The sequence below is a fragment of the Ruegeria sp. CJ2 genome, from assembly GCF_056536745.1.
This window is the reverse complement of record NZ_JBQFQF010000004.1, coordinates 1-55,219: the sequence shown is the minus strand read 5'-3', so window position 1 is coordinate 55,219 and position 55,219 is coordinate 1. Positions and strand designations below refer to the sequence as shown.

General features: G+C 59.3%; 52 protein-coding genes, 1 tRNA gene and 1 pseudogene. 25 read left to right on the top strand and 29 right to left on the bottom strand.

The window, feature by feature from the left end; translation table 11 throughout:
- Positions 1 to 27: 27 nt before the first annotated feature.
- Positions 28 to 1,017, bottom strand: a complete 990-nt coding sequence (locus ACR0MS_RS06850; RefSeq protein WP_480571799.1) for an adenosine kinase — start codon at positions 1,015 to 1,017, stop codon at positions 28 to 30.
- Positions 1,014 to 1,658 carry an endonuclease III gene (gene nth, locus ACR0MS_RS06845; RefSeq protein ID WP_480571802.1) on the bottom strand — a complete coding sequence of 215 codons (645 nt, stop codon included), beginning with the start codon at positions 1,656 to 1,658 and terminating at the stop codon, positions 1,014 to 1,016. Before nth ends, ACR0MS_RS06850 begins: the two co-directional genes overlap by 4 nt.
- Positions 1,659 to 1,775: 117 nt before the next feature.
- Here nth and ACR0MS_RS06840 point away from each other — a divergent pair, with 117 nt between their 5' ends.
- Positions 1,776 to 2,618 carry a bifunctional helix-turn-helix domain-containing protein/methylated-DNA--[protein]-cysteine S-methyltransferase gene (locus tag ACR0MS_RS06840; protein ID WP_180885176.1) on the top strand — a complete coding sequence of 281 codons (843 nt, stop codon included), beginning with the start codon at positions 1,776 to 1,778 and terminating at the stop codon, positions 2,616 to 2,618.
- A gap of 54 nt (positions 2,619 to 2,672) precedes the next feature.
- Here the strand turns inward: ACR0MS_RS06840 and ACR0MS_RS06835 are convergent, their stop codons facing one another.
- On the bottom strand, positions 2,673 to 4,112 hold the full coding sequence (locus ACR0MS_RS06835) for an aldehyde dehydrogenase family protein (RefSeq protein WP_480571805.1): 1,440 nt from the start codon (positions 4,110 to 4,112) through the stop codon (positions 2,673 to 2,675).
- A 218-nt stretch (positions 4,113 to 4,330) separates the two neighbouring features.
- Between ACR0MS_RS06835 and ACR0MS_RS06830 the strand changes: the two genes are divergently transcribed.
- Positions 4,331 to 4,981 (top strand): peroxiredoxin, encoded by a 651-nt coding sequence (locus tag ACR0MS_RS06830; protein ID WP_171122940.1) that lies wholly within the window; start codon positions 4,331 to 4,333, stop codon positions 4,979 to 4,981.
- A 65-nt stretch (positions 4,982 to 5,046) separates the two neighbouring features.
- Here the strand turns inward: ACR0MS_RS06830 and ACR0MS_RS06825 are convergent, their stop codons facing one another.
- A complete protein-coding gene (locus ACR0MS_RS06825) occupies positions 5,047 to 5,769 on the bottom strand; it encodes a glycosyltransferase family 25 protein (protein WP_480591231.1) in 723 nt (240 codons plus the stop codon).
- A gap of 298 nt (positions 5,770 to 6,067) precedes the next feature.
- Between ACR0MS_RS06825 and ACR0MS_RS06820 the strand changes: the two genes are divergently transcribed.
- A complete protein-coding gene (locus tag ACR0MS_RS06820) occupies positions 6,068 to 6,703 on the top strand; it encodes a DUF1326 domain-containing protein (RefSeq protein ID WP_480571811.1) in 636 nt (211 codons plus the stop codon).
- Between the two features lie 59 nt (positions 6,704 to 6,762).
- On the opposite strand, the gene ACR0MS_RS06815 is transcribed toward ACR0MS_RS06820, so the two are convergent.
- Positions 6,763 to 7,383: a PACE efflux transporter gene (locus ACR0MS_RS06815; RefSeq protein WP_480571814.1), complete on the bottom strand. Its 621-nt coding sequence runs from the start codon at positions 7,381 to 7,383 to the stop codon at positions 6,763 to 6,765.
- Positions 7,384 to 7,614: 231 nt separating this feature from the next.
- On the bottom strand, positions 7,615 to 9,762 hold the full coding sequence (pnp, locus tag ACR0MS_RS06810; RefSeq protein WP_480571817.1) for a polyribonucleotide nucleotidyltransferase: 2,148 nt from the start codon (positions 9,760 to 9,762) through the stop codon (positions 7,615 to 7,617).
- 420 nt (positions 9,763 to 10,182) lie between these two features.
- On the opposite strand from pnp, the gene ACR0MS_RS06805 reads away from it, so the two are divergent.
- Entirely contained in the window at positions 10,183 to 11,784 is a 1,602-nt protein-coding gene (locus ACR0MS_RS06805; RefSeq protein ID WP_480571820.1) for a BCCT family transporter, read from the top strand.
- Between the two features lie 115 nt (positions 11,785 to 11,899).
- Here the strand turns inward: ACR0MS_RS06805 and ACR0MS_RS06800 are convergent, their stop codons facing one another.
- The 9 genes from ACR0MS_RS06800 to rbfA form a co-directional block, all read right to left on the bottom strand.
- On the bottom strand, positions 11,900 to 13,033 hold the full coding sequence (locus tag ACR0MS_RS06800; RefSeq protein WP_480571823.1) for a Hint domain-containing protein: 1,134 nt from the start codon (positions 13,031 to 13,033) through the stop codon (positions 11,900 to 11,902).
- Positions 13,034 to 13,225: 192 nt separating this feature from the next.
- Entirely contained in the window at positions 13,226 to 13,888 is a 663-nt protein-coding gene (locus ACR0MS_RS06795) for a sulfotransferase family protein (RefSeq protein ID WP_480571826.1), read from the bottom strand.
- 108 nt (positions 13,889 to 13,996) lie between these two features.
- Positions 13,997 to 14,626: an outer membrane protein gene (locus ACR0MS_RS06790; protein ID WP_480571829.1), complete on the bottom strand. Its 630-nt coding sequence runs from the start codon at positions 14,624 to 14,626 to the stop codon at positions 13,997 to 13,999.
- Positions 14,627 to 14,903: 277 nt separating this feature from the next.
- Positions 14,904 to 15,173 (bottom strand): 30S ribosomal protein S15, encoded by a 270-nt coding sequence (gene rpsO / locus ACR0MS_RS06785; RefSeq protein ID WP_480571832.1) that lies wholly within the window; start codon positions 15,171 to 15,173, stop codon positions 14,904 to 14,906.
- A gap of 146 nt (positions 15,174 to 15,319) precedes the next feature.
- Complete coding sequence (locus ACR0MS_RS06780; RefSeq protein ID WP_480571835.1) at positions 15,320 to 16,315, bottom strand: calcium-binding protein; 996 nt, start codon at positions 16,313 to 16,315, stop codon at positions 15,320 to 15,322.
- A gap of 95 nt (positions 16,316 to 16,410) precedes the next feature.
- Positions 16,411 to 16,914, bottom strand: coding sequence for a DUF1643 domain-containing protein (locus ACR0MS_RS06775; protein ID WP_480571838.1), 504 nt, complete (start codon positions 16,912 to 16,914; stop codon positions 16,411 to 16,413).
- A 20-nt stretch (positions 16,915 to 16,934) separates the two neighbouring features.
- Positions 16,935 to 17,840 carry a tRNA pseudouridine(55) synthase TruB gene (truB, locus tag ACR0MS_RS06770; RefSeq protein ID WP_480571841.1) on the bottom strand — a complete coding sequence of 302 codons (906 nt, stop codon included), beginning with the start codon at positions 17,838 to 17,840 and terminating at the stop codon, positions 16,935 to 16,937.
- Between the two features lie 60 nt (positions 17,841 to 17,900).
- The gene (locus ACR0MS_RS06765) at positions 17,901 to 18,638 is read right to left on the bottom strand and encodes a phosphodiester glycosidase family protein (RefSeq protein ID WP_480571844.1); all 738 of its coding nucleotides are present in this window, start codon (positions 18,636 to 18,638) and stop codon (positions 17,901 to 17,903) included.
- Positions 18,635 to 19,030: a 30S ribosome-binding factor RbfA gene (gene rbfA, locus ACR0MS_RS06760; protein WP_170387673.1), complete on the bottom strand. Its 396-nt coding sequence runs from the start codon at positions 19,028 to 19,030 to the stop codon at positions 18,635 to 18,637. Before rbfA ends, ACR0MS_RS06765 begins: the two co-directional genes overlap by 4 nt.
- Before the next feature lie 90 nt (positions 19,031 to 19,120).
- Here rbfA and dapB point away from each other — a divergent pair, with 90 nt between their 5' ends.
- Together dapB and ACR0MS_RS06750 are read left to right on the top strand one after the other, a co-directional pair.
- Positions 19,121 to 19,930: a 4-hydroxy-tetrahydrodipicolinate reductase gene (dapB, locus tag ACR0MS_RS06755; protein WP_480571847.1), complete on the top strand. Its 810-nt coding sequence runs from the start codon at positions 19,121 to 19,123 to the stop codon at positions 19,928 to 19,930.
- A 38-nt stretch (positions 19,931 to 19,968) separates the two neighbouring features.
- On the top strand, positions 19,969 to 20,652 hold the full coding sequence (locus ACR0MS_RS06750) for a DUF2306 domain-containing protein (RefSeq protein ID WP_480571851.1): 684 nt from the start codon (positions 19,969 to 19,971) through the stop codon (positions 20,650 to 20,652).
- On the opposite strand, the gene tmpB is transcribed toward ACR0MS_RS06750, so the two are convergent.
- The gene (tmpB, locus tag ACR0MS_RS06745) at positions 20,641 to 21,246 is read right to left on the bottom strand and encodes a (R)-1-hydroxy-2-trimethylaminoethylphosphonate oxygenase (protein ID WP_480571854.1); all 606 of its coding nucleotides are present in this window, start codon (positions 21,244 to 21,246) and stop codon (positions 20,641 to 20,643) included. The genes ACR0MS_RS06750 and tmpB overlap by 12 nt on opposite strands.
- Entirely contained in the window at positions 21,243 to 22,379 is a 1,137-nt protein-coding gene (tmpA, locus tag ACR0MS_RS06740) for a 2-trimethylaminoethylphosphonate dioxygenase (RefSeq protein ID WP_480571857.1), read from the bottom strand. The genes tmpB and tmpA overlap by 4 nt, the downstream gene beginning before the upstream one ends.
- 98 nt (positions 22,380 to 22,477) lie before the next feature.
- Here tmpA and ACR0MS_RS06735 point away from each other — a divergent pair, with 98 nt between their 5' ends.
- A complete protein-coding gene (locus ACR0MS_RS06735; RefSeq protein WP_480571860.1) occupies positions 22,478 to 23,332 on the top strand; it encodes a LysR family transcriptional regulator in 855 nt (284 codons plus the stop codon).
- Positions 23,333 to 23,336: 4 nt separating this feature from the next.
- Here ACR0MS_RS06735 and ACR0MS_RS06730 read toward each other — a convergent pair whose 3' ends face one another.
- A complete protein-coding gene (locus ACR0MS_RS06730; RefSeq protein ID WP_480571976.1) occupies positions 23,337 to 23,519 on the bottom strand; it encodes a DUF1674 domain-containing protein in 183 nt (60 codons plus the stop codon).
- An 88-nt stretch (positions 23,520 to 23,607) separates the two neighbouring features.
- Between ACR0MS_RS06730 and ACR0MS_RS06725 the strand changes: the two genes are divergently transcribed.
- The 7 genes from ACR0MS_RS06725 to ACR0MS_RS06695 all read left to right on the top strand — a co-directional run bounded on the left by ACR0MS_RS06725 (position 23,608) and on the right by ACR0MS_RS06695 (position 32,069).
- Positions 23,608 to 24,864: an RsmB/NOP family class I SAM-dependent RNA methyltransferase gene (locus ACR0MS_RS06725; RefSeq protein ID WP_480571863.1), complete on the top strand. Its 1,257-nt coding sequence runs from the start codon at positions 23,608 to 23,610 to the stop codon at positions 24,862 to 24,864.
- Between the two features lie 90 nt (positions 24,865 to 24,954).
- Positions 24,955 to 26,694: a heparinase II/III family protein gene (locus tag ACR0MS_RS06720; protein WP_480571866.1), complete on the top strand. Its 1,740-nt coding sequence runs from the start codon at positions 24,955 to 24,957 to the stop codon at positions 26,692 to 26,694.
- Positions 26,695 to 26,716: 22 nt separating this feature from the next.
- Positions 26,717 to 28,306 carry a bifunctional phosphoribosylaminoimidazolecarboxamide formyltransferase/IMP cyclohydrolase gene (gene purH, locus ACR0MS_RS06715; protein ID WP_480571869.1) on the top strand — a complete coding sequence of 530 codons (1,590 nt, stop codon included), beginning with the start codon at positions 26,717 to 26,719 and terminating at the stop codon, positions 28,304 to 28,306.
- A complete protein-coding gene (gene lspA / locus ACR0MS_RS06710) occupies positions 28,306 to 28,776 on the top strand; it encodes a signal peptidase II (RefSeq protein ID WP_480571872.1) in 471 nt (156 codons plus the stop codon). The genes purH and lspA overlap by 1 nt, the downstream gene beginning before the upstream one ends.
- 50 nt (positions 28,777 to 28,826) lie before the next feature.
- Positions 28,827 to 29,345 carry a DUF3035 domain-containing protein gene (locus tag ACR0MS_RS06705; RefSeq protein WP_480571875.1) on the top strand — a complete coding sequence of 173 codons (519 nt, stop codon included), beginning with the start codon at positions 28,827 to 28,829 and terminating at the stop codon, positions 29,343 to 29,345.
- 82 nt (positions 29,346 to 29,427) lie between these two features.
- Positions 29,428 to 30,768, top strand: a complete 1,341-nt coding sequence (locus tag ACR0MS_RS06700) for a M16 family metallopeptidase (RefSeq protein ID WP_480571878.1) — start codon at positions 29,428 to 29,430, stop codon at positions 30,766 to 30,768.
- Positions 30,765 to 32,069, top strand: a complete 1,305-nt coding sequence (locus ACR0MS_RS06695; RefSeq protein WP_480571881.1) for a M16 family metallopeptidase — start codon at positions 30,765 to 30,767, stop codon at positions 32,067 to 32,069. Before ACR0MS_RS06700 ends, ACR0MS_RS06695 begins: the two co-directional genes overlap by 4 nt.
- 3 nt (positions 32,070 to 32,072) lie before the next feature.
- Here the strand turns inward: ACR0MS_RS06695 and ACR0MS_RS06690 are convergent, their stop codons facing one another.
- The 3 genes from ACR0MS_RS06690 to deoC all read right to left on the bottom strand — a co-directional run bounded on the left by ACR0MS_RS06690 (position 32,073) and on the right by deoC (position 36,290).
- Positions 32,073 to 32,804: a Crp/Fnr family transcriptional regulator gene (locus tag ACR0MS_RS06690; protein WP_480571884.1), complete on the bottom strand. Its 732-nt coding sequence runs from the start codon at positions 32,802 to 32,804 to the stop codon at positions 32,073 to 32,075.
- Positions 32,805 to 32,947: 143 nt separating this feature from the next.
- Positions 32,948 to 35,281, bottom strand: a complete 2,334-nt coding sequence (locus tag ACR0MS_RS06685) for an aldehyde dehydrogenase family protein (RefSeq protein ID WP_480571887.1) — start codon at positions 35,279 to 35,281, stop codon at positions 32,948 to 32,950.
- Between the two features lie 10 nt (positions 35,282 to 35,291).
- Complete coding sequence (deoC, locus tag ACR0MS_RS06680) at positions 35,292 to 36,290, bottom strand: deoxyribose-phosphate aldolase (protein ID WP_480571889.1); 999 nt, start codon at positions 36,288 to 36,290, stop codon at positions 35,292 to 35,294.
- 201 nt (positions 36,291 to 36,491) lie between these two features.
- Here deoC and ACR0MS_RS06675 point away from each other — a divergent pair, with 201 nt between their 5' ends.
- From ACR0MS_RS06675 to ACR0MS_RS06650, 6 genes are all read left to right on the top strand, one after another.
- Positions 36,492 to 37,445: a metal ABC transporter solute-binding protein, Zn/Mn family gene (locus ACR0MS_RS06675; RefSeq protein WP_480571892.1), complete on the top strand. Its 954-nt coding sequence runs from the start codon at positions 36,492 to 36,494 to the stop codon at positions 37,443 to 37,445.
- A gap of 3 nt (positions 37,446 to 37,448) precedes the next feature.
- Entirely contained in the window at positions 37,449 to 38,252 is an 804-nt protein-coding gene (locus tag ACR0MS_RS06670; RefSeq protein WP_480571979.1) for a metal ABC transporter ATP-binding protein, read from the top strand.
- 2 nt (positions 38,253 to 38,254) lie between these two features.
- Positions 38,255 to 39,460 carry a metal ABC transporter permease gene (locus ACR0MS_RS06665; protein WP_480571895.1) on the top strand — a complete coding sequence of 402 codons (1,206 nt, stop codon included), beginning with the start codon at positions 38,255 to 38,257 and terminating at the stop codon, positions 39,458 to 39,460.
- Positions 39,457 to 40,386 (top strand): metal ABC transporter permease, encoded by a 930-nt coding sequence (locus ACR0MS_RS06660; RefSeq protein WP_480571898.1) that lies wholly within the window; start codon positions 39,457 to 39,459, stop codon positions 40,384 to 40,386. Before ACR0MS_RS06665 ends, ACR0MS_RS06660 begins: the two co-directional genes overlap by 4 nt.
- A 280-nt stretch (positions 40,387 to 40,666) precedes the next feature.
- Complete coding sequence (gene mutL / locus ACR0MS_RS06655; protein WP_480571901.1) at positions 40,667 to 42,517, top strand: DNA mismatch repair endonuclease MutL; 1,851 nt, start codon at positions 40,667 to 40,669, stop codon at positions 42,515 to 42,517.
- A gap of 52 nt (positions 42,518 to 42,569) precedes the next feature.
- Complete coding sequence (locus ACR0MS_RS06650; RefSeq protein WP_480571904.1) at positions 42,570 to 43,799, top strand: DNA recombination protein RmuC; 1,230 nt, start codon at positions 42,570 to 42,572, stop codon at positions 43,797 to 43,799.
- A gap of 3 nt (positions 43,800 to 43,802) precedes the next feature.
- On the opposite strand, the gene ACR0MS_RS06645 is transcribed toward ACR0MS_RS06650, so the two are convergent.
- Genes ACR0MS_RS06645 through ACR0MS_RS06635 form a run of 3 tightly spaced genes read right to left on the bottom strand, consistent with a single transcriptional unit; the run spans position 43,803 to position 45,581 of the window.
- The gene (locus ACR0MS_RS06645) at positions 43,803 to 44,204 is read right to left on the bottom strand and encodes a hypothetical protein (protein ID WP_480571907.1); all 402 of its coding nucleotides are present in this window, start codon (positions 44,202 to 44,204) and stop codon (positions 43,803 to 43,805) included.
- Between the two features lie 59 nt (positions 44,205 to 44,263).
- Complete coding sequence (locus tag ACR0MS_RS06640) at positions 44,264 to 44,914, bottom strand: ChrR family anti-sigma-E factor (protein ID WP_480571910.1); 651 nt, start codon at positions 44,912 to 44,914, stop codon at positions 44,264 to 44,266.
- A gap of 10 nt (positions 44,915 to 44,924) precedes the next feature.
- Positions 44,925 to 45,581: a sigma-70 family RNA polymerase sigma factor gene (locus ACR0MS_RS06635; RefSeq protein WP_480571913.1), complete on the bottom strand. Its 657-nt coding sequence runs from the start codon at positions 45,579 to 45,581 to the stop codon at positions 44,925 to 44,927.
- A 147-nt stretch (positions 45,582 to 45,728) separates the two neighbouring features.
- On the opposite strand from ACR0MS_RS06635, the gene ACR0MS_RS06630 reads away from it, so the two are divergent.
- The 3 genes from ACR0MS_RS06630 (at position 45,729) to ACR0MS_RS06620 (ending at position 48,089) form a co-directional block, all read left to right on the top strand.
- The gene (locus ACR0MS_RS06630) at positions 45,729 to 46,502 is read left to right on the top strand and encodes a DUF1365 domain-containing protein (RefSeq protein WP_480571916.1); all 774 of its coding nucleotides are present in this window, start codon (positions 45,729 to 45,731) and stop codon (positions 46,500 to 46,502) included.
- An 88-nt stretch (positions 46,503 to 46,590) separates the two neighbouring features.
- Entirely contained in the window at positions 46,591 to 46,908 is a 318-nt protein-coding gene (locus tag ACR0MS_RS06625; RefSeq protein WP_480571919.1) for a DUF3775 domain-containing protein, read from the top strand.
- 92 nt (positions 46,909 to 47,000) lie between these two features.
- On the top strand, positions 47,001 to 48,089 hold the full coding sequence (locus tag ACR0MS_RS06620; protein ID WP_480571922.1) for a hypothetical protein: 1,089 nt from the start codon (positions 47,001 to 47,003) through the stop codon (positions 48,087 to 48,089).
- A 50-nt stretch (positions 48,090 to 48,139) separates the two neighbouring features.
- Here ACR0MS_RS06620 and ACR0MS_RS06615 read toward each other — a convergent pair whose 3' ends face one another.
- Both ACR0MS_RS06615 and ACR0MS_RS06610 read right to left on the bottom strand, forming a co-directional pair.
- Positions 48,140 to 50,374: a CHASE2 domain-containing protein gene (locus tag ACR0MS_RS06615; protein ID WP_480571925.1), complete on the bottom strand. Its 2,235-nt coding sequence runs from the start codon at positions 50,372 to 50,374 to the stop codon at positions 48,140 to 48,142.
- A gap of 33 nt (positions 50,375 to 50,407) precedes the next feature.
- Complete coding sequence (locus tag ACR0MS_RS06610; RefSeq protein WP_480571928.1) at positions 50,408 to 51,307, bottom strand: FecR family protein; 900 nt, start codon at positions 51,305 to 51,307, stop codon at positions 50,408 to 50,410.
- A 464-nt stretch (positions 51,308 to 51,771) separates the two neighbouring features.
- On the opposite strand from ACR0MS_RS06610, the gene ACR0MS_RS06605 reads away from it, so the two are divergent.
- Positions 51,772 to 51,861, top strand: a tRNA-Ser gene (locus ACR0MS_RS06605).
- Positions 51,862 to 52,212: 351 nt separating this feature from the next.
- Here ACR0MS_RS06605 and ACR0MS_RS06600 read toward each other — a convergent pair.
- The 3 genes from ACR0MS_RS06600 to ACR0MS_RS06590 are packed head-to-tail and all read right to left on the bottom strand — an operon-like array spanning position 52,213 to position 54,556.
- Entirely contained in the window at positions 52,213 to 53,907 is a 1,695-nt protein-coding gene (locus ACR0MS_RS06600) for a recombinase family protein (protein WP_480571931.1), read from the bottom strand.
- Between the two features lie 2 nt (positions 53,908 to 53,909).
- Positions 53,910 to 54,314, bottom strand: a complete 405-nt coding sequence (locus tag ACR0MS_RS06595) for a DUF2924 domain-containing protein (RefSeq protein ID WP_480571934.1) — start codon at positions 54,312 to 54,314, stop codon at positions 53,910 to 53,912.
- Positions 54,311 to 54,556: a DUF3489 domain-containing protein gene (locus ACR0MS_RS06590; RefSeq protein WP_480571937.1), complete on the bottom strand. Its 246-nt coding sequence runs from the start codon at positions 54,554 to 54,556 to the stop codon at positions 54,311 to 54,313. Before ACR0MS_RS06590 ends, ACR0MS_RS06595 begins: the two co-directional genes overlap by 4 nt.
- 235 nt (positions 54,557 to 54,791) lie before the next feature.
- On the opposite strand from ACR0MS_RS06590, the pseudogene ACR0MS_RS06585 reads away from it, so the two are divergent.
- Positions 54,792 to 55,219: pseudogene (locus tag ACR0MS_RS06585) on the top strand (transposase); the annotation flags it as partial.

Below are 55,219 nucleotides of genomic sequence, written 5' to 3'. Positions count from 1 at the left end.
TAAATCTCCAAAGAGGTGTTAACTGCTTCAAAGCAGCCCTTCGGCCCGCAGCAATTCCTGCAAATTGGCCTCGGGGCGCGGACCGATATGGCTGATCACTTCGCGTGCGCAGACATTGCCGATCTGGGCGCAGGTCTCGTAATCGCGCCCGGTGGCCATTCCGAACAGGAAACCCGCGGCGAATTGATCGCCTGCGCCGGTGGCGTCGACCGGCACGACCTTTTCAACCGGCACGTCCACACGCTGCCCATCATACAAGACCGTTACACCATCGCCCGACCGAGTACACACGACCAGAGGGCAGATCGCGGCGGTCTTTGCCAGCGCCTCTTCCAGATCGTCGGTTTCGAACAGCGATTTGATCTCGGCCTCATTGCCGATGACGAAGTCCAGTTCGTTTTCGATCAGCAGCAGGAAATCGACCCGGTGACGTTCCACGCAGAACGGGTCGGAAATGGCGATCCCGGCCTTGCCGCCGCCCTTGTGACAGGTACGCGCGGCCTCGAGAAACGCGGCCTTGCCCTTTTCCTTGTCGAACAGATACCCTTCAAGGAACATGATCTGGCTGTTGCCCGACACATCTGCGGACACGTCCTGCGACGACAGTTCCGACGAAATCCCCAGATAGGTGTTCATCGACCGCTCGCCATCGGGCGAGACAAAGATCATCGAACGCGAGGTCGGCAACTCGCCACCCGCGACCGGCGGGTTGACGAAATCGACGCCTTCTTCGTTCATCGCATCCGCGTAAAACCGACCCAGCGCGTCGTCATGCACCCGACCGATAAAGGCCGCATCCAGCCCCAGCGCCCCGGCACCTGCGATGGTGTTGGCAACCGAACCGCCCGGCGTCTGAACGCGCCCCTCCATCGAGGCATAGAGCACCTCGCCGCGTTCCTGCTCGATCAGTTGCATGATGCCCTTCTCGATGCCCATCAGCTCCAGAAAGCTGTCATCGGCCTGAGAGATCACATCCACAACGGCATTTCCGATACCGGTGAGCTGGTAGGTTTTCATAGGGTCTTGTCCTCAAATTCGCAGAGATCGCGGATGATACAGGTTCCGCATAAGGGTTTGCGCGCCTTGCAGTGATAGCGCCCGTGCAGGATCAGCCAGTGATGCGCGTGCAGTTGGAAATCGGCGGGGATGTTGTCTTCGATGGCGCGCTCGACCGCGTCCACGGTCTTGCCGGGACAAATACCAGTGCGGTTGCCAACACGGAAGATATGCGTGTCGACCGCCTGTGCCGGTTGCCGCCACCACATGTTCAGAACCACATTGGCCGTCTTGCGCCCGACACCGGGCAGCGATTGCAGCGCCGCGCGCGAATTTGGCACTTCGCCGCCATAGTCATCGACCAGAATACGGCTGAGTTTGATGACATTCTTGGCCTTCTGGCGGAACAGGCCGATGGTCTTGATATGCTCGATCAGACCCTCTTCGCCCAGATCCAGCATCTTTTGCGGCGTGTCGGCGATCTTGAACAGCTCACGCGTCGCCTTGTTGACGCCCGCATCGGTGGCCTGCGCCGATAGCGCTACGGCGACCACAAGGGTATAGACGTTCACATGCTCCAGCTCGCCCTTGGGTTCGGGGTCGGCGTCCTGAAAACGGGTAAAGATCTCGCGGATCGTGTGGTAATTGAGTTGTTTTGCCATCCGCGCCTTAATGCCGCCCAAGGGCCGGTGACACAAGCCCAAAGCCAATGCGCAGGTTTCGGGTCGCCCGGGCGCTGCCGCCGCGATATGGTTCTGGCAACACAAGAGGTGAGAGTCATGAACGTCCAGACCCCGGAAAGCGGATACCATTACAACGTCATGCGCCGCGCGATCGAGTTGATTGATCAGGGCGGCGAATCCCTGTCTCTGGAGGAGCTGGCCGATCAGATGGACATGAGCCCGGCCCATTTCCAGCGGCTGTTTTCACGCTGGACCGGGGTGTCGCCGAAACGGTATCAACAATACCTGACGCTGGGCCATGCGAAGGCGTTGCTGCGCGAGCGGTTCACCACGCTGGAAACCGCGCACAATGTGGGTTTGTCCGGGTCGGGCCGTCTGCATGATCTGTTCCTGAAATGGGAATCCATGAGCCCCGGCGAATACGCCCGCAAAGGCGCGGGTCTTACGATCTATTGGGGCTGGTTTGACTGCCCCTTTGGGCCGACGCTGGTGATGGGTACTGACAAGGGCATCTGCGGCATGGCCTTTGGCGCGGAAACCGGCGAGGCAGCCGCGATGGAGGATATGACATCCCGTTGGCCCAAGGCGGATTACGTCGAGGATACCGAAAAGCTGCGCCCATGGGTCGAGGCATCGTTTGGGGCGAACCGTGGGGAAACTCCGCTGCATCTGATCGGCTCCCCCTTGCAGATCAAAGTGTGGGAGGCGCTGATGCATATCCCTTCGGGGCAGGTTACGACCTATTCCGAGATCGCGCAGCGGGTGGGCTCGCCTCAGGCGGTGCGGGCCGTGGGGACGGCGGTAGGCCGCAACCCGGTCAGTTGGCTGATCCCGTGCCACCGTGCCCTGCGGAAATCGGGCGGATTGGGGGGCTATCACTGGGGCTTGCCGGTCAAACGCGCCATGCTTGCCTATGAAGCTGCGCAAGCAGATGCCTGAAAAAAAAGCGAGGCACCCTAAGGTGCCTCACAACTGGATCATGTGATCGCGTGGTTATTCCGCGGCCCAGCCGCCGACGGCCTTGACCTCAAGGAAATCCTCAAGACCCCAGACGCCGCCTTCACGCCCGTTGCCAGACTGTTTCATGCCACCGAACGGGGAACCCGCGCTGCGCGACTGGCCGTTCATCTCGACCATTCCAGAACGTAGTTCCCGCGCCATGCGATTGGCGCGGCCTCCGTCCTGCGTCTGGACATAGTTTGTCAGGCCATACGGCGTGTCATTGGCGATCTCGACGGCTTCTTCTTCGGTATCGAATGGGATCATGGTCAGGACCGGGCCAAAGATTTCCTCGCGTGCGATGGTCATCTGGTTGTTGGCATCGGCAAAAACGGTGGGACGAACATAATAGCCTTTGTTCAGACCATCAGGCCGACCGGTGCCGCCTGCGACCAGACGCGCGCCTTCGTCGATGCCTTTCTGGATCAGATCCTGAATCTTGTTCCACTGAAGCTCGTTCACTACGGGGCCAATATGCCGCCCTTCTTCTTGCGCGTTCCCGACCGACACCATGTTGGCCACCTGCGCGGCCGTCTCAACCGCCTGATCATAGATCGGTCGCTGCACCAGCATGCGGCTGGGGGCATTACAGCTTTGGCCGGTGTTGTTCATCATATGCAGCACACCACGCTTGACGGCCTTTTCATCGGCGTCTGCAAAGACCACGTTTGCGCCTTTACCGCCCAACTCAAGATGCACCTTCTTCAAAGTATCGGCGGCGTTTTTCGAAATCGCCGTGCCCGCGCGGGTCGAGCCGGTAAAGCTGATCATATCCACATCCGGATGCCCCGACAGTTGCGAGCCGACGCCCACACCATCGCCGTTCACAAGGTTGAACACACCGGCGGGGAACCCGGCCTCGTCCATCATCTCGGCAAAGATCATCGCGTTCAGCGGGCTTTGCTCGGACGGTTTCAGAACCATGGTACAACCCGCAATCGCAGCCGCGCCCACCTTGAGCGTGATCTGGTTCATCGGCCAGTTCCAGGGCGTGATCAGAGCGGCGACGCCCACCGCTTCATAGATGATGCGGTCGTTGGGGGCGTGATCCCCCAACGGGCGTTCGAACTGAAACGCCTTGGCCGCGCGGATGAAGTTTTTTAGGTGATAGACACCGGCGCCAGACTGCTGTGTACGCGCCATGTCAATCGGAGCGCCCATTTCCAGCGACATCGCCTGCGCCAGATCTTCCGAGCGAGACAGGTAGATCTCAACCAGTTTTTCGACCAGCGCTATACGCTCTTGCACCGGGGTCGCCATCCAGCCGGGCAGGGCGGCTTTGGCGGCGGCGACAGCGGCGTTGGTATCGTCGGCGCCCCCAAGTGAAATCACCGCGCAGGGTTCCTCGGTCGAGGGGTTGATGACTTCAAAATCGTTGGACTGTGCCGGGGCGACCCACTGGCCGTTGATATAGAAGTTCCGTTTGTCGATCATGGCTCCACCTTTTTCACTCATCTTTTCCGACCGTCCGGTCGGTTTTGCAGGCACTCTGTCATTACGACCGCAAAGGGGCAAGGGTCATTTCCCGTCGCCTGGACGAATTGGTAACGCGGTTTTGTCAATCAGACCCAAATGATTGGTTTAACTTGTCAGCAAAGTGATTAAATTTGCGTCAGCCGATTTCGGCTCATCAGCAGGAAAGGAGACGCCCCATGGGTTTGCGCATCAACGACACCGTCCCGAATTTCACTGCAGAAACGGATCAGGGAACCATTCAGTTTCACGACTGGATTGGTGACAGCTGGGCCATTCTGTTTTCGCACCCCAAGGATTTCACCCCGGTCTGCACCACTGAATTTTCGGCAGTGGCCCAACTGAATGACGAATGGGCCGCGCGGAACACCAAAGTTCTGGGTGTCTCGGTCGATGGCGTCGAGGACCACAAGAAGTGGAAAAAAGACATCGAGGCATATGGCAATGCCAACCCCGGTTTCCCGATCATCGCCGATGACGGGCTGGCTGTTTCGAAAGCTTTCGACATGTTGCCAGCCGAAGCGTACCTGCCGGATGGCCGCACACCGGCTGACAGCGCCACGGTCCGTTCGGTCTTTATCATTGGCCCTGACAAGCAACTGAAGCTGTCGATGACCTATCCGATGACCGTAGGGCGCAACTTTGCAGAAATTCTGCGCGCCTTGGACGGCTTGCAAATGAGCGCCAAGGGTGTTGCAACCCCGGCCAACTGGATTCCGGGCGAAGACGTGATCATTCCCCCTGCGGTTTCGAACGAAGAAGCCAAGGAAAAATTCGGTGAGTTTGAAACGATCTTCCCGTATCTGCGCAAGACCAAAGCGCCCAGCTAAGACAGAAAGCGGGGCTAAATGCCCCGCTTGATCGCTCTGCGTACAGGCCCTTTCTTACGGGCCACTCACGCCGCGGGACGCTGCGGATGCTGATAGAGCTTCGCGCGGTAAGCGGCGCGCTTGAACTCTCGGGAAATCTTGTCGCCCAGCGGAGGGCGGGACTGGATGGTTGACCCGCCAATCTCGTTGGCGACTTCCTGATTGCCGCTGCCCAGCAATGCCAGGATTGGTTGGCCTGTCAGCCAGTGCATTTGCAGGAACGTGTCAATCGGGCGGTCGATTTTGTTGGTGGCCTCAAGCAGCCGCTCGGCCGCGCGCCGTCCAACCAACTGACACACACACTGCAGCCCGATCACCTTGGGCAGGATCAGTCGCATATCGTTATGCCGCGCCAGCACCTGAGCCGCGATTTCGCGCTGTTTTACCGGAATGCGGATGTAATGGTCAGGTGTCGCGATCGGGGCAAGCATCTTCAACGCCTCGCTCATTCGGCACGGATCAATACGCAGGTCGTCCTCGGTAATGATGGCCAGGTCGATCTTTTCATCCACCAGCTTTTGCCAAATTCGGCGGTGGCTTTCGAACACGCCGATTTCGGCAGGTCGCAAATTGAACGGGTATTCGGGCCGGTGTAAATTGCCGGGGAACAACTCTACATTCGCGATCTGGTCAGAATTCCGCCCGTTCACAGCCTCGAACAATTCGGCGTTTGGCAGGTCAGCGCACAGCTTTTCTGCGTTGGGCCGCCGGGCCGTACTTGAGGACATGTGAATTACGAAAGAGCGCATGCACAAGTGCATAGAACACGCGCGCAATCTGGGAAAGAGAAACCAGAGAATAACATCATCAAATTATGATCATTGGACTTGGTGGGTTCAGAATTTCGCGCAGGGCTTGAACGATTGATTTGCCACATGGTCTGGATGACCCCGTTTGGCACGCGCTGCTCTGGGCCTCTTTCAAACTGAGGAATGCCCTTCGGTTCGTGAATCGAGGCGTTTGTGATAGGGTATGACAATTGAGCTGACCAACAGGCGCAAGACCGCACGCATCGAGCATTCACACTGTGCATCACAGGAGAAGACGATGGCATTTACAGATTGGTATGTCGAAGGTGAGGCTTTTGGGAACTGCAATTGCGGCTATGCCTGCCCTTGTCAGTTCGAAGAATTGCCAACCCACGGGAACTGCCGTGGATTTGAAGTACTGAATATTTCAAAGGGGCACTTTGGTGACACGGACCTTGTCGGCGCGAAGGCAGCGTTGATTTACGCGTGGCCCGGTCCGATTTTCGAAGGCGGTGGCGAGATGCAGGTTATCATCGACCCCAGCGCCTCGGATGCGCAACGCGCGGCGCTGGAAAAGGTCTTTCACGGCGAAGAGACCGAAGAGATGGCGACCCATTGGTTCGTTTTTAGGGCGATGTGCAAAACCGTTCACGAGACACTGTATCTGCCAATTGACTTCGAGATGGACATGGAAGGCCGCACAGCCAGCGTTACCATCGGCGATGTACTAAGCTCGACCGGTCGTCCGATTCAGGCGCCGCATGGGGGCGGAGAGCACCGGGTTCGGATCGACATCCCCGGCGGGATCGAATTCACGCTGGCGGAAATCGGAAGTGCCTCGACCAAAGCGGATGCCGCGATCAAATTGGATCTGAACGACAGTTTCGGGCAATGGCATATTATGAAGCACGGACCGTCCGGGGTAGCGCATTGACGCTCAGATTATCTGACCGCCCAGCGAGGCTGACGACAAGGCTTTCCGGATGACTGGGCTTAAACAGGTTCAGATACTCTGATCGCGTCAGATGGGGCGTAGTTTTTTGGACATACGGTATTAGGCTGCAGAAGGCGGCACTGCATGAGTTGACCACAGTTGTGTCCCGTATTCAGGGCATCGCACAACAGAAGCGGAGGCTCCTTGAGGTCATACGCATAACTGCTTTCCGCTGACTGACCTTCCTTGCAGTGGTATGGCTGCACGGGTCGGATGCGATCATAGATGATGTGGAAAAAATAGGTGTAGACTGTGTATGTCAGGGTCAGTCCAACATTGAGCGCAAGTGCCGAACCCAGCGAGTGTCCCCCGACCAGCATCAGCAAAGGGCACGTTATCATGACTGCGGTAATCTCATGCAGTGCGGCGTGGAGCATACGCATCGCATGCGGGCGTTTGCAGGCCAGCCGGGTCGTTCTGGCGCGCTCGATCAGGTCGAAAATAGTGTTGAAGATGGGACACCAGACCATGATCACGACGGACAGCATGGCGATCATCGCGACCCCGTGAACCATCGATGCTCCGGTGAAATATGCGTATATCGGCGAAACAAAGGCGATCCCAATCAACTCGAAACAACCGGTTTGAACAATACGCTCTTTAAGAGATCTTACTGTCATTATCTATCCACTAAAGAATGGCCGCGTTCACAGGGACCTGAACTTTCAAATGCGATAGATGAACTGCTTAAAATGGGACCACGTCCTTACCGCATAGGCCATTTTCTGCACAAATTTTGCGCGTTGGATGTGAAGTTGGACACATTTGTATGTTTTTGCGGGGGATGCGAATTGACAAAAAAAGACCCCGGCCAAAACCGGGGTCTTTCGCTATTCAAAAAGAGGCGCTGATTATTCGGCGTCTTCTTTCTTTTCTTTCTTCTCGGGTACGATCTCTTCGCCGGTTTCCTGATCGACGACTTTCATCGACAGGCGAACCTTGCCGCGATCGTCAAAGCCCAGCAGCTTGACCTTTACTTCCTGACCTTCTTTCAGAACATCCGACGGATGGTTCAGGCGGCGGTTTTCGATCTGGGACACGTGCACCAGACCGTCGCGCTTGCCAAAGAAGTTCACGAAGGCACCGAAATCGACGATCTTGACCACTTTACCGGTGTAGATCTGACCTTCTTCCGGCTCGGCCACAATCGAATAGATCATGTCATAGGCTTTCTGGATCGACTCTCCGTCCGGCGAGGCGATCTTGATGACGCCGTCATCGTTGATGTCGACCTTGGCACCCGAAACCTCGACGATTTCGCGGATGACCTTACCGCCCGAGCCGATCACTTCACGGATCTTGTCGGTCGGGATGTTCATGGTCTCGATGCGCGGGGCGTGGACCGAGAATTCGTTGGTCTCGGACAGGGCTTTGCCCATCTCGCCCAGAATGTGCATCCGGCCGTCCTTGGCTTGCGCCAGGGCTTTTTCCATGATCTCGGGCGTGATGCCCGCAACCTTGATGTCCATCTGCAGCGAGGTGATGCCGTTTTCGGTACCGGCCACTTTGAAGTCCATGTCGCCCAGGTGGTCTTCGTCACCCAGAATGTCGGACAGGATGGCATAGTTGCCGTCATCTTCCAGGATCAGGCCCATGGCCACACCAGCAACCGGTGCTTTCAGCGGAACGCCCGCATCCATCATCGACAGCGAACCGCCGCAGACCGACGCCATCGAGCTGGAGCCGTTGGATTCGGTGATCTCGGACACGATGCGGATCGTGTAAGGGAAGTCGGTCGCCGCAGGCAGAACCGCCTGAAGCGCTCGCCATGCCAGCTTGCCGTGGCCGATCTCGCGACGGCCGGGGCCACCAACGCGGCCAACTTCACCAACCGAATAGGGGGGGAAGTTGTAGTGCAGCAGGAAGTTCGACTTGAAGTTGCCATGCAGTGCGTCGATGAACTGCTCATCATCACCGGTGCCCAGCGTGGTCACGGCCAGTGCCTGTGTCTCACCGCGGGTGAACAGGGCAGACCCGTGCGTTCGGGGCAGCATCGAGGTTTCGGCTTCGATCCCACGGATATCGGTGGTCGAGCGACCGTCGATCCGCTTGCCGCCTTTGACGACGTCACCGCGCAGGATGCCGGCTTCCAGCTTTTTCATCGCCGAGCCAAGGTTGGCGTCTTCCAACTGTTCCTCGGTCAGCGCTTCCTTGATCGTTTCACGGGCAGCGGCGACAGCAGCGGTGCGCTCTTGCTTGTCGGTGATTGCGAAAGCGGCGCGCATCTGCTCTTCACCAGCGGCTTTGACGGCTGCGTAGAGATCCGAATAGTCGGGCGCTTCGAATTCGAACGGCTCTTTCGCGGCATCTTCAGCCAGCGAAATGATCAGGTCGATGACCGGCTGAATCTGCGCGTGCGCGAAGTTCACCGCGCCCAGCATTTCTGCTTCGGACAGCTCGTATGCTTCGGATTCAACCATCATCACGGCGTCTTTGGTACCTGCAACAACCAGGTCCAGACGCTGTTCTGGGTTCAGGCGCAGGTCCTGCATATCGTCCACGGTCGGGTTCAGGACGTATTCGCCATCCACGAAACCAACGCGAGCACCGGCGATCGGGCCCATGAACGGCGCGCCGGAAATGGTCAGAGCAGCGGATGCCGCGATCATCGCAACGATGTCGGGATCATTGACCAGATCGTGCGACAGCACGGTGCACATCACCAGAACTTCGTTCTTGAAGCCGTCAACGAACAGCGGGCGGATCGGACGGTCGATCAGACGCGCGGTCAGCGTTTCTTTCTCGGTCGGACGCGCCTCGCGCTTGAAGAAGCCGCCCGGAACTTTACCGGCGGCATAGTATTTCTCTTGGTAGTGCACGGTCAGCGGGAAAAAGTCCTGACCGGGCTTTTGTTGCTTGGCAAAAGTCACGTTCGCCATGACGCTGGTTTCGCCCAGCGTGGCAATCACGGTGCCGTCGGCCTGACGCGCAACCTTGCCGGTTTCCAGCGTGAGCGTCTCTTCGCCCCACTGCATTGATTTCTTTGTTACATCAAACATTTGCGTATCCTAAAAGGGAGCACTCCCGGCCCTCCGGGTCTCCCGTTTTGCATGGCGGCCCCATTGCCGCCGACCCCATTTTATCTTCCGTTCGAGTGCCGGGGCCAAGGCACAACGTCTCAGATGCAGCGCGCATACATGAGATTTATCTCAAAGGAAAGAGAAACCGCATTGCGGGGCAACGGGTGACCATCCAACCCATCGGATCAACCGTGCCGAACACGTCAGGCTTTAGCGCAGATTTGTTTGAACAAATGCGGCAATTCGAATGCGTTTTGCAAAAATATGATGTCTGTGTAAGATGTTACCACTGAACCCGCGGTCGAAAAGACGGAAACGCGCCAAGGGGGTACAATACTCATATCCGTCAGTCGACCGAATACCTTGGCGTTTGCACCTAGCGGACAGAGGGGCAGTCGAATGGCTCAGACAAAGAAAATGCTGGATCCGGATCCCCGGATCTATGACTTTGAAACCGAATACGAACTTGGGCAGGATAACGTCCGACCCTTCGGTTTGGACATCCACAACCCGGTATTCCTGATCTCAAGTATCCTTATCTTTGCGTTCGTTCTGATCGCATTGGCCAATCAGGAGGCCGCAGCGACCTTCTTTGGATGGCTTCGGCCATGGCTGACCAGTACATTCGACTGGTTCCTTGTTCTTTCCGTGGATGCAATCACCTTGTTCTGTCTGGTGCTGATCGTCTTGCCCGTCGGCAAGGTACGGATCGGCGGTAAAGACGCCAAACCCGACTATTCCTATGCAGGCTGGATCGCGATGATGTTCGCGGCCGGGATCGGTATCGGTTTGCTGTTCTTCGGCGTGATGGAGCCGGTGTATTACAACTTTGCCGAGGGCGGAAACGCCGTTCCACTGGGGATTGATATTGCAGTACCCGGCAATGAATATGCCGGTATCGTCGGTACGATCCACCATTGGGGGCTTGAGGGCTGGGCCGTTTATGCCGCCGTTGGTCTGGCGCTGGCGATCTTCAGCTACAACCTTGGCTTGCCCTTGACCTTGCGGTCGGCCTTCTATCCGATCCTGGGCGAACGCGTGTGGGGCTGGTGGGGTCATATCATTGATACCCTGGCCGTATTTGCCACGTTGTTCGGTCTGACAACCTCGCTCGGACTGGGCGCGCAGCAGGTGGCCGCGGGCCTTTACGAGGTGTTCGGCATCGAACCCAGCCCGACAGTTGTCGTGTTGCTGATCATCGGGATCACGATGATTGCGCTGGGCTCGGTCCTTCTGGGTATGGATGCGGGTGTAAAACGGCTGAGTGAGATCAACATGATCATGGCCGTCGGTCTGTTCCTTTTTGTGATCGCGGTCACGGGTGTTGGAACGGCCATTGCACGGTATTTCAACGTGATGACGGATTACGTACTGCACCTGCCAGCCTTGTCCAACCCGTTCGGGCGTGAAGACACCAGCTATTTCCACGGCTGGACGACCTTCTACTGGGCGTGGTGGATTGCGTGGTCGCCGTTTGTGGGCATGTTCATCGCGCGCATCTCAAAGGGCCGCACAGTGCGAGAGTTCGTTATCTGCGCGTTGCTGGCGCCCACGGCGGTTTGCGCCCTTTGGATGTCAACCTTTGGCGGTGCCGCGATCGACATGCTGAACGCAGGCGGAGCGCAAGGTGTCCGCGCCACCGTGATCGACAGCTATGCCCCCGAAGGCGCGCTGTTTGGCTTCCTGAAAGAGCTTCCGCTCTATGGTATCGTGGCGCCAATCGCGTTGATCCTGATCGTGGTGTTCTTTGTGACCTCGTCGGATTCCGGTTCACTGGTGATCGACACGATTACCGCAGGCGGCAAGATGGATGCCCCGGTGATCCAGCGCGTGTTCTGGTGCACTTTGGAAGGGTTGGTCGCAATCGCTCTCTTGCTGGGAGGCGGATTGGTTGCCCTTCAGGGTGCGGCGGTCTCGACCGGTATTCCGTTTACGATGGTTGTTCTGGTCATGTGCTATTGCCTGTGGCTGGCGCTGAAATCAGAGAAAGCCAAGATGTAGGCAAGCTCGCATCAAATTTGAAACGCCCGCCGAATGGCGGGCGTTTTTCATTGGTCGAAGACTGGGCAGCGCATGATAACCCCGACTTGAAGGTCGCGATCAGGCTTGCTGCCGCCTAGTGGTGAACCGAGGATTCAAGGCCGTCGATAAGGGGCTTGTGGTTGGCCTGATGCCGTTCGAGCAGTTTACGCACTTGTTTGCCCTTCTGCGGGATATACCGGGCGGAATGTGCCTGGAACTGCGGATCGCAGCACTCGGGGAACAGGTCCAAAATCTCTTTTCTGGAATCCTCGGGCACGGATTTCAAAGCTTCCGGACCGGTAAACAGGCTTTCGGTCGGTGTACCGTTGGACCAGATGATTTCATGCGCATCAAACAGGATGTGGAAATACTCCACCCCATCCGGCAACGCGTCCAGAATTTCCACCCCGTCCAGAGAAATCAGCTTTTTCGCCGGAATCAGGACGTCCTTGCGTTCGAACATGCGCAAGGCAACTACCGAGGAAACAAGAACACGGTGTTGCGGTGAAACGATCAGGTCTTGCTTGGGATAACCGGCCCCCAGCGCATCCGCCCGGATCAGAATGGGTTTGAGTCTTGGCTGGGCGTCAAGCTCGGCTTGGGTCACTGCGCGCGATCCGATCCAGCGGATTGGCTTAAAGCCGTTATCATAGGTCAGCACCTGATCCGAGATTTTCAGGTCTTCAACTGCCACGGGGCCTTCGCGGGTTTCAATCAGAGTTCCGGCTGCGAAACACAGGACGTCGACAAATTCGCCGGCCGCGTTTGTGGGGCCGGTGACCGACTGGTCAATCTCGATGGTGTTGTCGCCGCTGTCATTCCACGCCGCAGCGATTGCATCCGTGTTAACTGTCAGCCCGTTGGTCAACTGCAGTGGCACCAGCGAACCGTCGTCTTCCTTCACGCCATACAGCGCGATGGTCCCGTCCGGGTTCACCTCCAAGCGGACAACGGGTTCACCGTTGGTATTGCCAAGCTGCCAGATTGCGGGCGTGTCAACCTCATACTGGTCGCCATCGGCAAACTGAACAGTCTGCCCTTCGGTATCGACTATTTGGAACTGAAGCTCATTCTCGGCCCCGGCCGGACCGCCGACGAACAGGTCAACCCCGTTGATCTGAAGACTGAAACTGTTGTCCAGCGAGTCAAACTCAATGACGAAACCGTCCCCTGCGGAGGTATCGGTGAACGTGGTGGAGTCACCGTTTGCGATGCTGAAATTTGCCATTTGAGAGTCGACCGGTCCTGAAATCTAGACGAGAACAAAAAAAATTTCGTTCACTTATTTGATGAACCGATTAATGGCCCATCTTCGAGCTTTCGAAAAGAGTGTTCTGGCAATTACCTTGCTGAACTTTCTGAAAAATCCCTTAAGTTTCTATGTTTTCGAGTGTTCTCCGGGCTATCCTGCCCGCCCTGTTCAATCTTCGCCCAGTCCGAGCCTTCCGAGCAAACCCGGTTTTTCACGGCGGCGCCCATCCTCGAAGGCATAGTTAAACAAGTCTATGTCCTGGGCATATACCCGACCAACGATATCGCGGGCTTCCTGGTCATAATAATCCCGGTAATCCGTGCGCTTCGACTGTTTGCGGTGTCGAATAACGAGGCGCCGCATTCCGATCTGTTTCAAGGCCGTTCGAAGATCATCATCAAACCGTTCGAAACGCCCGACAAAGTCCAGGGGCATGTTTCCCGACGCGTCAGTCAGATACAGGTATTGCGGTTGGAAATAACGGATTTGCAGGAACTTTTCGGGATCTTGGGAAAGCGCCTGCGCGAATTCCTTGAACGATCCATGCTCGGTGACCTCTGTGATCTCGGGCCGTCTTTGACACACGTAATGATAGCCCGAGACAAAACGGTCCCACGGGTTTCGCACAAAGCTGAACTTGAAATAGTCATTGGCGTCCGCGCCCAGCAGGTCGAAGTACTGAGAGATATAGTCGATATTTTTGTCGCGCGGATCGCGCGGATTAACCTGCCGTCCAAGAAAACGATCCCGCTTCAAAACCGTCGTCACCGTTGATCCGCCGGATTTGGGGATGTGAACGAAGATCACCTTGATGTTCGGAAATATGGGCATCGGTTTTCCCTTGCGGCGCGGGTATGGCTTTGCAGGGCCGTGCCAAATTGTCGGCATCGGCCCGTCTCGAGCCGTCGAGACTATGGACTCACCGGGCGTTTTTGCGCGTCAGAACCGGTAGGCGACGCGCGCTGTGATGGTGCTCAGGTCGAAATCCGAGTCGTTTGGCGCATCGTCAAAATCGCCGCTCACGTCGCGATAGGTGTAATCGGCACCGGCAAACCAGCGGTCGTTGAAATTGTATTCCATTCCCAACCCGATGTTGAAGCCGTCCAGCGTTGTCTGGCTTTCGCGGTCAAACTGCGCACTTGGGTGGACCCGCAGTCTGGACCACGACCAGCCCAAAGCGCCGTAGAACATGAAATCGCCATTCACGTATCCGACCCGGCCACGCAGGTCGGCGAAATCCATCACTTCCCGCGTTTCGGGGTCACCCTTTTCCACAACATGAGACAGGTTCGAATACCGGATTTCCGCGCCATAGATCATCTCGCCGCGCTGCATGTTATAGCCAAAAAGGGCCCCAAAGCTGCGGCCGTTGTCAGGATCGAACGAGGCATTTCTTGTACCACCCGACAGAACCGGAAAATCCGTTGTTCCGTCTGCTGCGGCTGCGCCAATTTCAAGCCCCGCATAGATCCCTTCAAACGCGCTTGCGGCCGACGTGCTGTCCGCCTGCGCCACGTCTGGAACGGCTTGCATCAATGGTATCAGGGACAAGAGGGCAATTTTCCTCATCCAAATTCTCCTTAAACAATTACGCAAATTACTCGATGGCCTGTGTCAGGGTTAATGGAAATCATAGGACACCTGCCGGGGCCGGCAAAGAATTTGTAGGAAGCGTTAAGATTTTAGGCGGGGGTTGGTGCCAAAAAACAAGACACCGGGTCATGAGCGAAATACTTGCGACTCAATGGTCAAAAGGAGGTGGTCGCTCAAACGAAAACGCCCACCTGTTCGGTGGGCGTTAAAGTCAAAAAACCGGGGTTTCGAACCCGATAACACCACTTGGTGTTTAGCGGCGAATACCCAGCTTTTGGATCAGGTCTTGGTAACGCGCTTCTTCCTTGCCCTTCAGGTAGTCCAGCAGCTTACGGCGCTGGGCGACCATTTTCAGCAGACCGCGACGACCGTGGTTGTCTTTTTTGTGGGTCTTGAAGTGCTCGGTCAGGGTGGTGATGCGCGAGGTCAGGATGGCAACCTGAACTTCAGGCGAACCGGTGTCGCCGTCCTTGGTTGCGAATTCTTTCATGACGCGTGCTTTTTCAGCGGCAGTAATCGACATCGGGGTCTCCTTGTAAAAGGTTAAAGTTGATGGCTCAGGCCGGGATGTCGTCCAGCGCAGGCCCATGGAGAAAACCGCACCGATTCCGATGCGGATGCGCGCGTATAAGCGTATTCTCGGGAAATGGCAAAGGGATTCTGCGCGGCTTAACCCGTCGCAGTCAGGTGCGCCAGATCCCCTTCGGCGATCAGATGGATATCATCGGCGGTCAGCCCCTCGGCGTGCAGCAACTGCGCGACGTGCTGACCGTTGATCGAGACATTGGTCAGGGTCGCGTCCTCGGTATCTGGTTCGATCTGAATGTCGGGGTCTTCCTCACCCTCCCATGAGATCAGCAATTTGTCTTGCCCTGGCTGAAAATCCATTACGGTGACAGCCTGATCCTCTTGTTCCGGCATGATAACGACATCGTCGCTGCCGTCACCGCCGGTTACGATATCCTGGCCATCAGCCAGAATGGTGTCATTTCCGTCACCTCCGTTCAGGAAATCCGCTGTACCGTCCGAACCCATCAGGACGTCGTTGCCATCGCCCCCGAACAGGACATCCTGCCCCTCGCCACCGTCCAGATAATCATCGCCATAGCCGCCTTGCAGGGCATCTTCGCCTGTGCCACCGGTCAGAGTGTCGTTATCCTGACCGCCATACAGCGCGTCCTCACCCGCGCCGCCGTCCAGAATGTCGTCGCCGAAATGCCCATACAGCGCATCGTCCCCCTCACCCCCGGCTAATTGATCTGTCCCGCCTTCACCGTGCAGGACGTCATTGCCTTTTTCGCCAAGAAGGTGGTCTTCACCGTCGCCACCGTGCAGCGTGTCGTCACCTTCCCCGCCAATCACCGTGTCGTTGCTACCGTACCCGTTGATCTGGTCGTCGCCGTCCTGCCCGGTCAGGACGTCCGACTCCTCCGAGCCTGCAATAATCAGGTCGCCCTGGAATTCGGATATCACTGTCCCGGTCGACGGTTCAGCAGGGATGTCTACGGTCTCGTCAACATCCAACAGGTTGCCTTCTGAAATGTCCTGCGGTTCATCCTCGACGATTTCCTCGCCCTCAGACTCTTCGTCTACCTCAAAAACATCGCTTATCGCGTAGGCCGCACCGCCGACTGCGGCGAGGCCCAGCAACCCGAACAGAAACATGACATCCCTCCGCAAGCACGCTGCTTCAAGGGTGATTTGTCTCATGTTGCCAAGCGGTTGGTCAAAGCCGGGTTGGTCTTATGGTTAACCTTTTGTCACCAAGGTTCCGGCTGCTGGGTGTAGGCGATATAGAGCGGGTGTTTCGGGTGGCCCGCTTTGGTCAGCCCCAGATGGAACAGAGGCTGCCCGGTGCCGCGCAGCAGGGTCTCGACCGCCGGGCCGCGATCCAGATGGGCGCCATGAGTGCCCCAAGCGGCGATGACCTGATCGGCCCATTCGACACCATCCAGAATGGCCGCGTCATTCGCGGGGCCCACCGGATCGGTGGCAGCACGCATCTTGCGGGGGTCGGTGTCGCGCCAGGCAAAGATGTTTGTTACCTGAAACGCCCCGAACCCCAGCGCCCGCGCGCGGCGTTCACAGCGTTCGACGGTTGGGTCGTTCTGCACCTCGGTCGCAGTCGAAGGGTTAAGCATCACAAACAGCGCCTTGCGCCCGCCCGCATCCCACACGCGGGTCAGGCTATAGCGATACTTCTCGCAATCGGAATAGACGGCGGTTGAGGGCGCATCGCCCTTGGTATGCGTTCGGGTGATCATGCCCTCGCCTAACACGGGTTTCAGGCGACGAACACCCGGCTGGGATGCAATTCGCCCGATTTATAGATGCCTACGGCCACGGCTTTGCCATCGAGCGAGGCCCAAGCCTCATCGCCATATTCTACGTCGCTGGCCAGCACCATGCCCGGATTGCCGTTGCGCAGGCGCGTGGCGCCCTCGGGAGTGCATTTCAACTCGGGCAGGTCGGCGAGGCCGGTTTCCAAGGGGTGCAGATACTCATCCAGCGCCGTGGTCTTGGCCATCTCGTCGATCTGTGCGATGCTCAGCCCATCTTCAACCTCGAACGGACCGGACCAGATGCGGCGTAGTTCCTTGACGTGGCCGTGGCATCCCAAAGCCGCACCCAGATCGCGGGCGATCGAGCGGACATAACCGCCCTTGCCGCAGGTCATCTCGAGCACCACATGATCATCGTCGGGGCGGTCGACAAGGATCAGTTCCTCAACCCATAGGGGGCGAGCCGACAGCTCCACATCCTCACCATCGCGGGCCAGTTTATAGGCGCGCTGGCCGTCGATCTTTACGGCGGAAAACTTGGGCGGCACCTGCATGATATCGCCCAGAAACGGCGTCAGCGCCTGTTTGATATCGTCGTCCGAGGGGCGCGCATCGCTTTGCGCAATCACTTCACCCTCGGCATCGTCCGTGTTGGTGGCCTGACCCAGACGCACGGTGAAAGTGTAAGCCTTCAGAGCGTCGGTGATATAAGGAACGGTCTTGGTCGCCTCACCCAGCGCCACGGCCAGAACGCCGGTTGCCTCGGGGTCCAGCGTGCCTGCGTGACCCGCTTTCTTGGCGTCCATCGCCCAACGCACCTTGTTGACCACTGCAGTCGAGGTCATGCCCGCAGGCTTGTCCACCACCAGCCAACCGGAAATGTCGCGGCCCTTGCGTTTGCGTCCCATATCATACCTTGACTCTTGCTGAGGCGCGCGAGTTAGCGGATCACAAAAGCCCTGTCAATTTCAGGGTGCGCCCTCGACCACGCCCACGATCGGCCCAAGCGAAAACCCGACGTCCGACCGATTGCTGGCCCGTTCGTACATCCGCGAAATATTACCGTCGAAGAACAGCGCGTTCGGGGTTTCCAACACATCCCGGAACAGGCTGCCGAATTCGTGAAAGGTGACATAGTCGTCCGAGATCGCAAACACGGCCCGCGTGCCATCGGAACTGGTGCCCACGCCATTACGCACATAGCGCGAGGTCGAGTCGGGCAGGAACCGGGGATGCAACTCGCCGTCGATCACAAGCATGGGGCCGGATTGGGTGGCAAACTGGCAGTCCGGCGATTGATCAACGAACTCCAATGTCTCGAACACATCGGCGCGGCCCTTGCGGATGCAGAACACGCCGTTGGGCAGCAGGCCGAAATTGCCGGGGCCGGGATTGGCGATGACGCGCATCTGTTCCTGACCATTTTCGACATAGTGGCCCACGGGTGAACGGTCGTCGTGATACATGCCGGCGTTCATCGCAAAAGCCAGTTGTTTGCCGTCACTGGCCAGCGCATCGTTCACCGACGAAAAATGACCCAGAACCGAGCCGTTGTCATCCTTGAGGAATAAACGCAGCTCTTCCTTGGCCGCGTCCACTTCGCAGATCGTGTACCGCTTCTGCTCGTGCGTCAGCTTTTCACAGGTCACGGCTGAGGCTTGCGAGGCCCAGAAAACCGCGCAAATCGTGGCCAGCGTGCGGATCACTCGTCCAGATCGCGGCGCACCGCGTCCTGTTCGAACATGCGGCGAGTGTCGTCCAGACGGTCGAACGTGTCATCCAGACGGAACCGTAGATCGGGCGAGAATTTCAGGTTCAGCTTCTTGCCGATCACGCGCCGCAGCTCACCCTTGTTGCGGGCCAGCAGCTCGATCACATCGTCCTGCCCCTTGCCACCCAAGGGCAGCACATAGGCGGTTGCGATCTTCAGATCGGGCGAAGTGCGCACTTCGCCTACGGTAATAGACATGCGGTTCAGGTCGGGGTCGTGGACATCTCCGCGCGCCAGAACCTCGGACAGGGTGCGGCGGATCAGTTCGCCGACACGCAGCTGACGTTGGGACGGGCCGGGGCCATCGTGGAATTTGTTCTTTGCCATGTCTTCGATCTAAGCCCAAATCCCACCTTTGCCAAGCGGCCCCGAACCGGGTAGGAGGCTTTGAGCCGACAGAAACAGGGAAAGAGCGCCATGACCCATATTCCGGGGATCGTCATCACAGGGGCTTCGGGCCGAATGGGTCAGATGCTGATCAAAACCGTGACGGACAGCGATCAGGCGCGGCTGGTCGGCGTGGTCGAGCGTAAGGGCCATGACTGGATCGGGCAGGACGTGGGCACCGCTATGGGCGGGCAGGCGTTGGGTGTCACCGTGACCGATGACCCGCTTGAGGCATTTGCACAGGCGCAGGCCGTCATCGACTTTACTGCGCCCGAAGCGACGCTGGAATTTGCTGCACTGGCAGCGCAGGCACGTTGCGTCCATGTGATCGGCACGACCGGCATGTCGGATGAACAGATCGCCGCGCTGGAACCGGCCTCGCGCCATGCGGTGATCGTGCGGGCCGGGAACATGAGCCTTGGCGTCAACCTGCTGGTGCAACTGACCAAGAAGGTCGCTGCTGCATTGGACGAAGATTTCGATATCGAGGTGATCGAAGGGCATCACCACCACAAGGTCGATGCGCCCTCGGGCACTGCGCTGATGCTGGGCGAGGCTGCTGCCGAAGGGCGCGGCGTCAATCTGGCGGATGTGTCCGACCGCGCCCGTGATGGAATCACCGGAGCGCGTAAGCGCGGGGATATCGGATTCCACGCCATTCGCGGCGGTGACATCGTCGGCGAACACGATGTTTTGTTTGCCGCCCCCGGCGAGCGCATCGTCCTGCGCCACCTCGCCACCGACCGCGCCATCTTTGCCCGCGGCGCGCTGAAGGCGGCGCTGTGGGGGCAGGGTAAGGCGCCGGGTCAATATGACATGGTGGATGTGCTGGGGCTATAAGCCATAGACGCAACGCGCAGTGGCAGTATGGTCAGCTTATGTGGACCGCAAAATCCCGTATGCTTTTTGGTTTGTTGCTGGCTGTGTTCTATCTGACGCTGCTGCCCTTTGTTGTGCATGGCTTTGGTATGATCCGTGTTGGTCTTTCGCAGGATGCGGCCCAGCAAAGCTATTTGTTCGCGAATGGCCAGCGGGTCGGGAATGTTGCGATGTTGGTGCATATCTTCACTGGGACAGTGTTGGTCGCCGCGGTGCCGCTTCAGTTGATCCAGCCCTTGCGCGTAAGGTTCAATACGCTCCACCGTGTGATTGGAACGAGTCTGATTGTCCTTGCAATGACCACCGGGCTTGCCGGAATGATTTATATCCCACTGCGTGGCACGATCGGAGGCCCCGTCATGTCGATCGGGTTCTTCCTGTACGGTTTGTGCTTGTTTGTCGCTGCGCTGATGGTGACCCGGATGGCGCTGACCCGTAACCGTGCGGGGCACTGGGCGTGGGGTCTGCGGCTGTTCTGGCTGGCGCTGGGGTCATGGCTGTACCGTGTACACTATACAATTTGGTATCTGTTGACCGGAGGGATGGGCTCCGAACCCGATTTCTCGGGTCCGTTTGATCTGATCCAGAATTTTGCGTTCTTCCTGCCCTATCTGTTGTTTGCACAGCTATGGATCAACGCACGACGCGCGACCCATTCAGGACCATTGAGGTCAACCGCCTGACGTCTGGGCCGCTCCCAGATGCCGGTCCACCATCCGCTGCACCATCGGAGCGAAATGGGTAAAGTCGGGCGTTTCCATGTCGGGGCGTTTGCCTGCTTCGTCCAGATAGCGGACCTGGATGATCTCTTTGAGGTTCGGATTGGATTCGAATTCGGCGACTTCTTCGGCACGCATCGGACCGCCCTGGAGTTCCAGAGTGTGGACCGAAGCCTCGGACAGCCGGTTGAAGTAATCCGGCTTGGTGGCGCAGAGGTATCGCTTGGCAGCCACGTGGTAGCGGCAGCAATCGGTGATGACTGATGGAAAAAACTGCTCCAGCACCGCGGCGCCTGCGTCTTCGTGGTGGCGGTCTTCGGTGTCATCGGGGTGGTAACTGCCGAACTCGGACGTGAAATGGCCGATGTCATGCAGCAAGGCCCCCACAATGATCTCTTCGGGCATGCCATTTCGTTCGGCGATGGTTGCGCCTTGCAGCATGTGCTGGGCCATTGTGACGGGTTCGCCCAGATACTCTTCGCTGCCACGGCGGTCGAAGATGTCACCGATGAAGTCCACGATATTGTCCCGGTTCAGGGTCGAATAATCAGGTTTCATTCCGCTGCCTCCGATTGCGCCATTTCCATCGCCGCCAGCGTCGACAGCAAGCCGTCCTTGTCAGAGTAACACCCCTGTAGCCAACGCGACCCGGAACCGGAATAGCCCAGCCGCGCATGCAGCACGCGTGTATTGTCGACGATGAAGCTCTCGCCCGGTTCCAGTTTGAAGGATACGCCCATGGCAGGGTCATCTATGATCTCGGCCAGTTGGCGATAGGCGGTGTAATACGCCTCCATCAGGTCAAACGGGATATCGACCAGCGGCGCGGTCGAGCGGTTGTTGAAGCGGACGCCGATCAACTCTCCGTCCGGGGACAGTTCGATCATTGGACGGCGGGCGCGCAGACAGACGCCGTCAGAGCCTTTGAATTCGAACCGGGCCGGGTAGCCCGACAGCAGGGCAAAGCCGTCGGGGTTCTGATCCCGCAGCCTTTCGGCGGCGCGGAACCCGTCCACAACAATCGACTCCCCGCCTTCGGCGCTGTTTTCAAGGCAATAAAGGATTTGCAGGGTTGGCACCGGGTCGCGGTATGGGTTGTCGGTATGAGCCTGCAACCCCAGTCCGGTAAAGGCGAGGTTGGTCGGATTTACCTCGGTCCGAACTTCGAAATAGGGGCCGTAATTGGTCTCGCGCACATAGCCGAACAGATCGGCGACTTTGAGCAGGGATTCCGGCTCGCACGGGCCGTTGGTCAGTTTGGCAAAGCCGAATTCCGCAATGGCAGCCAGCCAGTTGCGCTTGGCGATTGGGTTGGTGTGAACCTCGGCCCAGTCCGCGCTGGGGGCGTCCATGCCATTTTGCCATGTTGTGATATCCGGGGCGGTGCGACCCGCGCTTTGCGGTCGATCTCGATCATAGATGTGAGCTGCCAGCCAATCGGCGGGAAAAGTCACGCTTTTGTTTTCGGGCTGAAAAGTAATGTGCAGGTCGCCGTTTATTACGCTTGCGGACACGATGGAAACATCGGCGGGGATGTCGCCGATTGTTATCAGGCGCTGGCCGTTGCCGGGAGCCCGTGTCTCTGGGTCGAGCGCGTTGTCGCGCAGCCAGATTGCGTGAAAACGGGCCTGAGTGCCGGTGTCAAACTCTACGGTCACGACGGACCTGTCATGAGTGGCGGTGCGCAGCATGGGGGCCTCCTGTTCAGCGCGGGCTATGCTTGAGGAGATACTTGTCCCGTGGCATTACGACAATTAAACCTTATTGCGACTAAGGCCTGGAAAAACTTATGCCTAAAAAGAAAGTCGGATTGCCGCCACTGGACTGGCTGCGCGTGTTCGAGGCCGCAGGGCGTTTGGGAGGGTTCTCGGCTGCTGCACGGGAATTCGGGTTGACGCAGGCGGCAGTCAGTCAGCGGATCGGAAATCTTGAGGCCTGGCTGGGGCGGACTTTGTTCGTACGTGAGGCGCGTGGCGTGTCGCTGACGGTTGAAGGCGAAAGCTATCTGCCGCTGGTGCAGGACAGCCTGCAGGCGCTGGAGCGGAATACCGAAGACCTGTTTGGCAAAGCCCCCCGCGAATTGCGCGTTGCCGGGTTGTCGTCGAATATCCACGCGCTGGTGCTGCCAAGCCTGATCCGATTTCAGCAGCGACGACCCAAAGTGCGGGTCATGACCGACTCTGTCGCGCGACGGTCATCTTTGGGCGAGGAACGTACGTGGTTGCAAATCCGGTATGGGCGCGGGGCATGGCCCGGTCGCGACGCCGAACTGATTGCTGCTGAGGTGCTGGTTCCAATGGCCGCACCGGACGTCGCGTGGGGGGCACCGCTGATCAACCTGCGCGGTGAGCGACCGGGTTGGAGCGATTGGGCGAGGAAGACGGGACATGAGGACCTGCCCCCTTCGAAAGTCAGTTTTGATTCCATGGAGCACGCGCTGACGGCGGCGTGTCAGGGATTGGGCGTTGTGCTGGGGTCGGTGCCGTTGGCCGACGCATATCTGTGCGAGGGTCGTTTGCACAGGTTGGATCTGCCAGATCTGAAAACGAAGGACGGGTATTGGCTGACATGGCCCGAAGAACGGGCAAAGTCCAAAAAGCAGCACGCTTTGATCATGGATTTCCTGCAGGCGCTGCGCGGCTAGGCAATTAGAAGTCGATTGCGATGCCCTTCTTTTCCCAGTCGCCATAACGCGCCGGGTCGGGGCCGTCGCGCCCGCCCAATTCCTTTGGCCTCTCTTTTGCCTTCGCCTCGGCCTTGCGGCGGCGCTCTTCGGCCTCGGCCAAAGCGCGCTGGGCGGCAGGGGGCAGGTCGTTGCGATCATCGCTCATGACATCGGGTTCCTTTCCGTGCTGGGGCTTGATATACGCCCCCGTCCCCGCTTGGCAATGCAGGCGCGGCGTATCGAAAGGCGATTTCATGTCCGACACCGCAACGGCAGCACGGCGCAGCGCGATCTATCTGCTGGATCAGATCCTGGGGGAAGGACGACTGCTGTCCGAATGTCTGGCCGCTGGCGCGTTGGACAGATTGGGCCCCGAGGATCGCGCGCGGGCGCAGCGCCTGACGCTGGAAACCCTGCGCGGATTGGAACGGGCCGATCGTCTGCTGGACAATCACCTGAACCGGACACCTGCACTGACAGTCCATAACGCCCTGCGTCTTGGCGCGGTTGAGCTGTGCCACGGTGAGGCGGCGCATGGCGTCGTCAATTCCATGGTCGACATTGTAGGCCGCTCGCGCAAGCACGGCCGCCTCAAGGGGTTGGTGAATGCAGTTTTGCGCAAAGTGGCCGCCGAAGGGCCGGACGCCTGGCCAAAGATGCGGGTACCACGCCTGCCCGAATGGTTGCGCGATCCGCTTGTCATGGCTTGGGGTGCCGAAGCTGTAACGGGTATGGAAAAGGCGCATTTCGACGGCGCGCCGCTTGATATTTCCACCAAGCCCAATGCCGTTGGTCCGGGCGAGGCATTGCCCACCGGGTCGCGTCGGGTGCGTGATGCAGGTCAGGTCTCGGCGCTGCCGGGATATGATGGCGGGGACTGGTGGGTACAGGACGCGGCTGCGGCGCTGCCGGTTCGGGTGCTGGCACCCAAACCGGGCGAGAAAATACTGGACCTGTGCGCTGCACCGGGCGGCAAGACCTTGCAGTTGGCGGCAGAAGGGGCCGAAGTCACGGCGCTGGACATCTCGGAGGCGCGGCTGGAGCGTGTGCGGGAAAACCTTGCGCGAACCGGGTTGAAGGCCACAGTCATCGCCGGGGATGCGTTGGAGCATCACGGTCAGTATGACGCCATTCTGTTGGACGCGCCATGTTCCGCCACGGGCACCATTCGTCGGCACCCTGATTTGCCCTTTGCCAAGGACGGATCGGAATTTGGCGGGTTGATTGATCTTCAGGCTCAGATGTTGGCGCATGCCTGGACCTTGCTGAAACCGGGCGGGCGGCTGGTTTATTGTACCTGTTCGCTGCTGCCCGACGAGGGCGAGGTTCAGATCGAAGAGGTGTTGCCCCAGTATCCCGACATGCAGGTCGATCGCGAGGCCGTCATGGTGGCCGGGGTCGAAAAAGACTGGATCACCGAAGAAGGCGGCCTGCGTCTGCGGCCCGATTACTGGGCGGATCGCGGCGGAATGGACGGGTTCTACATCGCCTGTCTGAACAAAACGGAATAAGGCGACGCTTTTCGGTGACTTGACGGGCGTCGCGGTCTATCGTTGGGTCTCAGGCGCCAGCAGAGCGCAAGAGGCAGAGTAACGAGCGGCATGTCGAACTCAGATACCATGGCCAATCGGTGGACGCGGTTCCAGAACCGTCTTTATGCGCGGCTCAGCCAGCGTCGCAAGGCGGTTGCAGGGTTCGCGGGTGAGCCCGAGCCGCGCACTGTGGGCTCGTTCGCGCGGGGTCGCCAGTTGGTTGCGGGCAACCTGTTGTTCGCGGGGTTTCTGGTCGAAGCGCAGGACACCGGCCTGTGGGACGTGACCGCGCCGAGTGCTGGTTTTGATAACGAGCGCCACGGGTTTGCGTGGTTGGATGATCTGGCCGCCGTCGGAGATATGCGCGCCCGTGAAAAGGCACAGCGCTGGGTGTGGGGTTGGATCGACGCTCACGGTCGTGGGCTGGGTCCGGGCTGGGCCCCGGATCTGACCGGGCGGCGGGTGATACGGTGGATCAACCATTCGGCGTTTTTGTTGCGCGGGATGGATGACAAGAAATCCAAGGCGTTTTTTCGGGCTTTGGCGCAGCAATCGTGGTTCCTGTCCAAACGATGGCAGGCCGCGACACCCGGTTTGCCAAGGTTCGAGGCTTTGGCCGGGCTGGTGCAGGCAGGACTGGCGCTGCAAGGGCTTGAGCAGATGGCGGACCCGGCGCTGCGGGCTTTGGCGAGAGAGTGCGAGAAACAGATCGACGCGCAAGGGGGCATCCCAACGCGCAACCCCGAAGAGTTGCTTGAGGTCTTTACGCTGCTGACCTGGACGTCGGCGGCACTCAGTGACTTGGGGCGGGGCACACCCGGGGCGCAAGCAGATGCGATCAAACGTATTGCGCCAACCCTGCGCAACCTGCGCCATTCGGACGGTGCGCTGGCCCGGTTTCATGGGGGTGGCCGCGGTCTTGAAGGGCGGCTGGATCAGGCCCTGGCGCAAAGCGGGGTCCGGCCGCAGCACGCAAGCGGGTTGGCGATGGGATATGCCCGGCTATACGCGGCGCGCACCAGCGTCATCGTGGATGCAAGTGCTCCGCCCAAGGGGGCGGCGTCTTATAACGCGCATGCCTCGACACTGGCGTTCGAGCTTACTTCCGGGCGGCGCCCGTTGATCGTGAATTGCGGCTCGGGCGAGAGTTTCGGGCTGGAATGGCGTCGCGCTGGGCGCGCCACGCCATCTCATTCAACCCTGTGTCTGGATGGCTATTCCAGCGCGCGCCTGACCGGGCCGGTTCCGGGCACCGAGAAAGAGGCGCTGGTTGACGCCCCCAAGGACGTGCCGACAGAGTTCGAAGACGTCATCGAGGGCGCGCGTTTCATGCTCGGCCACGACGGATACACCAAGGTATTTGGTCTGACGCATGCCCGGACCTTCGAGCTGCGCTTTGACGGTCGTGAACTGACGGGCGAGGATATTTTGCTGACGGCGACAGACAAGGCCAAGCGTCAGTTTGACAAGGCTTTGGATGCGTCGAACCTCAAAGGTATCGAGTTTGACGTAAGGTTTCACCTGCATCCGGACGTGGATGCAGCCATTGATCTGGGCGGTGCGGCAGTGTCCATGGCGCTGAAAAGTGGTGAGATCTGGGTATTCCGCCACGATGGTGTGGGAAAATTGTCAGTTGAACCGAGTGTTTATCTTGAGAAGGGGCGCCTGAAGCCACGCGCGACAAAACAGATCGTTCTATCTGGCCGCGCAATGGAGTATGCGACGCGCATCCGGTGGACGTTGAGCAAGGCACAGGATACAGCCTATGCCGTGCGCGACATGCACCGGGACGAGCCCGATTTCGACTGACGCCAAAAGGACCTTTGGACCCATGACCGATCTTCACCCCGTGCGCCGCGCGTTGCTTTCCGTTTCCGACAAGACCGGATTGATAGACCTGGGTAAGGCGCTGGCCGAGCGCGGGGTCGAGTTGCTGTCGACCGGCGGAACCGCCAAGGCACTGCGGGAGGCAGGGCTTGAGGTCAAGGATGTCAGCGATGTGACGGGTTTTCCCGAAATGATGGATGGCCGGGTGAAAACCCTGCACCCGATGGTGCATGGCGGGTTGCTGGCCCTGCGCGACAATGACACCCATGTCGCGGCGATGGAGGAACATGGCATCGGCGCGATCGACCTGCTGGTGGTGAACCTCTATCCGTTCGAGGCAACCGTCGCCAAGGGCGCAGGCTATGATGAGTGTATCGAAAACATCGACATCGGTGGTCCGGCGATGATCCGTGCGGCCTCGAAGAACCATGCTTTCGTCAACGTGGTGGTGGATGTCGAGGATTATTCTTCGTTGCTGGACCAACTGGAAGAGAACTACGGAAAAACGTCGTATGGGTTCCGTCAGTGGCTGGCTCAGAAGGCCTATGCACGCACTGCTGCGTATGACACGGCCGTGTCCAACTGGATGGCGGATGCGCTAAAGCTCGAAGCACCCAAACGCCGTGCCTTTGCCGGTGAGCTGAAACAAACCCTGCGTTACGGCGAGAACAGCCATCAACAGGCGGCCTTCTACACCGATGGTACAAACCGCCCCGGCGTGGCGACCGCCGTGCAGCATCAGGGCAAGGAACTGAGCTACAACAACATCAACGACACCGATGCGGCGTTTGAATTGGTGGCCGAGTTTGATCCGGCGCAAGGGGCGGCCTGCGCCATCATCAAGCACGCCAACCCGTGTGGCGTTGCTACCGGCGCAACTCTGCTGGAGGCGTACAAGTCTGCCTTCGATTGCGACCGCACTTCCGCCTTTGGCGGGATCGTGGCGTTGAATCAACCGCTCGACGCCGAAACTGCGCAGGAGATCACCGGGATTTTCACCGAGGTCGTGATCGCTCCGGGCGCTTCGGACGAGGCCAAGGCGATCTTTGCGGCCAAGAAGAACCTGCGCCTGCTGACGACCGAGGCGCTGCCGGACGTGACCGCAGGCGGTAAGACCGTCCGGCAAGTGGCTGGTGGCCTGCTGGTGCAGGACAAGGACAATGGCTTTGTCGGCATGGATGACCTGAAAGTGGTCACCAAGAAGGCCCCGTCTGATGAACAGATGCGCGACCTGCTGTTTGCGTGGAAAGTCGCGAAACACGTCAAATCCAACGCAATCGTCTACGTCAAGGACGGCGCGACCGTGGGTGTGGGTGCAGGGCAAATGAGCCGCGTGGATTCGGCGCTGATCGCCGCCAAGAAAGCCGAACGCATGGCAGACGTGCTGGAGCTGCCGCAACCGCTGACCATCGGTTCTGCCGTGGCATCGGACGCGTTCTTCCCTTTCCCCGACGGATTGATGGAGGCGGCAGAAGCTGGCGCGACCTGCGTGATCCAGCCCGGCGGCTCGATGCGCGATGACGAGGTGATCGCGGCGGCGGATGAGGCGGGCCTTGCCATGGTCTTTACCGGCATGCGCCACTTCCGCCACTGATGCGGTATCGTCTTCTGCTTTGGGCTGCGCTTGCGGCATTTCTGATCGACCAGATCAGCAAATATCTGGTCGTTCACGTCATGCGCGTGGCCGAGGGCAATATCGACGTTCTGCCGCCCCTGCTGGTGTTCAAATACGGCGAGAATCGGGGCATCAATTTCGGCCTTTTTCAAGGCGACACCGATGCGGCACGCTGGGTGTTGATCGGGATTTCGCTGGCAATCTCGCTGGGTGTACTGATCTGGTTGCTGCGGTCCACACCGTCTAAACTGATGCAGCTCTGTGGTGGGCTGCTGATCGGCGGGGCGCTTGCGAATGTCTTGGATCGGATGCTGTATGGCTATGTGCTGGACTTTCTGAACATGTCCTGCTGCGGGATCAACAACCCGTTTGTTTTCAACCTTGCCGACGTGTTCATCTTTGCCGGTGCCATCGGACTTGTGTTGTTTGATGGAAAAAAGGCCTCGTGACGCGCCCGGGGAAATGCGATAAAAGCCCCTCAAACAGGCTGGAGACTTCGATGCGGTTGCCGCGTTCCATAATTGCAGTGACATTGGCCGTTGCGACGGCGGGATGCTCTGACATTGGCTTGCGCCATCTTGAAGCGCCCGGCCCGGGTCCGGATGAATTCTCGGTCCTGCCGGTCAAGCCGCTGACACAGCCGAAGGATTATCAGTTTCTGCCTGCGCCGACTCCCGGCGGGGGCAATCTGACCGACCCGACGCCCAATGCGGACGCAGTTGTGGCGCTGGGGGGGAATGCGGCGGCGTTGAATCCAAACACGCCGATCCCGTCATCGGATGGGGCGCTTGTGACAGCGTCCAGCCGCTATGGTGTGCCAGCGAACACCCGGCAGGTCGTCGACAGCGAAGATGCCGCGTTCCGCAAAAAGCAGGGCCGCTTTACCAGATTGCGTCTGTTCAAGGTCGACCGGTACTCGCAAATCTATCGCCGCCAAGCCCTTGATGCGGACATTCAGAACGAAGCCGCGCGCCGTGCGGGGATCGAAACGCCCTCGTCACCGCCGGTCGATGAATAATCCTTAACTTTTCGTCATCGGCCTTGAACCCGCGCCGCACCACCGTAGTTTGAAGATCAAAGAACGAAACGGAGGATGCCCCATGGTTCGGGCCCTGGCATTGTCGGCCGCCCTGATCGCCGCCACACCGGTTTTTGCCGAAGATGGCCTTGAGGCGGTCACGACCTTTACGCTGGACAACGGCATGGATGTCGTGGTGATCGAAGATCACCGCGCCCCTGTGGTGCAGCATATGGTCTGGTATCGCGCAGGTTCAGCGGATGAGCCGATTGGCTCGTCCGGTGTGGCTCATTTCCTCGAGCATTTGCTGTTCAAGGGGACCGATACGCTTGCACCGGGTGAGTTTTCGGCGACCGTTGCAGCCAATGGCGGCAATGACAACGCGTTCACGTCCTATGACTATACCGCTTATTATCAGCGCGTTGCAGCCGACAGGCTGGAATTGATGATGCAGATGGAAGCGGACCGGATGCGCAACATCCGCTTGTCCGACGAAGATATCCGCACCGAGCGTGACGTGATCATAGAAGAACGCAACCAGCGTACCGAAAACAACCCGCGCGCCCTGTTTGGCGAGCAGATGAATGCCGTTCAGTACCTGAACCACCGCTATGGTGTTCCGATCATCGGTTGGCGGCACGAGATGGAAACGCTGGACATGGACGATGCGCTGTCCTTCTACCAGACCCATTATGCGCCAAATAACGCGATCCTTGTGGTCACCGGCGATGTGCAACCCGATGAGGTCAAAGCACTGGCGGATCAGTATTATGGTGTGATCCCAGCCAACCCTGACCTGCCCGAACGGGTGCGATCCCAGGAACCGCCGCAAACCGCTGAACGTCGCCTGATCTATAAGGATGCGCGCGTGTCGCAGCCCTATGTCCAGCGCAGCTACCTCGCGCCCGAGCGTGACCCCGGCGCGCAGGAAAAGGCGGCTGCGCTGTTCCTGCTGGCAGAATTGCTGGGGGGCGGGAACACGTCCTATCTGAGTGAAAAGCTGCAGTTCGAGGAACAAAAGGCCATTTATACGACCGCGTTCTACCGTGGAGTGTCCCTGGACGACACGACCTTTGATCTGTTGGTCGTCCCCGCGCAGGGCGTGTCCCTGCAAGAGGCCGAAGATTCAATGGATCAGGCCGTGGCCGACTTTATTGCCGAAGGAGTGAACCAAGAGGATCTGGACCGCATCAAGATGCAGCTTCGCGCCTCGCAAACGTATGCGCGCGACAATGTGGACGGTATTGGCAACCGGTATGGCCGCGCCCTGACCAGCGGGTTGACGGTCGAGGATGTGCAGGCGTGGCCCGATATCCTTCAGGCTGTGACCGGCGACGAGATTATCGCAGCCGCCCGAGAGGTCTTGCAGCCGGAATCCTCTGTAACCGGCTGGCTGATGCGTGACGACGAGGTGACGCAATGAAACGGATATTCGCAACCCTGATCGCATTTGTCATCGCGTTGCCCGCTTGGGCCGAGATCGAGATTCAGGAGGTCACCTCACCCGGTGGGATCACGGCTTGGCTTGTTGAAGATCACTCGATTCCGTTCACCGCGCTGGAGCTGCGCTTTCGCGGCGGTACGTCTTTAGATGATCCCGACAAGCGCGGGGCCACATATCTGATGAGCGGCCTGATCGAAGAAGGGGCCGGGGACATGGATTCCCGCACCTATGCGCGCGAATTGGAATCGCTGGCGGCTTCGTTCAGCTATAATGCGGGCGATGATACGGTTTCGGTCTCGGCGCAGTTTCTGACCGAAAACCGGGATGACGTGATTGATCTGCTGCACACCACGCTCCACGAACCCCGGTTCGATCAGGATGCCGTTGATCGTGTCAGGGGGCAGGTCCTGTCGGGCCTGCGCTCGGACCAGACAGACCCAAATGACATCGCAGGGCGCAATTTTGCGCGTATGGCCTATGGGGACCATCCTTATGGGTCCGAGGGGAAAGGCACTATTGACAGCGTGACGGCCCTGACCCGCGACGACGTCGTTTCAGCCTTTGAGAACGTGTTTGCGAAAGATCGGCTCTATGTAGGCGCGGTCGGCGATATCACTGCGGATGAGTTGGGTGCGTTGTTGGACAAATTGCTGGCCGATCTGCCCGAAACAGGAAAACCCATTCCGGACCGTGCCGAAGTGTCGATCCCCGGCGGCATCAGTGTTGTCGAATTCGACACCCCTCAGTCGGTTGCTCTGTTCGGACATGCGGGCATTGATCGCGATGATCCCGATTTCTTTGCGGCGTTTGTTCTGAACCACATTCTGGGCGGAGGCGGGTTTGAAAGCCGTCTGATGCAGGAAGTGCGTGAAAAGCGCGGGCTGACTTATGGCGTGGCAACCTATCTTGTCCCCAAGGATCTAGCGTCGGTTTACCTGGGGTCGGTGTCGTCCTCAAACGACCGCATCGCCGAGGCGGTTGACGTGATCCGAAACGAATGGGCGCGCGCGGCGTCCGAGGGCGTCACACAGAAAGAGCTGGATGATGCCAAGACCTATCTGACGGGTGCGTACCCGCTGCGGTTTGACGGGAACGGTCAGATTGCCAGCATCATGGTCGGGATGCAGATGGATGACCTGCCGATCGACTATATCTCGACCCGCAACGACAAGGTGAACGCGGTGACGCTGGAAGACGTGAATCGTGTCGCGTCAGAGCTGCTGGACCCCGAAGGTCTGCACTTCACGGTCGTCGGCAAACCCGAAGGTCTGGACGGCTAAAGTTCAGGCTGCCGTGGGCCGCTTCTGGGCCTGCAATGTGTGTTTGTTGCTGTTCAACAGCTTTTGCCGCGCATGCCTGAAATGCGCGGCTTTCAGTGCGTCGTCGATATGCCGGTTTCGCCGCAGCAGCCGGGACAGGCGGCGGTCGTCGAATACCAGGCAAGTTGTGGGTTCCGTGGCGATTACCGTGGCCGTCGCAGGCAGACCGAGGCTGAAGGTCAGCTCTCCCAAAATCTCATTGGCGCCGCATTGATTGATCACCTGTCCGTCTTTCAGAACCGTTGTGCGCCCTTTCAGGACAAATCCCAGAAAGTCGGTCGTCTCACCTTCTTCGATCATGATATCTCCGTTATCAAAATCCTGTATCGCAGCCGTGTTCAGCAATCTGCGGGCCTGATGGGGTTTGAGCGAGTGCAGGTGTTGAGAGATGAATTGTCGCTCGGCCTCTGAAAAGCGCACCAAATGGCGCGAGAGGTATCCGCGCAGCAGTCCGATGACCGAGATCGCGATATAGGACATCTGGATGATCGCCCCGGCCAGATTAAACTCCTCCGCCATGCTGATCAGCACGCAGCCAGCCGCCACAATGACCAGAACAGGGTATAGCACGCCGTTACCCCGGACGATGCCGACCTGCAGTAAAAAGTAGTTCAGGATATACAGCCCCGCCCCGAACACGCCCACCATCGTGACCAGTTGAAGGGACGTTGGAATATCTGTCGGAAAATTCAGCATGAAAAAGGCCCATTCTGGAATTGAATGGGCCTTACACTGAGACAGGGTAGTGAACTTGTATGTGACCCGCGTCACAACATGTTCACGCATGAGCAGGCTTTCGCCTGCGTAAGATGAACAGGCCGGACCGCGGGCCGCGCGCCCTATTCGCCGTAGGGCACCCAGATGTTCTTGACCTCGGTCGCCGCCTGCAGGAACCGGCGCGTGTGATCCACGTTCCAATCGGTTGCCTTGGCGTTGTTGACCCAGGTGCGTTTGAGGTTTCCGGCCGAGACGACCTCGATCTCTTTTGACAGGTCCGTGGACGAGAACGACCAGACTGCATCCACGTTCAGATGCGACGCCAGCGGTTTCGCCAGTTCCGCATGACTTCCGGTCAGGATGTTGACCACGCCTGCGGGCACGTCCGAGGTTTCAAGGATCTGGTAGAAATCCGTGGCAGCCAGCGGATAGGGCTCGGACGCGGCCAGCACCACCCGGTTGCCCATCGCAATCGCCGGTGCCATGGCCGATACCAGACCCAGCAAAGGTGCCTCATCCGCGCACAGCGCGCCGATCACGCCCACGGGTTCTTTCATCGCAATCGCGACGCCCCGGATCGGGACGCCATGCACCTGACCGTCATACTTGTCTGCCCATGCTGCGGCAGTGAACAGGCGCTGAATCGAGGCCTCAACCTCAGATGCGCCGGTTTTGCCGCCCGTCATGGCGTCGATCCGAGTGGCGAACTCATCCGCTCGGGCTGAGAGGTTTTCGCCAATATAATACAGGATCTGCGCCCTGAGGTGGCCTGTTGTCTTGGACCAGCCTTTTGCGCCCGCCGCAGCCTCGACCGCGTTACGTACGTCCTTGCGGTTTGCCAGACCCACATGCCCCAACAGGCCGGATTTGCCCCAAATGGGCTTGGAATAGCCGCCATCGGGCCGCGCCTGCTTGCCGCCAACATACATTTTTGCAGTACGGTCGATTGGATCGACTGGCGCGCCCTCGCCGGTGGTGGCGTCAAGTTTCGTCAGCGCCTTGGTCTTGCCCTTGGGCTTGGTATAGGCGGTCAGACCTTCCCAGCCGCCTTCACGCCCGAACCCGCTTTCGCGCACGCCACCAAAACCGGCAGCGGCATCGAACAGGTTGGTGGCATTCACCCAGACCACGCCTGCAACCAATTTCGGTGCGATGTCCAGCGCGAGGTTCACATTCTCGGTCCAGACCGTCGCGGCCAGCCCATAGCGGGTGTTATTGGCCAGCTCGACCGCCTCGGACGGGGTGCGGAAGGTGGACGACACCAGAACCGGGCCAAAGATTTCCTCCTGCATCAGCGGGTCCGAGGTTTCCAGCCCCGAAATCAGCGTTGGCGGGTAGTAGCAACCATTCTTGGGCAGCGCGCAATCGGCTTGGTAGAGGTCACCTGCGGTGTTGCTTTCGACCATTCCCTTGATGGTCTGCAACTGAACCGGGTCCACGACCGCGCCGACGTCGATGCATTTGTCCAGCGGGTCGCCAATGCGCAGGTTGTCCATCCGCGCGCGCAGCTTGGCATGAAAGCGATCAGCGATCCCTTCCTGCACCAGAAGACGCGAGCCTGCACAGCAGACCTGACCCTGATTGAACCAGATCGCATCAACCAGCCCTTCGATGGCTGAATCAATATCGGCATCGTCAAAGACGATGTATGCGGACTTGCCGCCCAGTTCCAACGTCAATTCCTTGCCTGAACCCGCCGTCGCTTCGCGGATGCGCCGCCCCACAACGGTTGAGCCGGTAAAGGCGATCTTGTCCACATCCGAGGCGACGATCATCTCGCCCACCTCACCGTCGCCGGTGACGATGTTGACCACGCCCTTGGGCAGCCCGGCTTGTGAACAGATATCGGCAAATAGCAGCGCGGTCAGCGAGGTATATTCGGCGGGTTTCAGAATGACCGTGTTCCCCATCGCCAGGGCCGGGGCCACTTTCCACGCCAGCATCAGCAGGGGGAAATTCCACGGGATGATCTGACCGCACACACCCAAAGCCTGCGCGTCGGGCAACTCGCTCTCCATCAATTGCGCCATGCCCGCGTGATAGTAGAAATGCCGCTGGACCAGAGGGATGTCGATGTCGCGTGATTCCCGGATCGGCTTGCCATTGTCGAGGCTTTCCAGCACCGCGAACAGGCGCGAATGCTTCTGCAACAGCCGGGCAATGGCATAGAGGTATCGCGCACGGCCAGCACCGCCCAGCTTTTCCCACTTGGGCTGGGCTTTGCGGGCGGCGGAAACGGCGGCGTCCACGTCGCCTTGCTTGGCTTGGGTCAGCTTGGCCAGAACCTCTCCGGTCGCCGGATTGCGGCTTTCGAAGCCCTTGCCCGGCTTGGTGAAGGCACCGTCAATGTAGTGGCCGAACTTGCCACCCTGATCGACCAGCCATGCCAAAGCCTCAGCAGCGCTTTCGGGGGCGGGGCCATACTCCATGGTCTCGAAAATCTCTTTGACTGTCATTGTTCTTTCCTCAGCCCATGGAGTGGCGGTAGCCAGCCGAGTACGCCCCGGTGACATAATGTTCTAACTGCCGCTCGATATCGCCCAGCAGCGAGGACGCGCCAAAGCGGAACAGGTCCGGTTCCAGCCAGCGGTCGCCCAGCTCATCCTTGATCAGCGACAGGTAGACCAGCGCGTCTTTCGCCTTGGAAATCCCGCCCGCAGGTTTGTAGCCGACGCGATAGCCGGTGCGGTCATAATAATCGCGGATCGCGCGGATCATCACGAGGGTAACGGGCAGCGTCGCGTTGACGCTTTCCTTGCCGGTCGACGTCTTGATGAAATCCGCCCCCGCCATCATGCACACGACCGAGGCACGGGCGACATTGCGCAGGCTACCCAGCTCTCCGGTCGCGAGGATGGCTTTGACGTGCGCATCACCGCAGGCGGTTCGGAACGCCTTCATCTCATCATACAATGCCTGCCAATCCCCCGACAGGACGTGACGGCGAGAGATGACGATGTCGATTTCCTCGGCCCCTGCTTTGACGCTTTCTTCAATCTCGGCCACACGCAGGTGAAAAGGCGACAAACCCGCCGGAAAACCGGTTGAGACGGCAGCCACCGGGATGCCGGTGCCTTTCAGCGCATCTACAGCGGTTTCGACCATATCATGATAGACGCAGACGGCGCCTGTGGTGATCGGCGGCATATCCATCGCCTGCAACAGCGCGGGGGCGACCGGTTGACGGGCCTTGGCACACAGACGGCGCACGCGCCCCACAGTGTCATCACCGGACAGCGTTGTCAGGTCGATCATCGTGATCGCCTTCAGCAGCCACGCGGCCTGATAGTCTTTTTTCACCGACCGTCGACCCGGCAAGGTCGCGGCGCGGCGCTCGATTGCCGAGGTGTTGGCCTGAACCCCCCGAACCCAATCGAGATCCAGATCCATTCCGGGGTTCCGAGGTTCGGTCACTTGCGGCAGATGCGCGGTGCGCACGGGGCTGTCTGAGCTCTGCGTATCCATCTTCACATCCTTTGGGAAGTTTGCGCCAAAATCGCACGGGTTGCGCCTAAATGGAAGGCGTGCCGACTGGCTTAGGGCAATTTTTTTGACCAAATGGACAAAAATAGAGGCTTTTCTTGCGAATAATTCGCAATAGCGTTGACTTAGTTGCGAATGGTTCGCATATTCGGGCTTAAGGGGATAGAAAGCCGGGGTCACATTATGATTCGTCGTACCTTTATTGCAGCGCTGGCATTTGCCGCTGCACTGCCCGTTACGGCATGGGCCGAGGCACCGCTGAAGGTGGTGGCAACCACGGGTATGATTGCTGACGCCGTTCGCCAGGTTGGGGGCGATGAGGTCGACGTCAAAGGCCTGATGGGTCCGGGCGTGGACCCGCATGCCTATCGTCAGACCCGTAGCGATATCGTTGCCATGACCCGCGCCGATCTGATCCTGTGGCACGGGCTGTACCTTGAGGCGCAGATGGAGGATTTCTTCCACGATCTGGGCCGCAAACGCTCCGTCGTGGCGGTGGCCGAAGGGGTCGACCCCTCAAAGTTGCGGGCGCATGACGACTACGCCGACAAGTTCGACCCGCATGTCTGGATGAGCCCGGCCCTGTGGCGCGACGTGGTGGTCGAGGTGCAGGCGGCCCTGACCGAAGCACGCCCTGAGGCTGCTGACCTTTTTGCAAGTAACGCTCAGGAACATCTGGCTGAGATTGAACAGTTGGAAGTCTATGCTGCTGAGGCCCTTGCCTCTGTCCCCGAAAACAACCGCGTGCTGGTTACGGCGCATGATGCGTTTGGCTATTTCGGGGCGGAATATGGCTATGAGGTGATGGGCATTCAGGGGATATCAACCCAGTCCGAGGCCGGTCTGAACCGGATCGGAGAATTGGTCGACACGCTGGTCGACCAGCAGCTTACGGCGGTCTTCGTCGAAAGCTCGGTTTCTGACCGGTCAATGCGCGCCTTGATTGAGGGTGCCGCTGCACGGGGCCATGAGGTTGGCGTCGGCGGCGAGCTTTACTCGGACGCCATGGGCGAGCCTGGAACTTACGAAGGCACCTATGTCGGGATGCTGGATCACAATATCACCGTGATTGCCGGGGCGTTGGGCGCGGATGTGCCTGACCGCGGCATGAACGGAAAGCTGTCTGCGGGGTTTTGAGTGATGCTGGAGATGGCCGCTGATCAGGGTCTTTCGATATCAGAGAACAGCCTTGACGACAGCCCGTTGGCGATCCGGGGTCTGACGGTCTCATACGGCCAGAAACCTGCGGTTTTTTCGGTGGATATGACGGTTCAGCCGGGCGCGATGACTGCGATCATCGGGCCTAACGGCGCGGGCAAGTCCACCCTGCTAAAGGCAGCTTTGGGCATTGTCTCGCCCTTGTCCGGTCAGGTGACGGTGTTTGGCAGGCCGCTGGACAAACAGCGTGAGCGGATCGCCTATGTCCCGCAGCGGGCCAGTGTCGACTGGGATTTTCCGACCCGTGTGATCGACGTGGTGCTGATGGGATTGTCTGCTCAGTTGGGGCTTCTCGGCCGGGTTCGGTCCCGTCACATGTCGCGGGCGATGGACTGTCTGCACCGGGTAGGAATGCGCGACTTTGCCGATCGCCAGATCGGTCAGTTGTCGGGTGGCCAGCAACAGCGCGTTTTTCTGGCACGCGCCTTGGCTCAGGACGCGGAGCTTTACCTGCTGGACGAGCCATTTGCAGGCGTTGATGCGGCCACCGAGAAGGCCATCATAGCCGTGCTGAAGGACCTGAAAACATCAGGCAAGACAGTTGTCGCCGTGCATCACGATCTGGCGACCGTCACTGATTATTTCGACCACGTCTTCCTGATCAACACGCGCAAAGTGGCCGAAGGCCCGGTGGCCAAGGCGTTCACCGCCGAAACGCTGCAATCGGCGTATGGAGGCCGTCTTGCCACCGCTCAGATCGACCAGATCTCACGCGCGCTGGGGTAAACATGCTTTGGGATGCCCTGACCCTGCAGCTTGGCTATAACGCCACGCTGGTCGCCATCGGTGCGACCTTGCTGGGCGTATCGGCGGGGGTCACCGGAACATTTCTGTTTCTGAGAAAACGGGCGCTTGTCAGCGACGCGATCAGCCATGCGACCCTGCCGGGTGTGTGTCTGGCCTTTATGGTTTTGGTTGCGCTTGGGGGCGATGGTCGCAACCTGATAGGCTTGCTGGTTGGCTCTGCCCTGTCCGCATGGGTGGGCCTGCTGTGCATGAACTGGCTGACCCGGCACACAAGGCTGGCCGAGGACGCTGCGATCGGCGCGGTCCTGTCTGTGTTCTTTGGATTTGGTATCGTGCTGCTGACGGTGATTCAGACAATGGGAATGGGCCGTCAGGCGGGGCTGGAAGGGTTCCTGCTGGGCTCGACGGCGGGCATGTTGTGGGCTGACGCCCTGATCATCGCGGTCGGGGGCGCGGCGACACTGGCATTGGTGATGATCATTCGCCGCCCCATGACGCTGGTGGCGTTTGACGCCGAATATGCGGCGGCCCGTGGGCTTGCAGTGCATCGCATTGACCTTGCGATGATGGGGCTGGTCATGGCCGTGACGGTTGTGGGGCTGAAAATCGTCGGGTTGATCCTGATCGTTGCCCTGCTGATCATCCCGCCCGTTGCCGCGCGTTTCTGGACCGAGCGGTCGGAACGTGTTGTGCTGCTGGCCGGGCTGACCGGAGGGCTTTCGGGATATCTGGGAGCGGCGCTGTCGGCCTCGGCCCCCAATCTGCCAACCGGTCCGATCATTGTTCTGGTCAGCTTCGCCCTGTTTGCAGTGTCCTTATTGCTTGCGCCGGTGCGGGGGGTTTTGGCGGCTGTCTTGCGGCATCTCAGGTTCCAACGCAGGGTCCATATTCGACAAGGGCTTTTGGCGCTGGCGCAGGGGCAAAAAATCTACGAACCGCTAACACTCCGCCTGTTACGCAGCGCCGGGCTGGTGCGGGCCGATGGCGTTGCGACCGAGGCGGGCAGGGCGCGCGCTGCAAAGGCGCTGCGTGACGAAAAACGATGGGAGATCGTCCGGGCGGATCAGGCGCACGAGGCCACAGCCGCACTGTATGACGGGTTACGTGACATTGAGACCGTCCTGACCCGGGATCAGATCATCGAAATCGACCGTCAGATCGGCGGCCCGCAGGGAGTGACCCCATGAGCGGAGAAGAATTCGTTCCCCTGTCCCTGACACCGATGCTGATCGGAACTTTTGCAGCCGTCGCCTGCGCCTTGCCGGGCAATTTTCTGGTGTTGCGCAAACAGGCCCTGATCGGGGATGCAATCAGCCACGTTGTTTTGCCCGGTATCGTTGTGGCCTTTCTGCTGACCGGAGCGATTTCGACTTGGCCCATGATGCTGGGCGCGGCAGGCGCTGCGGTGGTGGCGGTCATCATGATCGAGGCGATCCGCAGGCTGGGCCAGATTGAAACCGGTGCCGCAATGGGGGTTGTCTTTACCACCATGTTTGCGGCCGGGGTGCTGTTGCTGGAGCAAACCGACACATCGACCGTTCATTTGGACGTCGAACACGCATTGTATGGAAATCTTGAAAGCCTGATCTGGTTGGACGCGGTAGGATGGGCGTCTGTGTGGGATCTTCAGGCGTTGGCGGGATTGCCGCCTGAATTGCCCCGTATCGCGCTGACCTTGGCCGGTGTCTGCTTGTTCACTTGGCTGTTCTGGCGACCGCTAAAGATCTCTACCTTCGACGAAGGATTTGCCCGAACGATCGGTATCCGGACCGGAGCGCTGGGCATGGCTTTGGTGATTGTCGCGGCGATTGCGGCTGTTGCCGCGTTTGATGCCGTAGGGTCGATCATCGTGATCGCGATGTTCATTTGCCCCCCGGCGGCGGCGCGCATGATGACCAACCGATTGGAAACCCAGATCGGATGGAGCATCGTTTTTGCAGTCATCTCGGCTGTCGCGGGCTATGTGCTTGCGGGCTACGGCCCGTTGTGGCTGGGCGCTGTTGATGCCGTAAGCGCCGCGGGAATGATCGCGACGGTTTCCGGCCTGATCCTTGCCTGCGCTGCGATCTGGGGCCCTTGCCGAACGCGGACCGGCGCGCCCGGCGCGGCTTGACTAGGCGTGATCTTGCTACGTGCGAATACGGACTTTCGGCTGATCTCCGCCCACCAAATGACCCCGGCCAGAGTTTAAGAGTCACACGCGTTTCTTCGTGCTACGAACCTCACATTGCTAAAGAACGTCCACCACTCACAACGGTTCGTTCGGACAATCGCGGCGATTGTCGCCGCCTCTCTTAGACGCGACGCGATTGTTCGAACGCCCCCTCGCCTTCCTGAAATTCAAGCCCCAAACCTGTGGCAGAATCGTGTGCGGTTGTGCTAGGTCTTGGGGTATGGCGCAAGCGAACCCCAATATCAGCGAAACTCGGCCAGTCATTCGGCAACTCGACGATGCTGCGATCAATCGCATCGCGGCCGGTGAGGTGATCGAGCGTCCAGCCTCTGCCGTGAAAGAGTTGGTTGAGAACGCAATCGACGCGGGATCAACACGCATTGCCATAGATATCGCAGACGGCGGCAAGACGCTGATTCGCGTCACCGATGATGGCTGCGGGATTTCCGGCAAGGATTTGCCACTGGCGCTGTCTCGTCATGCGACATCCAAAATCGACGGGTCGGACCTGCTGAACATCCATACTTTCGGGTTCCGGGGCGAGGCGCTGCCGTCACTGGGCGCAGTGGGACGGCTGACGATCACCAGCCGCGTTGCAGGGGATGACGCCGCTTCGATCCATGTCGCGGGCGGCAAGATGGGGGCCGTGAAACCCGCCGCTCTCCGCGCGGGTACGGTGGTTGAACTGCGCGACCTGTTCTTTGCCACGCCCGCGCGCCTGAAATTCATGCGCACCGACCGGGCCGAGGCGCAGGCGATCACTGACACCGTCAAGCGGCTGGCCATGGCAGAGCCTGCGACCACCTTCACCCTGCGCGATGTCTTGGGCGGGGGTGAGGGGCGCGTGACCTTCCGCGCCGACCGCGAGAATGGCGACCTGTTCGATGCGCTACACGCCCGGCTTGCCCGCGTGATCGGGCGTGAATTTGCCGAGAACGCCTTGCAGATCGACGCCACGCGCGAGGGGATACGCCTCTATGGGTATGCCGCCCTGCCGACCTATTCGAGGGGCGCGGCGGTGGCGCAGTATCTGTTCGTCAATGGCCGTCCGGTGCGCGACAAGATGCTGACCGGGGCGCTGCGGGCGGCGTATTTCGATTTCCTCAGCCGCGACCGCCACCCGGCAGCGGCTTTGTTCATCGACTGTGACCCGACGCTGGTCGATGTGAATGTCCACCCCGCGAAGTCCGAGGTTCGGTTTCGCGATCCCGGCGAGGCGCGTGGGTTGATCGTTTCGGCCCTGCGGCATGCGCTGGCCGAGGCTGGGCATCGGGCATCCTCGACCGTGGCAAACGCGACCTTGGGCGCGATGAAGCCCGAACCTGCGCAACCCGCTCCGGCGCGGGTGTATCAGATGGACCGGCCCTCGCTTGCTGCGCGACAGGTGGCTTATCAAGCGCAGGCTCCGGGGTTTGCCGAACTGTCGCAGGATTACAGCGGCAGCGTTGTCGAACCTGCGCCCGTGGTCACAGAAGAGCCCCCGGCGCAGGACTTGCCGTTGGGCGCGGCGCGCGGTCAGGTGCATGAGAACTACATCATTGCCCAAACCGCCGACGGTATGGTGATCGTGGACCAACACGCGGCGCATGAACGTCTGGTTTATGAAAAACTCAAACGTCAGATGGCTGAGAACGGCGTGGCTGCGCAGGCGCTGCTGATCCCAGAGATTGTCGAACTTTCCGAAAGCGATTGCGCCCGCCTGATGGCCGTGGCCGATGACCTTTCACGCCTTGGCCTGACGCTGGAACCTTTTGGCGGCGGCGCTATTGCCGTGCGCGAAACGCCTGCGATTCTGGGCGAGGTCAATGCGCGCGCGATGATCCTGGATATTCTGGATGAGCTCGCCGATCAGGGCGAAAGCCAGACCGTGCAGGCGCGGATCGAAGCGATCCTGAGCCGCGTAGCCTGTCATGGTTCGGTCCGGTCGGGCCGTCGGATGCGAGCCGAGGAGATGAACGCCCTGCTGCGCGAGATGGAGGCGACGCCCCATTCCGGCCAGTGCAACCATGGGCGGCCAACTTATGTGGAACTGAAACTGGCTGATATCGAACGCCTGTTCGGACGCAGTTGATCCCACGCGTGCTGCGCGGTAAGAAGAATAAAACAAGAACATTCGAGGCGACATGATCGAGATTGCTGGCACACAAATTGCATTGAACGACCCCGTGATCCTGATTGGCGGCGGCATTGTTACGCTGATCCTGCTGTTGTTGTTCCTGTCATTGCGTGCCGCCAACCGCTCGGCGCGGATGGCAGAGCCGTTGGCGCGGCAGATGGCGCATCTGGGACAGAATGTGCAGCAGTTGGGTCAAGGGCAGGAGCAGTTGCGTGGTGGCCTTCAGCATGTCTCGGACACGCAGGCCAATGCGCAGGTGCAGGTGATCCAGACGGTCGAGGCGCGGCTTTCCTCGGTCCAGCAGCAGATGAATGACCGGCTGGCGGACAATGCGATGAAATCCGCCCGTGCGCTGGCCGAGATGCAGGAGCGGATGAAGGAAACATTGCATGGGTCGTCGAAACAGACCGCGACCTCGCTGACGCAATTGCAGGAACGGCTGGCGGCCATAGACAAGGCGCAGGACAATATCACCAAACTGTCGGGCGATGTGCTGTCGTTGCAGGATATCCTGTCGAACAAGCAACGACGCGGGATGTTCGGTGAGATTCAGTTGAACGATATCGTGTCCAAGGCGCTGCCCGCCGACAGCTATTCGCTGCAAGCCACCTTGTCGAACGGCAAGCGCGCGGATTGCCTGATTCATCTGCCCAACCCGCCCGGACCCATTGTCATTGACGCGAAATTTCCGTTGGAGGATTTCGAGGCGCTGGCGGCGGCTCAGACCAAAGCCGATGTCGAACGGTGCCTGAAAGCGTTTGGCGCCGCTGTGAAGGTCCACATCAAGGCGATTTCGGAAAAATACATTCTGGATGGCGAAACCGCCGATGGCGCGCTGATGTTCGTTCCATCCGAGGCGATCTATGCCGAGTTGCATGCGCGTCTGCCCGATGTGGTCCGCGACGGATTTGCTGCGCGCGTTTGGATCGTTTCGCCCACCACCTGCATGGCGACGCTGAACACCATGCGCGCGATCCTAAAAGACGCGCGGATGCGGGAACAGGCGGGGGCCATCCGCAAGGAATTGGGGATGCTGCACAAGGATGTTGAACGGCTGGGCGACCGCGTGGCCAATCTGGACCGTCACTTTGGACAGGCGGCCAAGGATATCTCGGACATCAAGATCAGCGCCGAAAAAGCCGGGCGTCGCGCGCAGCGCCTGGACAATTTCGATTTCGAGGAACTCGCGCCGGACGATCACGCCAACGTGGTGCCGCTTGGGAAAAGTGAGGCTTAAGCGCTACTGGATCGAAAGATCCAGATTGTATCCAACCGTCTTGTCGGTATCCCGGTCATTGCCCATGAGGTAGACGCGGATCGTGTAATCCCCGTCCTCTGGCAGCTCAACCCGCGCGGTATTTCCGTTGATGGACCCGTTATAGATTGCTGCGCCGTCACTGCCCGGCGGCAGGACGTTAAAGTAGATTACACCATACCCGTTGGTGTCGCTGACCTGAAGTTCGGCGAACAGTTCCTGCCCGGCTTTTGCACCCAATCGGTAGTCGAAATACTCGTTGCCCGTAACGGTTCCGTTGACCATCGTGCCATAGTTGCCCGTCTCGAACTTCACGTCGGCAACGCTCTGTGCATTGGCAGATGTGGCGAACCCGATACAGGCAAGCGTCAGGGCAAGTGCTTTCATGACTACATCCTCCGATTGTAGGGTCGAAGTCTCAGTATAGCACAAAACCGCTGCTCAGGTCAGATGCGAAGAAAGGGCTGGAACAGGCGTGGCATCAGCTTGCTGAACTTCAACGGTGCATCCGTCACGGCCAGGCATATGCAATCCTCAGAGATATCGGCCGTTGGCGTGTGGTGCAGGTCTTCATCCGCAATTTCGACATCGCCGCGCGCAAAGTGGTCGACTTCATCCGAGAAAGCCCCTTGCAGGACCATCGTCAATTCCATGCCATTGTGACTGTGATCAGGCACGGCGGCCCCTGCCGGGATAAACAGCAATCTGGCTGTGGCTTCGCGTGTTGTGGGCAGGATCGCCTGTTTGACCCCCATTCCAATCGCGCGCCACTGGATGTCATTTACGTCTCCACCCACATAATCCTGCAGCGGAGCGGGAAGCACGGAACAGCCGGGACGCGCAGCCTTGGCCACCGGCGCACCCTTGGCGATCAGCGCCATGGTCGCGGCCAGCGACCCGTCGCTGAGCGCCGCGCTGTCATCCTGATCCTGCAAGACACACCCGCCAACGGCCTCAAAACTTTCGGCGCGCGCGCGGCAGTGGTCGCACAACGACAGATGCGTTGCGACCATCAGGTCGAATGCTTCTGGCAGACCGCCTGCGGCATAGGCCATCAGCAGGTCATCTGTCAGGTGATGTTTGATCTTGTTGCTCATCGTCATCATCTCAGTTCATCGCGTGGCGCAAGCGGTCCAGCGCCAGCCGTATACGTGATTTGATCGTTCCCAGGGGCAACCCGGTCTGAGACGCAATCTCTCGGTGACTCAGGTCGCCGAAATACGCCTTTTCGATCAGTTCTCTCTGCGCCTCTGGCAACGCCGATAATGCGTCGCGCAATTGCGCGGTTTCCTGTTGTAACGCAAGGACGTCATGCTGTTCCGGTTCCGCCTCGGGACCCCAACCCAGATCTTCGGGTTCTGGTCGCCGTTGCTTGCGCAAAACGTCAATGCGTTTGTTCCGTGCGATCGTGAAGACCCAAGTGGCCACGGTCGCGCGCGAGGGGTCGAACAGATGCGCCTTGTGCCACAAGGTCGCCATCACCTCTTGCGCGCATTCCTCGGCCATCGCCGCATCCGACCCCGATTTGATCAGGAACGCCTTGATGCGTGGCGCAAAGTACTGGAACAGTTCGGCAAAGGCCGCCTGATCCTGCGCATCCCGAATGCGGGTCACGTGTTCAACCCACTCGGTCCTGGTATTGCAACTGCCGTTTGCTTCGTTCACCGGCCTGCCCCTGATACGTTCCTTCGCGTGCCAGGTTTTTGCTAGGGGCCCGTCGGCCACCGGTTCATCCAAGCTCGCGGTATCGATCTCGGTAAACATAACCACATTACGCGGGCCTGCCCAAGGCGGATCACTTTCTGCGGCAAATAATAATCCATATGGGCATTCGCTTCGTAGAATACCTGTATAAGGTCTAGGGAAAAGGCCGCCGTTTGAACGGTTTACAGAAAGATTGGAAAAGGCCGCATGAACCGGGTCGATCACATTGCAGGGCATACGTATCACGGGCGGAAAGGGGCGATAGAAAACGCCTTTCGCTATTCGGTCGACTACATCCTGCTGGACCCGGAAAATACCGGTCCCACGCCCGCGTTGTTTACCGTCAACGGTGTAAACGTGACGAATTGGCGGGATCGTGATCACGGCGGTGAGCCCGGCAAAGGGCGCGGTGCCGCTTGGCTGCGCGAGCAGTTTCATGACCTCGGTGTTACGCAGCCGAACCGGATCATGCTATTGACCCAACCGCGCGTTTTCGGCCACGTGTTCAACCCGGTCAGCTTCTGGTTTTGCTTTGACGGGGAAGACGTACTTTATGCTGTTGTGGCCGAGGTGACCAATACCTACGGCACGCGCCACAGCTATCTGTGCCACAATCCAAACTTTGCGCCGATTCAACCGTCGGACCGGATCGTGGCGGACAAGCTGATGCATGTGTCACCGTTCCAGAAGATCGAAGGGACGTATACATTCCGATTTGACTTCCGTGCGGACAGGGTTGGCGTCTGGATAGATTACGGGCGCGAGAATGGCGGGCTGATTGCCACGCTTACCGGCCCGCGTGCTGCGCTGACGGACCGGACGATCCTTTGGTCGCTGATACGCAGACCGTTTGGCGCGCGGCGTGCGTTTGCCCTGATCCTGTGGCAGGCGTTGAAATTGAAACTGAAAAAGGCCCGGTTTCGCCCGTTTCGTTCCGCTCCTGTCCCTGATCATGCAGTCTCGCGCGTCCGTGAGCCATAAGCCTGGGTTGTTTGCGTAAGATCAAAGACTCAGGTCCGGTCGCGTGTTTGTGGTAGATTTGAAACCGCGAACACGAAGGAGTTGGGTCATGTTGGAAATCTCGGCAAGAAAAGTCGCTCAGGTTGCCATGATGGGGCGCGAATTGGACCGGGCCGAGGGCGAATTGCGCGCTTTCATCGACCGGATGAGCGAGGATGAACAGGCCGAACTGGTTGCCGTCATGTGGATCGGGCGCGAGAGCTTTTTTGCCGAAGATCTGGCCGAAGCCATCGCAACCGCCAAGGCCGAATCGTCCACTCCGTGTGCGGACTATCTGATCGGAACGCCGCACCTGTCGGACCACCTTGAGAATGGTCTGGATGCGTTGGGTATCTCGGCTGAAGATGTCGAGAATGACCTGATGTGAGGGTCTAGGGCGCGGGAATTTCCCTCTGCCGAGCTGAGGTCATTCGCAATACGCGTGGCGTTCAGGTAGTCTGGCCTCTGAATACCTTCGGAATGAAAGGGGTATTGGTGCGCTCGGTGCTGGTTGCAATATTGGCTTTGGTGTTTCTGGTCGGCAGTCTGGCTGGGCCGCGCCCAGTGGCGGCGTGCCCGGTTTGCACAACACTGCCGGAATATTCACTGGCCGATCGCATATTATCGGCCCGTATTGTCGTTCTGGCTGCACCGACGTTGGACAACCCGTTCAGGTATTCCCCCGTTTCAGTTCTGAGGGGCACGGCCGAACAGCTTTCCGACCTGCCGGATATACCCTTTCTGGTCGACAGCGTGACCAGATCCGCGTTTCGCGCCGATCCGGGCAGACGGGTGCTGATGATTTATGGTGCGGGGTATCCGGACAAGGCCGGGCGCAGCCTGTCCACCGGCTGGAGCAAAGGCTTCCTGATGACGGCCGCGCGCGCAGAGTTCGTGGCGGCGATACGTCATCAAGGCGCGTCCTGGACCTTTGGAAAGACCGATGATCCCACGCGCGTCGCCTTTTTCGGGGCGTATCTTGGGCATGAGGATGCGTTGCTTCGAAACGCGGCGTTGATCGAAATTCATCGCGCGCCCTATTCAACGGTCCGGCAATTACGCGATCGAGGGTCTACTGCCGCGTTGCTGCAGGAATTGCAGTCTGTGAACCGGCTGGCCTACGCGCCTGCTGTGATCCGGTTGTTGGGTCTTCAGTCAGACCCGGCGGCCAAAGCCGCCGTCAGAACACGCTACCAGCGGGCGTTGGCGGCTGGTGACCTGAACCTTTATGACTGGGCGCTTGCGGGGATAGAAGTTGATGGTGCTGCCGCGATCGAGGCTATTGGGGCATCCCTGAAACAGCAGAGCCTGACCCAGGACATGAAACGCGACCTGATCCGAGCGCTGACGGAGTCCGGTACAGCCCGGTCAGAGTTTCAGGCGCAGATATTGGAAACATTCAAACGCGAGTTGCAGCAGAATTCATCGCTTGCCGTGTGGATTGCCCTTGCTGCGAAATCCTGGGACACGGACATATTGAACCCCGAGCTTCGTTCGATTTTGTCGACGGAACAACTGGAGCCCGCAGCGCATTTCCTTATCGAAAACACGTTGGTTCAGGTTGAGTAGACCACAAACGGGTCGAATGTAGATTTGAGGAACGGGTAACAGACCGCACGCTATGCGGATGGCTGCCTTTCCCGACCATGATGGCTGAATACCACTTGGTTTGATTGGACGTCCGACCGGAAGTCCGCCGCCCGTCCCGGCAGCGAAAGATAAAAGCGTTGAAGGCCGGGTTCGATGTCCACGGCCATCGCCGCGCAGCGATGGCACATCTTTTCGATCCGCACATGGGATTGGCGGTCTCGCATGGCAGCAACCAGATCACCGTGTGCCATTGACAGTTTTTCAAATTCGGGACTGTCGAGCACTGTCTTGTCGCCAACCAGTGCGTAGACCGCTTCGAGATCGGATTTACCCTTGAGGTCGACGAAACCAGCCTCAAGCATCGCCAGATCCTGCCGGGCAAGGCGGTGCACCGAGCTTGAGACCAGAATATCGTATTCGACATGTCGGCAACTTTGTTCGATCCGCGCCGCGACGTTCACGACGTCTCCTATGACGGTATAGTTGAACCGGCTGCGCGATCCGATATTGCCCACACAGGCCTGACCCGTGGCGCAGCCCGTCGCCAATGCGATCGGTGGTCTGCCCCGCATTACGTCCGAGTCGTTGAAATCTGTCAGAGCTTTCCGCATCAACAGGGCGGCACGGGCTGCCCGGCAGGGGTGATCTTCAACGGGCAGGGGTGCGTTCCAGAACGCCATCACTGCGTCACCGATGAATTTGTCAATTGTCCCTCTTTCCTTCAGGATCTGATCGCCCACCTGCGAGAACAGCTCGTTCAACAACGCGACCAGATCGGTGGCTGACACGGATTCCGACAAAGGCGTGAACCCCCGGATGTCCGAGAACATGACGGTGATTTCCTGCGTTTCACCGCCCAGTTGCAGCCTGTGACCCGACACTTCCATCTCATCCAGAATCTCGGGGGCGACATAGTGCGAAAAGACCTGTCGGATTTCCCGTTTTTCCCGCTCGGTCGAAACGAACAGGTAACCGGCAAGCATGCCAAAATTGGCCATGCCGCCCATCAAGGGGAATGTCACATCGAACAGGACAAGCTGGTTCTGAAAGGCCAGCCAACTGGTGCCCAAGACCACACCTGCCGCCGCGCCACCGGCGACGAATGAGGCGACCGCGCCAAAGCTGGACATGACCGCGATCACAATCAGGCCAAGCAGGACAAAGGACAAAAGCTCGAGCGCGGCGGTCACGTCAGACCGGCTGAGCATTTCCCCCGTGATGATCTGTTCCAGCATCTGGGCATGGATCGACACGCCGGGAACGGATTCCCCCAATGACGTCTGGTGCATATCGAACAGACCAGCCGCAGATGTCCCGATCAGAATAATCCGGCCTTCGATTTGAGCCCTCAGTTCGGGATCATCCGGGTTCTGCATCACTGTGTCGGCGGACAGGTACAGCTCTGGCTGGTCGTGTCTGTATCTGATCCAAACTTCGCCGTTCTCGGTGGTTGGCAGCTGAAAATCCCCCAGTTCGACCGCAAGCATGATGCCTTCTTCGTCGGATGCGCCTTCGGCAAGGATAAAGGGCGCGCCGATGGCGACCCTTAAGGCTTCGATCCCCAGACCGGGCATTGGCCCGCTTGGACCGCCCCATAAAACTGGAACCCGCCGCACGATTCCCGTACCCCCCAAGGGTGAGACGTTGACGCCGCCGATCCCGGCCGCGCTGCGATCAAGCGGGGCGGCGATCGGTGTCCAATAGGGGACCGAGATCAAACCAGCGGTTGGGTTTTCTCCAATTTCAATGATGCCTGCCGCCGGGGTAACCTGATTGCCTTCGTCAGACAGTCGCGCTGCCGTCCCCATGACCACGGGCCAATTGGCAACTTCCAATCCGAACAGCACGTCATAATCCAACTTTTGCGCGCGATCTTCGACCGTCACCACACCGGCGAGCGCCGGATCGTGCAACAACCGAACCGGAGAGTACCTGTCCGGTTCAGCAAAGAGCATATCGAACGCAATGGCCGCGGCGCCGTATTCCCCCAGGTTTTCAACCATCTGAGCCAATAAGGTCCGGGGCCATGGCCATTGACCCCAATTCGCCAGCGATTTTTCGTCGATGTCCAAAACCCGAACGGGCAGATCCGGGTTGTACTCTCTGGGCATGGCGCGTTGAAGAAGGTCAAAATAGATCAGCCGCGTCATCCGCACGGGATAAGGATCCATGACCCTGATGAAACAGCCGATCAGGATCAGGCCCAAACCCACCAGCCGAAAACCGCGTCGGCGGATAACCTTTTCCTTGGGCTTCACGGTCACGTTAACCTCCGAAGTCAGTGGGCTATGCCCATGTTAACGCGCTGCTTGATTGCCTTTACCTTTGCCCTTTCCGTTCCCCGGGCCTTTGCCCTTTCCGGGATTGCCAAAGCCGCGTGAATTTCTGGTTTGCCCTCCGGGATTGCTGCCATCCCCATGGCCGGACCGATTTGTCTTGGTTTCGGGTTCAGGTGCCGGAGGTTCCGGCGCAGGCGGCTCGGGTGCGGGCGGCTCGGGTGCCGGTGGTTCTGGCGCAGGTGGTTCAGATGCTGGCGGTTCTGACGCAGGCGGCTCAGGCGACCGGGGTTCAGGGGCAGGGGGGTCATTGCGGCGCGTTTCACGGAATGCTGCCCTACGCTGCCTTACAGGTGTTCGAAACTGAGCATCAGATTTCAGGACCGGGACCGGCGCAAGCTCTCCGGCGCAACCGCCAATGTCGATCTGCAACGGGCTGAGCAGGTTTTCCTGAGACTGAATGAAGGGAAACCCATTGTTCAAAGCCAGCTCATACTGTTCTTGATCCACAGGACGACCGACATTTCCGCGTTCGCTTGTGGCGAACAAGCTGCACTGCCGCCCCGTCGCGCGACAGCTTCCGGTCAGGCTGCACATTTCAACATTGCCTTCCAGCACCAGCATGGCGCTCTGGCTGCCGGGGACAACCCACATATCAAACGTGGTTCCGCGAACGGCCATCGTCGCTGTTGGTGTTCGGATCGAATAGGCCCGTTTCTTGCTCTTGCCCGAGATGAACCGAAAGCTGCCGCCGAGTGCCTGTACCGCAAATGATTTGGCCTTGCGGTTGCCGCGCAACATCGTCACGTCCAGAACCATGCTGGCATTCGGGCCGATCGCGATCTTCGTCTCATCGACAAAAACCAACTGGACCAAACCATTGCCATCCGTGGATATTGCGTCGCCCGAGACGACTTCCATTCCCGATGTCAATGGCTGTGAATTTCCGGCGCGTGTGATCTTGGCGCCTTGCTTAACTCCGATAACCGTCCCGATATTTGCAATCGCCTGGACAGGCATAAGAGACACACAAAGAATAACGTAAACAACTCTGAACCAGGCCAAGCGTCTATTCCCCCAAATAGATTATGTCGCGAGCGATGTGCTCACTGCCCGGTTTGAACCTCTGAAAAATCAGTCTTTTTATTGATATCGCTTAAAATATGTCTGACCAAATATGCCTTAAACATCGTGCTTTTGGCAAGTATTCTGACTTTTTGCAGGTTTTTCATTAACTTGTGCGCATATCGGGCAAGCAAAGCTCTGCCGGGTTATCGTGTGTGACCCAGCTTCAAATATCAAATGAGTGCCTGTTTTCAGAAAATTAGCGACGCGCAGGAAAATCGCCTTGTATCTGGTGCGCAGGCGAGGATATACCCGCCAGCGGAGACGTGGCCGAGTGGTCGAAGGCGCTCCCCTGCTAAGGGAGTAGGCGGGAAACCGTCTCGAGGGTTCGAATCCCTTCGTCTCCGCCACCCACCCCTATCTCTGTCAGGACAGTCTTTCTTTCCCGGTTTTCTCCCGTTTTTCCGGGCGCTTGGGTTATGCCATCTGCCAGAGAGACGATCGTAATCCCTTGAGCTGGAGCGATTTCCTCTCAACGTCTCCGGAGGCACCAACACGCGCTTCGGTTAGCGCCAAATTTCCCTGCTAACAGGGAATTTACAGGGAAATTCTTCAAGTTTCAGCCTTGTGAGCAATTCTTCCCACTAAATCCTCTCAATTTATCAATGAGTTACGCAAGAATTCCCTAAGCAAATTAACAGGGAACTTTTTCGCCATTATCAGGGAAGTTTTCCGCGGGAACAGGGACCGCGGCCCGCAGATCAGGGATACCCTGCGTTGGGCTCGAACCCGTACAACCTGACCTGCGCGTCCCAGTCCAGCGGCACGGGTTTGCGGATGATCCGTTCGAGCGTCAGGTCGGCAGGCTGGCGCCCCTCGAGGACAGCGCCTTGGATGGCAGGCGCCAGGAACGCCAGTTGCGCCCGGGTGCGGATGTAGGATTCGGAATGCCGTGTTGCGGCGGCGATCTCGCCGAGGGGCTTGCCTCCGCGCAGATCGGCCACCCAGGCATGGGCCTGGGAGAGGGCGCGCAGCAGCGTGCGATCGGGCTGTCGCGCACGCTCCCCGACGACGATCTTGCCTTCCACGCCCCGACGCCGAAGGGCGAAGGGGGCCTCAATCGAGAGGCCTGACGGATTTATCGCCTTCCGATAGAGATCGAGTGCTTCGGCGAGCGCCTTGGCCTGCAGCCTTAGGACGATGCGGTTCTTCCCGACGCAACCCTCGGCCAAAAGCGCGGCGAGGAGACTAGGCGTGCCGCTTGTGAGTCGATCGGCGAGGTGGCGCACCCTGTCCCTGACGGCGTTGCCCCGCTGTAGGTCCTCTTCTGCACAGATCCGGTGGTCGCGGGCGAGAGCGACGAGGTGGTTGGCAACGGTTTCCGCCACCGCCTGCTCCAGCGCGGCTGCGGGCAGCCGCCATCCAGCGGGATCTGGGCCGCCGGAGATTAACCGGTTCGAGACATAGTACCGGATCTGCCGGCCATGACGCCGGGTATGTGTCGGGGTCAGCCTGTCGCCGGTGTCGTCGCGCAGCTTGCCCGCCAGCGGAGCGACGCGGGTCGCGCCGGAATGATCCCCGGTGCCTCTTTGGCCCCGCGGTCGTGCACTGGCGGCCTTCAGCTTCGACTGGACCCGGTCCCATAGGGCCTCGTCCACGATCAGCTCATGCTGCCCATCCCAAACCCGGGCCTTGTGGCGGATCTTGCCGATGTAGATCGGGTTGCGCAGGAGCGCATAGATCTGGCCACGCGACAACGGATTGCCGCCTTGGATCCGCCCGGATTTGAAACGGTGAAGCTTAGATCGCAGGCCCAACTTATTGGCTCGGCGCATGACGGCGTTCAGGCAGCCGAGCTCGTCGTAGAGGGCAAAGATCGTCCGGACGGTTTCTGCCTCATCCGCGTTGATGATGAGACCGCGGGTCTTAGGATCTGGATGCGGATTGTACCCGAGCGGCGGCACGCCACCCATCCAAAGCCCCTTCTTCTTGGAGGCCGCGATCTTGTCCCGGATCCGTTCGGCCGTAACCTCGCGCTCGAACTGGGCAAAGGACAAAAGCACGTTCAGGGTCAGTCGACCCATGGATGAGGCCGTGTTGAAGGCTTGGGTGACTGAGACGAAGGAACAACCGGCCGCATCGAAGCGCTCGACCAATTTGGCGAAGTCGGCAAGGGAACGGGTGAGACGGTCGATCTTGTAGACCACCACCATCTGAACGAGCCCCGCCTCGATGTCGGCCAGCAGGCGCTGGAGGGCAGGCCGATCAAGCGTTCCGCCGGATATGCCGCCGTCATCGTAGCGTGTCTTGCCCGCAACCCAGCCCTCGTGCCGTTGGCTGGCGATATAGGCGGCACAGGCTTCGGCTTGTGCGTCCAGCGAATTGAAGTCCTGGTCGAGCCCCTCGTCGGAGGATTTGCGCGTGTAAATGGCACAGCGGATCCGCGGTTTGTTCATGGTCAGGGCACCTTCCTCAGGCCGAAGAAGCGCGGCCCGGACCACCGGGCCCCGGTGATGGCCCGGGCGATCGGCGACAGCGACGCATAACGCTGACCATTCCAGACGAAGCCACCGTCGATGACATCGACCACATGGGTCACGCCATTCCATTCCCGGATCAGGCGCCCTCCTGGCTTCAGGGCGGGGCTGCTGGTACCCCGGTCGTCGCGGACCGCTTTCTGCAGCTTGCCGACAAAGCCCTTGGGCAATCCGCCGCGTTCATTTACCTGCACCTCGAAGGCCAGATACCGGCGCAGGAACGGGCTGCTGAGGCGCTTCGGGACCGGTGTGCCAAAGACCGCGTCCCAGGCGGCGCTCAGCGCCGCCCGGTCCATGGTCTCGATCTCGGCGAGGGAGAGCTTCATGTCGCGCTCTCCGGGCCGCTGGTGATGCGGTAGACGGCGCCAGCGCCGGGTTTGGCGGGGTCCGCGCGGTTGATCGTGTATCCGGCCTTCCTAAGCCCGCTCATCGCAGCCCGGACGGAATGCGGCTGCCAGCCGGTGGCGGATTGCAGAGTGGTCAGATCCGCGCCGGCCTTGCGGCTCAGCAGTTTGCGCAGGATTGCGGACTTGGTCTCGCGCGGGGGTGTCGATTTGGATGTGGACATGTTTGCTCCTCGGTTCTCCGGGCCAGCGTTATGCTGGCCCTGGTACCGAGATGCGCCCGGGATGATCCTGCCAGGCGTGGCAACAGTGACGCTCTTGGCGCGTCGGAAGTCCAGTTTGGAATGGCGCTATTTGCGCATTTTGGAATCTTCTGAGATTGGGACGCCCATACGCTCCAGCCTGAGCCTCCCCAACTGAACGGGTCCACCGTTATGTTCAGGAAACGGAGGACTAAGAATGGCAGACAAGAGACCGAAGCCCGAAGAGATTGTCTTGAAGTTACGGCAGGTTGAAATTCTGATGGGGCAAGGCATGTCCCGTCTTGATGCGATCAGACAGATCGGCGTTGTTGAACAAACCTATTACCGCTGGCGAAAGAAGTACGGCGGAATGGGTGTAGATCAGTTGAAAGAACTGAAGCGGCTTCAGAAAGAAAACGAGCGGTTGAGACGCGCGGTTTCAGATCTGACGTTGGACAAACTGATCCTCGCGGAGGCGGCCAAGGGAAACTACTGAGCCCCGCTCGTCGCCGTGCTTGTATTAACCATGTACGCAACCAGCTGAACGTTTCCGAGAGACGCGCCTGTCGCGTGCTGGGGCAACACCGGTCCACGCAGCGGCGGGTCCCACAAGGTCGCGCAGACGAAGACCGACTGGTCGCCGAC

What these genes read in the sequence shown, in the direction of transcription:
- ACR0MS_RS06670 (WP_480571979.1), top strand. Translation starts at nt 37,449, where the DNA reads ATGCTGGAGATGGCCGCTGATCAGGGTCTTTCGATATCAGAGAACAGC.
- ACR0MS_RS06645 (WP_480571907.1), bottom strand. Translation starts at nt 44,204, where the DNA reads ATGAAAGCACTTGCCCTGACGCTTGCCTGTATCGGGTTCGCCACATCT.
- ACR0MS_RS06685 (WP_480571887.1), bottom strand. Translation starts at nt 35,281, where the DNA reads ATGACAGTCAAAGAGATTTTCGAGACCATGGAGTATGGCCCCGCCCCC.
- mutL (WP_480571901.1), top strand. Translation starts at nt 40,667, where the DNA reads ATGGCGCAAGCGAACCCCAATATCAGCGAAACTCGGCCAGTCATTCGG.
- lspA (WP_480571872.1), top strand. Translation starts at nt 28,306, where the DNA reads ATGCGGTATCGTCTTCTGCTTTGGGCTGCGCTTGCGGCATTTCTGATC.
- ACR0MS_RS06600 (WP_480571931.1), bottom strand. Translation starts at nt 53,907, where the DNA reads ATGAACAAACCGCGGATCCGCTGTGCCATTTACACGCGCAAATCCTCC.
- ACR0MS_RS06620 (WP_480571922.1), top strand. Translation starts at nt 47,001, where the DNA reads ATGAAAGGGGTATTGGTGCGCTCGGTGCTGGTTGCAATATTGGCTTTG.
- ACR0MS_RS06825 (WP_480591231.1), bottom strand. Translation starts at nt 5,769, where the DNA reads ATGCGCTCTTTCGTAATTCACATGTCCTCAAGTACGGCCCGGCGGCCC.
- ACR0MS_RS06850 (WP_480571799.1), bottom strand. Translation starts at nt 1,017, where the DNA reads ATGAAAACCTACCAGCTCACCGGTATCGGAAATGCCGTTGTGGATGTG.
- purH (WP_480571869.1), top strand. Translation starts at nt 26,717, where the DNA reads ATGACCGATCTTCACCCCGTGCGCCGCGCGTTGCTTTCCGTTTCCGAC.
- ACR0MS_RS06660 (WP_480571898.1), top strand. Translation starts at nt 39,457, where the DNA reads ATGAGCGGAGAAGAATTCGTTCCCCTGTCCCTGACACCGATGCTGATC.
- ACR0MS_RS06595 (WP_480571934.1), bottom strand. Translation starts at nt 54,314, where the DNA reads ATGAAGCTCTCCCTCGCCGAGATCGAGACCATGGACCGGGCGGCGCTG.
- rpsO (WP_480571832.1), bottom strand. Translation starts at nt 15,173, where the DNA reads ATGTCGATTACTGCCGCTGAAAAAGCACGCGTCATGAAAGAATTCGCA.
- ACR0MS_RS06720 (WP_480571866.1), top strand. Translation starts at nt 24,955, where the DNA reads ATGTCGAACTCAGATACCATGGCCAATCGGTGGACGCGGTTCCAGAAC.
- tmpB (WP_480571854.1), bottom strand. Translation starts at nt 21,246, where the DNA reads ATGAAACCTGATTATTCGACCCTGAACCGGGACAATATCGTGGACTTC.
- ACR0MS_RS06800 (WP_480571823.1), bottom strand. Translation starts at nt 13,033, where the DNA reads ATGGCAAATTTCAGCATCGCAAACGGTGACTCCACCACGTTCACCGAT.
- ACR0MS_RS06635 (WP_480571913.1), bottom strand. Translation starts at nt 45,581, where the DNA reads ATGTTTACCGAGATCGATACCGCGAGCTTGGATGAACCGGTGGCCGAC.
- ACR0MS_RS06590 (WP_480571937.1), bottom strand. Translation starts at nt 54,556, where the DNA reads ATGTCCACATCCAAATCGACACCCCCGCGCGAGACCAAGTCCGCAATC.
- dapB (WP_480571847.1), top strand. Translation starts at nt 19,121, where the DNA reads ATGACCCATATTCCGGGGATCGTCATCACAGGGGCTTCGGGCCGAATG.
- tmpA (WP_480571857.1), bottom strand. Translation starts at nt 22,379, where the DNA reads ATGCTGCGCACCGCCACTCATGACAGGTCCGTCGTGACCGTAGAGTTT.
- ACR0MS_RS06665 (WP_480571895.1), top strand. Translation starts at nt 38,255, where the DNA reads ATGCTTTGGGATGCCCTGACCCTGCAGCTTGGCTATAACGCCACGCTG.
- ACR0MS_RS06750 (WP_480571851.1), top strand. Translation starts at nt 19,969, where the DNA reads ATGTGGACCGCAAAATCCCGTATGCTTTTTGGTTTGTTGCTGGCTGTG.
- ACR0MS_RS06725 (WP_480571863.1), top strand. Translation starts at nt 23,608, where the DNA reads ATGTCCGACACCGCAACGGCAGCACGGCGCAGCGCGATCTATCTGCTG.
- deoC (WP_480571889.1), bottom strand. Translation starts at nt 36,290, where the DNA reads ATGGATACGCAGAGCTCAGACAGCCCCGTGCGCACCGCGCATCTGCCG.
- ACR0MS_RS06835 (WP_480571805.1), bottom strand. Translation starts at nt 4,112, where the DNA reads ATGATCGACAAACGGAACTTCTATATCAACGGCCAGTGGGTCGCCCCG.
- ACR0MS_RS06840 (WP_180885176.1), top strand. Translation starts at nt 1,776, where the DNA reads ATGAACGTCCAGACCCCGGAAAGCGGATACCATTACAACGTCATGCGC.
- ACR0MS_RS06830 (WP_171122940.1), top strand. Translation starts at nt 4,331, where the DNA reads ATGGGTTTGCGCATCAACGACACCGTCCCGAATTTCACTGCAGAAACG.
- ACR0MS_RS06650 (WP_480571904.1), top strand. Translation starts at nt 42,570, where the DNA reads ATGATCGAGATTGCTGGCACACAAATTGCATTGAACGACCCCGTGATC.
- ACR0MS_RS06640 (WP_480571910.1), bottom strand. Translation starts at nt 44,914, where the DNA reads ATGAGCAACAAGATCAAACATCACCTGACAGATGACCTGCTGATGGCC.
- ACR0MS_RS06675 (WP_480571892.1), top strand. Translation starts at nt 36,492, where the DNA reads ATGATTCGTCGTACCTTTATTGCAGCGCTGGCATTTGCCGCTGCACTG.
- ACR0MS_RS06795 (WP_480571826.1), bottom strand. Translation starts at nt 13,888, where the DNA reads ATGCCCATATTTCCGAACATCAAGGTGATCTTCGTTCACATCCCCAAA.
- ACR0MS_RS06695 (WP_480571881.1), top strand. Translation starts at nt 30,765, where the DNA reads ATGAAACGGATATTCGCAACCCTGATCGCATTTGTCATCGCGTTGCCC.
- ACR0MS_RS06630 (WP_480571916.1), top strand. Translation starts at nt 45,729, where the DNA reads ATGAACCGGGTCGATCACATTGCAGGGCATACGTATCACGGGCGGAAA.
- ACR0MS_RS06625 (WP_480571919.1), top strand. Translation starts at nt 46,591, where the DNA reads ATGTTGGAAATCTCGGCAAGAAAAGTCGCTCAGGTTGCCATGATGGGG.
- ACR0MS_RS06805 (WP_480571820.1), top strand. Translation starts at nt 10,183, where the DNA reads ATGGCTCAGACAAAGAAAATGCTGGATCCGGATCCCCGGATCTATGAC.
- ACR0MS_RS06700 (WP_480571878.1), top strand. Translation starts at nt 29,428, where the DNA reads ATGGTTCGGGCCCTGGCATTGTCGGCCGCCCTGATCGCCGCCACACCG.
- ACR0MS_RS06690 (WP_480571884.1), bottom strand. Translation starts at nt 32,804, where the DNA reads ATGCTGAATTTTCCGACAGATATTCCAACGTCCCTTCAACTGGTCACG.
- ACR0MS_RS06610 (WP_480571928.1), bottom strand. Translation starts at nt 51,307, where the DNA reads ATGGAAGTCGTCTCGGGCGACGCAATATCCACGGATGGCAATGGTTTG.
- nth (WP_480571802.1), bottom strand. Translation starts at nt 1,658, where the DNA reads ATGGCAAAACAACTCAATTACCACACGATCCGCGAGATCTTTACCCGT.
- ACR0MS_RS06730 (WP_480571976.1), bottom strand. Translation starts at nt 23,519, where the DNA reads ATGAGCGATGATCGCAACGACCTGCCCCCTGCCGCCCAGCGCGCTTTG.
- ACR0MS_RS06815 (WP_480571814.1), bottom strand. Translation starts at nt 7,383, where the DNA reads ATGACAGTAAGATCTCTTAAAGAGCGTATTGTTCAAACCGGTTGTTTC.
- ACR0MS_RS06790 (WP_480571829.1), bottom strand. Translation starts at nt 14,626, where the DNA reads ATGAGGAAAATTGCCCTCTTGTCCCTGATACCATTGATGCAAGCCGTT.
- ACR0MS_RS06705 (WP_480571875.1), top strand. Translation starts at nt 28,827, where the DNA reads ATGCGGTTGCCGCGTTCCATAATTGCAGTGACATTGGCCGTTGCGACG.
- pnp (WP_480571817.1), bottom strand. Translation starts at nt 9,762, where the DNA reads ATGTTTGATGTAACAAAGAAATCAATGCAGTGGGGCGAAGAGACGCTC.
- ACR0MS_RS06820 (WP_480571811.1), top strand. Translation starts at nt 6,068, where the DNA reads ATGGCATTTACAGATTGGTATGTCGAAGGTGAGGCTTTTGGGAACTGC.
- rbfA (WP_170387673.1), bottom strand. Translation starts at nt 19,030, where the DNA reads ATGGCAAAGAACAAATTCCACGATGGCCCCGGCCCGTCCCAACGTCAG.
- ACR0MS_RS06775 (WP_480571838.1), bottom strand. Translation starts at nt 16,914, where the DNA reads ATGATCACCCGAACGCATACCAAGGGCGATGCGCCCTCAACCGCCGTC.
- ACR0MS_RS06780 (WP_480571835.1), bottom strand. Translation starts at nt 16,315, where the DNA reads ATGTTTCTGTTCGGGTTGCTGGGCCTCGCCGCAGTCGGCGGTGCGGCC.
- ACR0MS_RS06735 (WP_480571860.1), top strand. Translation starts at nt 22,478, where the DNA reads ATGCCTAAAAAGAAAGTCGGATTGCCGCCACTGGACTGGCTGCGCGTG.
- truB (WP_480571841.1), bottom strand. Translation starts at nt 17,840, where the DNA reads ATGGGACGCAAACGCAAGGGCCGCGACATTTCCGGTTGGCTGGTGGTG.